Below are 57,671 nucleotides of genomic sequence, written 5' to 3'. Positions count from 1 at the left end.
GTTTTATGGCAACTCCAATGTTCTACCCAGCGAACTATGGCTACATTAATGACACTCTGGCTGACGATGGCGATCCGTTAGATGTACTGGTCGTTACTCCATACCCAGTACAACCAGGCTCTGTAATCCGTGCGCGTCCTGTTGGCGTTCTGAACATGGAAGACGAAGCTGGTGAAGACGCAAAACTGGTTGCAGTACCACATGAGAAACTGACTCAGCTGTATAACGATGTTCAGGATATTAACGATGTACCTGAATTGCTGCGTGAGCAAATCAAGCACTTCTTCGAGAACTACAAAGATCTGGAAAAAGGTAAGTGGGTAAAAGTTCAGGGGTGGGGCAATGCTGACGACGCACGTAAGATGATCGTCGATTCTGCTAAAGCTTACCAGGACGCTAAATAAGCCTGAATGACACATTAAAAAAGGAGCCATGAGCTCCTTTTTTAATGCCTGTTATTCGACACCAAACTGCTGTTTCAACAAACGCAGCTCTTCTTCGGCTTTTTCCGCCCGCTGCTCTGCCTCAATCTGAGCGGTAACGTCTTTTTGCACACCGATGTAGTACATCAGCTGATCCTGCTCGTTAAATACCGGTGAGATACTCAACTCGTTCCAGAACAAGCTGCCATCTTTACGGTAATTACGAATCACAACCCGCGCACTCTCATCGTGTTCAAGTGCTCGCTTAAGATCATTCAACGCTTGCTGATCACGATCACCGGCTTGCAGAAAACGACAGTCCTGAAACAGGATTTCATCGGCCTCATAGCCAGTCAGCCGCTCAAACGCTTTGTTCACATAGATCAGAATGTTGTCGTCGCCTTCCCGCTCAGCAATAACAATACCTTCGCTGGAAGCATCAACAGCCTTCTTCAGTAAATCAAGATCAATTGCCGTGTTGGAATCCAATGACCGCCTCCGGAGAGAAAAAACGAATAGTTGTCCGACAATTTACTACGACACGTTGCGAAGAAAAAGATCCATGTCGAAGTTACGCATCACTTTTCGCCAATTCTTTTACATTGTGTATAACTACTTATAAAATCAACCAACATAGCGAATGAAAATAAGAGTGCAGAATGGCGAGTAGCAACAACGACGGTCAAGCCGCCTATTTCCCCATCCGGGTGGTCTCTCAGCAAACCGGTGTTAATGCAATTACCCTGCGTGCCTGGGAGCGCCGCTACAACCTGTTAAGCCCCAAACGTACAGCAAAGGGCCATCGTCTTTACTCGGATGGTGACATCCGCCTGATCAAACAGGTTGTTGGTTTACTCAATCGCGGTATTCCTATCTCTCAGGCACAAGCCATGCTGAATGAGAACAGCATTGAGACGGCGCCACTGAAAGTTAACAGCGCAGAACAAACCTCCCAATGGCAGCACTACCGTGAAACCCTCCATCAGGCACTCCATGACTTTGATGAACAGATACTCGACGCCGTGTTTGAAGAAGCCACACGCTACTTCCCGGTCGATATCACGCTGCGTTTTTTATTAATCCCGATTTATAACCAGTTGAAAGATCAGTGCCAGACTGAACTAGGCAAAGCCAGACTGGCCTTTTATTCCGCATTTTTGCAGGCACGACTGGCAGCCCGCTTGTATGACAACAGCAATGTTGCCAACCAACAGCAGGCAGCCATTGCGATCACCAACTTCAGCCAGAAAGACGAAGTATCTTTGCTGCTAATGGCGGTCTTACTGAAGCAACTCGGTCTGCGCCCGCACTATTTCAGTGGCTTTTTAAATGGCTCACACATTACTGAACTGGTCACATCAGGCCCCTGGCAAGCCTGTCTCGTACAGATGACCGAAAGCGCCGAACCAGCTCAGTTCAGACAACTGCAGCAGGCAGCCATTGAGTCCGGCAAACCCGTATTTGTTAGCGGTTTGCCGAGCACTATGAACGACACCCTGACCCTTCATAATCTGATTCCCGTCGCCAAAGATATTCAGGAATCGGCATTAACGGTCCGGGATTTATTAACAGGAATTCCGGCATGAGCCAGCCCGTCTATGAACTTTTACAGCGTCACCCAGATCTTCTGAAACGGGCGCTCATCATTGGTAATGGCGCTGAACTCGCCAGCAACTGGCAACAACAACTGGTCGAAAATGATGCCCGTATCCTGACCTGGGACTGGCAAACCTTTAATAACTACAACCAGCTCAACCCTGACCATAAACAATTTGCGATGCCACAGAACGATTGCTTCGACTGGCAGCCAGATCACATCATTGTGTTATGGCCGAAATCCAAACACCTGGCCAAAGGCCTGATTCAGTTTATCTCCAGTAATGCCGATCGCTGTTTTGCCGTTGCCGCTAACGACGCCGGAGGAAAAAGTATTGGCAAGGCCTGCGCTGATTTTACTCAAAACAGTGAAAAGCTTGATAGCGCGAGACGCTGCTCGCTATGGCAGCTGGATCTGATTCGCAGCGATAACTTTAATTGGCTGAAGCAGGCTCAGTCATTTACTTGGCATGAGCAAGCTTATATGACGCTTCCGGGCGTATTCAGCCACGGTAAACTGGACATCGGCACTCGTGTACTGCTGGAGCATTTACCGGCTCCGGCACATGGCAAGTTGCTGGACCTGGGCTGTGGTAGCGGCGTGATCGGCCTGAGCCTGAAGCAACAACAAAATGCTCTGGACGTTACTCTCGCCGATGTTGATGCGTTCGCCTTACGAAGCGCACAACTGAACAGCATGCGTCTGGGGCTCGCCGCAGACGTGACTGCCAGCGATGGTTTGCATCAAATCGACGGTCGCTTCGATTACATCATCAGTAATCCGCCGTTCCATCAGGGCAAAGAGACTAACTATCATTTTGCTGAAGAATTATTCCAACAAGCCAAAAAACATTTGATTGCCGACGGCCAGTTATGGATCGTCGCTAATCGCCACCTGGCCTATGAAGAATGGGCGCAACAAAGCTTTGCCAGCGTTGAAATACTGGCCCAGCAAGATGGCTTTAAAATCCTGTGCCTGAGCCAGATGAAAGGGAAGTAACTTTATGCCAACACGGATGTTGTTCCTGCTTTTTCTGTCAGCCAGCTTATTCACCACAACGACCCGGGCACAGCTCACCAATCCTGACGAAGCTTACAACCAGTTCAACTACCGTGCGCAGCACTTCAGCCATTGGCAACCCAACACCGCACTCGATATGTTGATTCATATTCCAGGGGTTACTCTGCAGCAAGACAGCGAAGGGCAGCCATTACTGCAGATGCACGGCATGGGCAATCGCTACCTGGCAATCCTGGTTGATGGTCACCCACTGAGTGGCGACAACATTAACAATGCCATCAGTGCTCGCCAGATTCCCGCCAGTATCATTGAGCGTATTGAAGTTACCCGCAGTGGCCGCGCAGATCTTGATTCTCGCGGTGGTGCCGCCGGAACCATTAACCTGGTATTACACAAGGACCAGCAAGATCACTCGTTACGCCTTTACAGCGGTGCACTGCCGCTGAATTCTGCTGCCGCCATTAACGGCTCACAGCCATTTGGCCAGCATCAGCTGCACTATGCCTTCGATTGGCAGAAAAGCCGCAATAAAGTGCATGCAACGGAAATCGACCGATCTCAGGCACAACCGTCCGGCAATGATCACTGGGATAGCCAGCAAGCGGATGACCGAAATAGCTACTACCTGGGTTACAACTACGACACCAGCCAAACCAACGTCAGCAGCAGCCTGCTGCACTTGCAGAACTCTGAGAATAACCGTACCAGCGGTCGGGTAGACCAAAACATCCGCAACCTGCAAAACCAACGCAGCAAAGAGAACAGCTTCCGCTGGCGGACACAAGTCGCCAGCGACTGGTCACACATGCGCTGGCAGAGCTCACTCATCGCAGAAACTCACAAGAAAACCCAACGACTGCAACGTCTGAAAGTTAAGCAGAATGACAGCCGCTGGCAGTTAACAGCCAGCCTGCAGGAAGTGGTTGATGAACATCACTGGCAAGCCGGCCTGAATGTCAAACACATGCGGCGACAGGTAAAAAGCGACCAGGGAATTACCGTCAATGACTCGCCGGCACTCAGCTATGAAGTTGAAGACCTGTCATTCCACTTGTTCGGCCTGGATCGCTGGCATCTCACTGATTCAACCCGGTTCGAAGCTGGCTTTCGCATGGAAACGTACGAGCTGGAACAGACAGACCAGTTAAGTGAATCAACCAATTCAGAGACCACCGGTGATACCTATTGGCTACCCAGCTTCCACCTGAAGCACCAATACAATGACCGGCTCGAACTCCAGTTCAGCGCATTCCAGAGTGTCAGACAACCCGAACTGACAGCCCGGATCCCATATCGTATTCGTCAACAAGACGTGGAACTGCGAGGCAACGGAAACCTGCAGGCAGAGTTGGTTAGCGCCGCAGAAGCAACCATCCACTATCACGACCGCCACAACGACAAGCGTGTCAGGTTCAGCCTGTTTCAGCGCACCATCAACAATGCCATCCTCAATATCAGCCGCCAAGAGCAAGTCGATAATGCCACCCTTACGGTTATTCAGCCGATTAACAGCGAAGTCAGCGGAACGCTGAGAGGGATTGAAGTGGACAGTAAAATCCAGCTCTCCCCTGACCTGGCATTAACCGCAGAAGCGGGGCTGTATAGCTCCTTTATGCGTGCTACCGCAGAACGCTCCAGCCAGCCTCTGGCCCATCAACCCAAATACAGTCTGACATTGGCTGCTGACGGAAACTGGTCAGACTGGCAATACGGTGTTTTCTGGCGTTACCAGGGCAGTAGCGAAGAGAAGCTTAATATTGACGGTGAAAACGTGAAAGTAACCAGTCAGCTTGGCCAGCAGTTTGAGCTGTACTTCAGTCGCCAATGGCGCAGCTGGAGTCTCAGCCTTGGAGTTAAACAGTTACTCGATGATGATTCGGTGATATCGGATAAACAAACTCAATTGCGATATCACCGGCAGCCGCGGTGGCAGGCTCAGATACATCATCAGTTCTGACCCGATTCCAGCTCAGTCCAGATATAGTTACAAAACTCTTTTTGTAGTCATTTCAGAAAGTTATCTCAGCTGCTCGAGTGAAACCAGAAACTGTCAGAGAAGTTGCCTGGGCAAATCCCTATTTCTTTCTAAGATTCAGAGAAATGAAGTGGAGAGATGCTCATGCTTACAACATACAGCTTGCTGGGAACCCTTTTGCTGCTTGGCGCAGCATACACCTGTCTGATTCAGCAAAAGAAAGCGCAGCTACCCCAGGAAATCCTGCTGGAGCAGCTGAACGATAAGCACTAACTCTGCTTAAGGTGATGCGCCGGTACTTTTATTAACAGCACCAGCAACATGAACAGTGCTGGTATGGTGCTGAGCAGCAACCCCTGCCAGCCCAAGTACAACAGCACCGCTCCGGACGCCAACGCACCAAAGGCCTGAGCGGTGAATACCAGCATGTCATTGACGCCCTGAACCCGACTGGCTTCCTCAGCCCGATAAGTCAAAGGCAGCAGCGCAGTGCCGGCAACAAACATCAGATTCCAGCCCAGCCCAAGTAATATCAGCCCCAGCCAGTAATGCACCAATGTCTGATCAAAACCGGACACCAGCAGAGTTGCTGCATAAATGATGACTCCCGCTAAAATCATACGGTGATAGCCGAGATACCGAACCAGCTGGCCGGAAATCAGCGATGGCAAAAACATCGCCGCAATATGGCTCTGAATCACCCATTTAGCTTCCGTTACAGAGTGACCATCCAAAGTGGTCATACTCAGAGGCGTTGCCGTCATAATAAAGGCCATCAAACCGTAACCTCCAACACCAGCGGCAACCGCCAGCCACAACACTGGCTGGGAGAAGATCTGAGTCAACGGTCGTCCACTGCTGTTCGCTTGCTGCTGCGGCAGGTGCAGTGGTGGCAACACCCAATAAAATACCAGCATCACGATCACGAATAAGGCAGCCAGGCCCCAGAACGCTGAGGCAAAGCCATATTCAGGCCAGAGAACCGATAGCGACGTTAACTCCGGCCCCAGAAACGCGGATATCAGGCCGCCGAGCAGCAAGCGCGCGGCGGCAACCGGTTTTTGCTCTGCTGTCACGCTGTCCATCGCCACAAACCGGGATTGCTGAATCACAGCAATCACACCGCCAAAAGCCAGAGCCGATAACGAAAATCCCCAGAAGGATCCTGCTGAAATCATAAATCCGGCAATCAATGACGACACACCACCAATAGCAGTGGCAAGCAGGAATAGCTTACGACGACCCCAGCGCTGCGCCAGACGCGCGGCTGGCAAGGCAGAAGTCGCTGTTCCGACAATCATCAGAGCGACCGGCAGGGTCGCGAATCCGGGACCAGGATGCAGTTGTTTGCCGATCAGACCACCGGCAAACACCATCAGTGGCGCCGTGCTGAGTGCCAGCGCCTGAGTCAACATCAGCCACCAGACGATGGCTGGTCCCTGAACACCAACCGGCATCAGGGCATATTGCGCGAGTAGAAAATTTCCAGCATTTCCTTGCGCACCTTAGCTTCAACTTCCTCACGCTCTGCCGCAGTTAAGCTCTTGGAGCCTTCACCGAACAGATAGTTATCCAGCACAAAGTCCTTCAGCAGCATTTTGGTATGAAAGGTATTCTCCTGATACACATTCACATCAATCATCTGATAAGCATTTTGCGTATCTTCACTGAGATAGTTCTGGATCGAATTGATATCGTGGTCGATGTAGTGCTTAACACCGTCAACATCCCGAGTAAAACCGCGCACACGGTAATCACAGGTGACGATGTCAGAGTCGAAACTGTGAATCAGGTAATTCAGCGCTTTCAGTGGCGAAATCAGACCACAGGTAGACACATCGATATCGACCCGGAAGGTACTGATGCCACCGTGCGGATGACTTTCAGGATAGGTGTGAACGGTGACGTGACTCTTATCCAGATGGGCAACCACAGAATCTTTTAACGGACCAGGTGCTTCTTCCATCAGATCAGCTGTTGGTGGTACTTCATGCTCCGCAATCAGAATGGTCACGCTGGCGCCTTCCGGCTCATAATCCTGACGCGCAATATTCAGAACATTGGCACCGATAATATCGACGACATCCGTCAGGATCTTAGTCAAACGATCTGCACTGTAGAGTTCATCAATGTACTCGATGTACTCCTGACGCTCTTTTTCCGTCTCGGTATAACAAATGTCATAAATGTTAAAACTCAGAGACTTGGTCAGGTTATTAAAACCATGCAGACGCAACTTCTTGTTCAATAACGTATCCTCAAATTAAAACGGTTGCAGATTTTATTCTGCTTCAATCACAACATAGCTGTGGCTGATTTCTACTCCACCCTGCTCCAGCATAATAGAAGCAGAACAATATTTTTCCGCCGACAATTTCACTGCCCGCTCAACCAGAGATTCCTTCAGGTTCTTGCCGGTTACTTTGAATTTCACATGAATCTTAGTAAAAACCGACGGGACGGCATCCGCGCGCTCAGCTTCAATTTCAGCAACACAGTCAACCACCTGCTGACGCTGTTTCGACAAAATGCTCATCACATCGAAGCTGGTACAGCCACCCAGGCCAAGCAACAACATTTCCATCGGACGTACACCCATGTTACGCCCGCCATGGTCTTCCGGGCCATCCATGACAACGCTATGGCCACTTCCTGATTCGCCCAGAAACATGGCATTATCAACCCACTTTACTGCTGCTTTCACCTGAATACTCCAGTGTTATTAATCTACCCGGCTTAGATGGCGGAGATTACCACAGGGCAGGATTGTCGGAGAAGAAAAATTGTAGCGCTCACAAGCGAACAGATTATTGCACTAAGCTTAAAGCAACCTCTGATTACGAAATGTTATTGTGGCTTCTATAAGTCGTAATAATCAGTAATAATCGCTTACTATATTTTGACCGGACGTCACGTTATGAGCCTTCCTCCAATCATCCCGAAACACCAACATCTGGAAGACTTTTTATCTCATTGTCACCGCCGCCGTTATCCGGCGCGCAGCACCCTGATTTACGCGGGTGAAGAAAGCAGCACCCTGTATTACCTGATTAAAGGCTCTGTCACCGTATTTATCGAAGACAGCGATGGCCGTGAAATGATCATGGCTTACCTCAACGAAGGCGACTTTTTCGGCGAAATGGGCCTGTTCGATGAAGAACAACAAGAGCGTACGGCCTGGGTAAAAGCCAAAACCGAATGCGAAGTGGCTGAAATCAGTTATGACAAGTTCCAGGAACTGGCAAAGCAGGATTCTCAACTGATCTTCCGTATTTTCCGCCAGATGGCTGAACGCCTGAGCCGCACCACACGCAAAGCCGGCGACCTTGCTTTCCTCGATGTGACCGGACGCGTAGCGCGTACGTTACTGGATCTGAGTAAAGAACCGGACGCCATGACACATCCTGATGGCATGCAAATCAAAATTACCCGCCAGGAGATTGGCCGTATTGTTGGCTGCTCACGAGAAATGGTTGGCCGGGTATTAAAAGATCTGGAAGAACAGGGATTGGTCTCAGTTAAAGGAAAAACCATGGTGGTGTTTGGTACGCGGTGATTTTCGCCCGGTCAAATTGCTTCCTGAAGCACCAAACCGCCTATCCTGAGCTAGACTGAATTGAATGCTTAATTTTACCGCTAGTGAGCCACACAGCCTTAAGCGACATCAGGTTGGAGTCTTATATGCCAGATGATTTTCTCTTTGCTGACGACAATAACTCAGGTCGTCCAGCTCCATCTAACAACGCCGATAAGACCGCCTGGAGGGTTCTGATCGCAGACGATGAACCGGATGTTCATCGCATCACCCGCATGGTGCTGACCAGTTTCCAGTTCGATGGCCGTAAGATCGAACTGATCAGTGCCTACAGCGGTGAAGAAGCCAAACAAATCATGCGTGACAATGACGATATCGCCATGGCATTGCTCGATGTCGTCATGGAAGAGGATCATGCAGGCCTGAACGTCGCCCGTTATATCCGTGAAGATCTGAACAACCGCTACACCCGGATTGTGCTGAGAACCGGTCAGCCAGGCCAGGCGCCGGAACACGAAGTTATCCGCACATACGACATCAATGACTACAAAGACAAGACCGAGCTGACAACCACCAAGCTCAATACCCTGATGTACGCCACTTTGCGCAGCTACCGCGATATTTGCACTCTGAACGAACATCGTCGCGGCCTGGAACAGGTTATCAAGGCATCGGCTCAGGTATTCAGCGCTGGCAAAATCAGTAAATTTGCCTCCGCCGTCCTCGACCAGGTCACCAATTTATTGGGCCTGGAGCAAACCGCATTGTATTGCTCCAGCAGCTCCCAACTCGATCACCTGAATCTGCATGAAAAACGCTTCCGTGTATTGGCGGCAACCGGTGAAATGCAGGAATTCACGGATATGGACAGCTTTGCTTCGATGCCTGACTACATCCGTGCTGGCTTTGAGGCCGCGATGCAAAAGCAATGCAGCCAATATTACGACGACTATTACATCGGTTATTTTGCTTCAGAGCGTGGCAGTGAAAGTCTGCTGTATGTGGAATATCACAAAGAGCCTTCAGCGCTTGATAAACAGCTGCTGGAAATTTACGCCACCAACGTCGCCATCACCTATGAAAACCTGCTGATGCGCGAAGATATCCTCGAGACGCAGCGCGAGCTGGTGTACATGCTCGGCGAAGCGGTGGAACAGCGTTCAAAAGAAACCGGTGCCCATGTAAAACGTGTCGCCAAAATATCGCGCTTGCTGGCGGAAGAATATGGCTTGTCCGAAGCAGAGGCCGAGCTGATTAAACTGGCTTCGCCATTACACGATGTTGGCAAGGTTGCGATTCCGGACAAGATTCTGAATAAGCCCGGAAAACACGATGCCGATGAATGGGAAATCATGAAAAGCCATGCTTCTATTGGCAAAGACATCCTGTCGAAATCCGATCGCCGGATTCTGCAACTCGGTGCCATTATTGCTGGTCAACACCATGAACACTGGAACGGTCAGGGCTATCCGGAAGGTCTAAAAGCGGAAGAGATTCATATTGCGGGTCGCATCACTGCACTGGCCGATGTGTTCGATGCACTGGGCAGTAAACGCTGCTACAAAGAAGCCTGGCCACTGGAAAAAGCTCTGAAATTAATCGAAGAACAATCCGGTAAACAGTTTGATCCGGAGCTGGTGCGCATACTGCTGGATAATATCGACCGAGTTGCGCAGATACGCGAGCAATTTCCAGATTAGTCCGATACTTCAGTCAGCCTAGATATATGGGGAGGAGCTCAGAACAGCTCAACATCCCCGTCGTCTTCTGTTTCCCCTGCCCGTTGTCGGGCCCGCTCATTTTCCTCCGTCAGTACCAGATCTTTCAGATCACGGAGTTCGTCATCATTTAATTCGGTAATATCCAGACTTTGAAAAGTACGCCGTAGGGCAGCATCTGCCTGGTAACAATGTTGGTGTGCGGGGCCTTTCTTCGGCACGGTTAAACCACCCGCGCCGAAGACTAATTTATTACAAAAAACACAATTGAGAGACATATCACTAAAAACTTACAGTAACAGGATTTAGTGTAGCTTCTGTTTCATACCATTACACTATGAAAGGTTAAAAAAGGCACACAATTTAAAAGTCTTTAACATTAGAAATCGAATTCATACTTGCCGCCATTAATCCGACTCCGATAACACAGCGCCGGGCAGCTTTTTCTCCGTTCTGTTGCCCGATACGTCTTCGACAATCAGAGTCCACTCAGTACTGTTATTCCGATTCGGACACACAACACGAATATGACCACTGTAAATCACTGAACCTTCACAGCGTTCCCCGAATGGATTTTCCAACCAAACAGCGCGGATACCCATGCCGTCATCGTAAGCCATGCCGGTCACAACAGTTGGCTCATTGCTGCGCCAATCGGCAAATTCAACCACCGGTGCGTTGTGGTCAGGGAAACTGCTGATAGACCATTCATCCGTTCCTTCCTGACGCTCGGTTTGATTCGAGAAGCCATCACCATCACGATCCGAGTCACTATTGTCACCCTTACCGTCAGCATCTAAGTCAGCCCATTCCGATTTATCATCCGGAAAGGCATCGTCTTCGTCGGCATAGCCGTCACCGTCACGGTCATTATCCAGCGTATCCGGAATACCGTCTCCATCGCTATCACCCGGAACCGATGACGCATTCGCTGGATCGGTGCCGACGGCCGCCTCGTAATCATTACTGATGCCATCTCCATCGATATCCGTATCCGTGTTATCACCAATACCATCACGATCCAGATCTGCCCATTCGCTGGCATCACGCGGGAACACATCACGACTGTTCGCTACACCGTCGCCATCGATGTCATCGTCAAGTGCATCCGGAATATCATCGCCATCCAGGTCAGCCGGTGTTGAAGCCGCATCCATCGGGTCGAAATTCAGGCGTATTTCGTGTTCGTTTGAAATCCGGTCACCGTCGATATCCAGATCCGAATTGTTACCAATGCCATCACCATCAAGATCGCGCCATTCCGATGGATCTCGCGGGAAAGCGTCATCGGCATTCAGGTAGCCATCGCCATCAATATCGTCGTCGATCACATCCGGAATTTTGTCGTCGTCCAGGTCGTCAGGACGAGAGTTAGCATCAGCCGGATCAGTACCGGCCTGAGTTTCATAATCATTGATGATGCCATCACCGTCACGATCTGGGTCCGAGTTATCACCAATGCCATCATTATCGATATCGTTCCACTCTGATTTATCGCGCGGGAAGCGGTCAATGGCGTTGCCAATGGTGTCGCCATCCAGATCACTATCGAGTGCATCCGGAATACCATCACCGTCGAGGTCGGCTGGCACATTGCTGGCGTCCAGAGGGTTAAAATTCAGCTGCCGCTCGTAATCATTATTGATGCCGTCATTATCCTGGTCAGGGTCGGAGTTATCGCCAATACCGTCGCCATCAAAATCCGTCCATTCACTGCCATCACGAGGGAACGCATCCACATTATTCAGATGACCATCATCATCCATGTCATTATCGACCACATCGGCAACGCCATCATTATCGAGGTCAGCCGGAACGCTGAATGGATCAAGATCATCGGAACCCGCCTGCTTTTCGACCTCATTCAGGAAGCCGTCATTGTCGCGGTCTTCGTCGGCGTTATCACCAATACCGTCTTTGTCGGTATCTGCCCATTCATCCGGGTCGGTTGGAAAAACATCCTGAGCGTTATCCACACCATCACCGTCGCGGTCGGAATCAAACGCATCCGGCATCGCGTCGCCGTCTTTATCCTGAGGGAAGCTGTTGGCATCAAGCGGATCGGTCCCCATATGCAGCTCAAACACATTCGGAATGCCGTCACCGTCAGCGTCCATGTCGCGATTATCCGGTAAACCATCGCCGTCGGTATCGGCCCAATCGCGATGATTATCCGGATACAGGTCGTGAATGTTATCGGTACCATCACCGTCACGGTCGTTATCTAACGAATCCGGAATGCCATCGCCATCAATGTCACCCGGAACCGAATTTTTATCCTTAGGATCGGTTCCTACCTGATCTTCGAGGTCATTATTGATGCCATCGTTATCCCAGTCCTGATCTTCATTGTCACCAATGCCATCGCCATCGAGATCCGACCATTCACGCTCATCCAATGGAAAGGCGTCTTCCTCATTGGCATAGCTGTCGTCATCCATATCCTCATCGAGTAAATCCGGCCAGCCATCACCATCGTAATCCGCCGGAGTTTCGCTGCTATCGAGAGGGTCAGAATTCAGCTGAGTTTCCAGATCGTTGCGAATGCCGTCACCGTCGATGTCTTTGTCACTGTTATCACCAACACCGTCACCATCGGTGTCGAGCCATTCCGTCGGATCACCAGGAAAGTCATCTTTGGTGTTACGCACACCGTCGTTATCCGCATCATCATCCAGAGAATCCGGAATACCATCATCATCGGCATCCGCCTGATCGGCCACATCCGGGTTGGTACCCGCAGCTTTCTCCAGGAAGTTGGAAATTCCGTCGCCGTCACGATCGGTGTCGAGGTGATCGGCAATGCCATCACCATCCAGATCGCTGATTTCTGCCTGGGCAGGCAATACCGCCAACGAGGCAGAGATCATAGCGCTGACTAATAAAGATCGTGAGAATCGGCTCGGAATGGAAGACATAACAACTTCTTTTTTTCGTTTTTATTTTCGTATTTTCAGAATATTTTTTGAGAACACTTTTTCGACAACAGCAGTATCCAGGCGTTTAATTAGCTTGGATATCTTCAGCCTGCTTTTTCAAATACTGCTCTTCAGAGTCACTTTTCGCAAAACCATAGCGACAATGCACCGGGCGTTTTTTGCCATCAACCAGAATGCCCGCTACTTCATTGCCATTGGTTGGACGCAGTAACAAGTAATCGTTTGCGCAGAATGCCTCTTTACCGGAATTTTTTGGCGACACCTTGGTGGCTGCCTCGGTATTCAGTGAGATCAGTTTAAATTCCGCGATGGTTGCCCCATCAAAATCCGACGGGTGCTTAATATAACCGTACCAATCCAGCGCAATCACCGAACCAATAATGCCCACAAACAAACCAACCGCGATCCATTTTACTTTATCTTCCTGCGATTCCTGCGCAGCGTTATGCGATTGAGGTGACTGCTCACTCATGGTTTTTCCTCGTCATTATCTTTGCCCCAGGCAGGCATCAGCTGCTGGGAAATATTTAACTGATTTAAAATTCTCGCCACGACAAAATCGATTAAATCTTCGATATTTTGTGGCTGATGATAAAAGCCCGGGGAGGCAGGTAATATCACGGCCCCCATTCGGGTCAGGCTTAACATATTCTGTAAGTGAATTTCGGAATAAGGTGTTTCACGCGGTACCAGAATTAATTTGCGCCGTTCTTTTAATGCCACATCGCCAGCGCGTTCAATTAAATTATTACTGGCGCCGGTTGCAATTGCCGACAATGTGCCGGTGCTGCAAGGGCAAATAACAACCGGCCCTGGCTGACCCGATCCGGAAGCCCAGGGTGCCATCCAATCTTCTCGACCAAAAGCACGAATCAACTGCGTATCAACCTTAAAATGTTTAGCAAGAAAATCCGCCTGCGCCTGTGGCTTTGCCGGAATCGCAAGATTGATCTCAGTTGCAAACACCAGCTGCGCTGCTTTAGAGATAATCACATCAACAGGTCTGGCAGCATTGACCAATACCTCGATCAAACGTAACGCATACAGGGAACCAGAGGCTCCGGTGATTGCGACACAAATGCGTTCTTCACTCATGACTGGACTTCCTTCGCAACTGGCTCGTCTTCAGAGAGGCCGTTTTGTAAATCATTCAGCAACAATCGTGGCAGCCCGGCAAAACTGCCGTTGGACATCACAACAATCCGGTCACCAGGCCTTACTTCCGCACAAATGGCGCGACGCAGCTGCGTCAGATTATCAAAACACTGCGCATCAATTTCACACTGACTGGCAACGTCTGCTAATGACCAATCAATATTCGCTGGCTGAAACCAAAACGCTTTATCAGCATCCTTCACCGACTGCGCCAACTCATGTTTATGCACACCCAGCTTCATGGTGTTTGAACGTGGCTCCAGCACCGCAATCACACGACCCTGATCGGTTTCCGCCAGCTGTCGCGCTTTGGCGCCTGCTAACGTTGTGGCAATTGCCGTTGGATGATGGGCAAAATCATCGATCACCTGAATACCATTTACTTCGCCCACCAGCTCCATTCGACGTTTTACGGAAATAAATTCGCCCAGGGCTTTAGCGGATATATCCGGCGTAACGCCCATATGGCGAGCGGCAATCATGGCAGCGATGGCGTTGCTAACGTTGTGTAAACCACTTAGCTGCCAGCTAACGGTGGACTCAATGCCGTCGGCCAGTAACGTAAACTGAGAGGCATCCGCTTTGTCTAAACGCCACGACCAATCAGCAGGAACCTGATCGCTGTCCCGGGCAAATCTCTGTACCGGCGTCCAGCTGCCCATATCAATGACCCGTTCCAGAGCGTCTTCGGCTGCTGGCATCACCAATAAACCATTAGCCGGAACCGTGCGCACCAGATGATGGAACTGACGCTCGATAGCGGTCAGATCGGGGAAGATATCGGCGTGATCAAATTCCAGATTATTCAGAATTAACGTACGTGGTTGGTAATGAACAAATTTGGAACGTTTATCAAAGAAAGCTGTATCGTATTCGTCTGCTTCGATTACAAAAAACGGCGAATCGCCGAGTTCAGGTGAACCCGGAAGCCGCGCAGACACGCCGAAGTTTTCCGGCACACCACCAATCAGATAACCCGGAGCCATGTTGGCGTATTCAAGAATCCAGGCCAGCATACTGGAAGTTGTGGTTTTGCCATGGGTACCGGACACAGCGGCGACCCACTTACCGCGCAGCACATACTGCCCCAGCCACTGCGGCCCGGACATATAAGGTATGCCACGCTCCAGCACGTATTCCACTGACGGGTTACCGCGCGACATGGCATTGCCAATGATCACCAGGTCGACATCCGCCGGAATATTGGCCGGATCAAATCCTTCACTCAGTTCAATACCAGCAGCCTGCAGCTGATCACTCATCGGCGGATACACGCCCGCATCTGAACCAGAGACCTGATGACCCAGATCTTTAGCCAGCTGGGCCAGAGAGCCCATAAAGGTGCCACAGATACCAAGAATATGAAGGCGCATAGGAAGTGATGCCATGGGTCTGATAGGTATTTCGTAACTGATAATACGCGCTAGTGTACTGGCATCTGTGCCCGTCCCCAAGCGCTCAACCATGACTTTTGCTAACTTGGTGACATCTTTGTTGTCGATCTAGCAGAGATTGACTGAAATTCCAGCAATTTTCCGGTAGTATGCGCGCAATTTTGAATAAGCTTAGCGTGAGAGGATCACCCACTATGCAACGCCTGCGTACTTTTCTGGACCAGCACTGCGACAATCTGGCCGTAACCGAAATCATCGACGGCCTGATGGTAGCCTGTAAGGACATCACCCACCAGCTACACCTGGGCTCTCTGGCCGGTATTCTGGGCAGTGCTGAACAAGAAAACGTACAAGGCGAATGCCAGAAAAAACTGGACGTAATTTCTAACGATCTGATCAAAGACACACTGGCTAAAATCCCTGCCGTTCAGGGCATTGCCAGCGAAGAAGAAGACGACCCGGTTGCCTGCAACAAAGACGGTGAATACCTGGTGCTGTTTGATCCGCTGGACGGCTCTTCCAATATCGACGTTAACGTTACCGTTGGCACCATCTTCTCAATTCTGAAAGCCGCGCCGGGGTCTGACGCCGGAGAGCAGGAAGCGTATCTGCAGGCAGGTACAGAACAAGTAGCTGCGGGCTACGTGTTATACGGCCCTTCTACTCTGCTGGTTCTGACGGTTGGTAAAGGCGTGTTCTCTTTCACCCTCGATCCACGTGATGGTGAATTCTTCCTGCAGCGTGAAAACATTCAGATTCCTGCTGAGACTCAGGAATTTGCCATCAACATGTCAAACCAGCGTTTCTGGTTACCGGAAATGCAAAACTACGTTGCTGACTTGCTACAGGGCGAAGAAGGTCCGTTAGGCAAGCGCTACAACATGCGCTGGATTGCCTCCATGGTGGCTGAAATTCATCGCATCCTGACCCGTGGTGGCATCTTTATGTACCCATACGATAAGCGCGATCCGAAAAAGCCGGGCAAACTGCGCTTAATGTACGAAGGCAACCCAATGAGCATGCTGGTTGAGCAGGCTGGCGGTAAAGCCTCAACAGCATTTGAAGACATCATGAACGTGAAACCGGAAGGCATTCACCAGCGTGTATCCGTTGTGATGGGTTCTGCCAGTGAAGTGGACACCGTGGTGAAATACCACAGCTAAGTTCGCTGCTATAAAAACAAAGCAGTCGCGAAAAAATAAAAGCCCGGATAACCAAAGTTATCCGGGCTTTTTTATGTCAGATTAAAAGTCTAAAAAAACCGGCCCGGCGGTTAAGCCGGACCGGAAAGTCGCTGTTGCATACATCTAATCCTGAGGCCAGTTGCACAACTAACAATGGAGAACCATCGCACCTGAAGAATTATTTGTCCGGAGAGCAATCAGCGAAATGGCTTTAGAGGTACTTGCATTAACAGCACCTGACCAAAGCCATCACCCAAACTTAAATCAAAACTCTTTAGTAACGTTTAACCAATACTGTTTATCCAGTACCCTTTATAAAGAGTCCATATATTCCGGCAGGAACAAACTGATCTGCGGTACAAAGGTAATTAATATCAGGCACGCCAGCATTAACAGCAGCCAAGGGGCACACGCTTTAATCGCCCAACCAATACTCTTACCCGTAATTCCCGCAGTCACAAATAAATTCAATCCGACCGGTGGAGTTAACATACCCAGTTCCATATTCACTACCATGATGATACCGAGGTGAATCGGGTCGATACCCAGCTGGGTCGCAATCGGGAATAAGATTGGCGCCATAATTAACAGAATGGCAGACGGCTCCATAAAGTTACCGGCCATTAACAGCAGAATATTCATTACGATCAGGAAACCCCAGGCAGGCAGGCCCCATTCAACAATCGTGGACGCCAGACTGTGTGGAATTTGCTCGGACGTTAATACATGCGCAAACAACATCGCGTTGGCGATAATAAACAACAGAGTAATAGAAACACGGGCAGCATCACGCACAACAATGCCAATTTCAGGGTTTGTTGCCGATTTAATGATACCCACCGGGAACGCAATCAGATTTCGGATTGCCGCAGCAAACAGCGACTCACCCTCTTTTCTCCATGGCTGATCTTTTAATGGACCAATATCGCGATAGCCCCAAACCGCCACCAGGAAACCATAAACCGCAGCAGCAGCGGCAGCCTCGGTCGGACTCGCCAAACCGCCATAAATAGAACCCAATACCAGCAAGATCAGTAATAAACCGCCGGACGCGCTGAATGCTGTTTTAGCAATAGTCGAGAAACCCGCGAACGGCTCAGCAGGAAGATTTTTACGACGCGCCACGATATAAATGGTCACCATTAAAATCAGGCCAATTAAAATACCAGGCACAAAACCGGCCATAAACATTTTGCTGGCAGAAACCTCAGTCGCAGCCGAATAAACCAGCATTACAATCGAAGGAGGAATCAAAATACCCAGGGTACCTGCAGTACTTACAGCGCCAGCAGCAAAAGACATCGGATAGCCGGCTTTTACCATACCGGCTAATACGATCGAGCCGACCGCTGCAACGGTTGCTGGCGAAGAACCTGATACAGCTGCAAACAACATACAGGCCAATACCGATGCCATGGCTAAACCACCACGCACGTGACCAACCGATGCATTGGCAAATTCAATCAAGCGACGGGCAACACCACCGGTGGATAAAAATGCCGAGGATAAAATAAAAAACGGGATCGCCAACAAGGTGTAATGTTCAGATGTGGCTTCAAAAAACTTCAGTGCAATAGACGCAACCGAATCATCTGAAAACAACAGGATTGCGGTGATAGACGAGAAGCCCAGTGAAATCGCAATCGGCATACCGATCAGCATGCATAAAAATAAAACCAGAAACAGAGTTGCGGCGACCATTATGCTTTCTCCTCGGCAATGTGCTCTTCAACCAGTGCGTTGTTGTGCACATGAAAACCGTGGGCTTCGCCACGCCATACTTTGACACCCAGTTCAACCAGACGCAGCGCCAATAGACCGAAACCAATAACCAATACCGATTCAGCTACCCAACGCTGTAACGGCACGTCATCCAGCTCGATACCAATCATCTGCATTTTTCCCAGATAGACCCAGGAGCCATACAGGAAGATGGCGCAATAAAGCAGACATATGCCAATCGCTGTTAATAAAATCCATTTTTTGTATTTCGGATTTACCCGCTCAACCAGAGCATCAACACAGATGTGGGATTGTTCACGTACAGCCCATGCACCACCCAGCAGAATCATCCAGGCAGACAGCAATAAAGTGACTTCCTGCGCCCAGTGAATACCGGTATTAAAGCCGAAACGTAAAACCACCTCGGCAAACACCAACAAAGTAACTGAGACTAATAACAGCCCAATTAAGATATCTTCCAGACGATTAATGAACTTCATCATCTGTCCTCCTCTGAGTTCGTTTTTATTAGGGATATGGAGAAGCTATATCAAAAGAGGTGCCAAGTTTTTCAAAAGCCGTGTTTACAAGCGATGTCAGGAATTGCGGGGCCTGAAGAGCCTATAGACAAAAGTAGAAGGCAAAAAAAATGGGTGACTCCTCACCCATTTATAAAATCAGCTGGGGTTAATTCTCCCCCGCGTTTTTAAATGCCTGTTTATCCAGATCGTACTTTTTCATTTTTTCGTACAGCGTTTTCCGACCGAGTCCCATTTCTTCCTGAGCATCTTTTAAACGCCCCTGGTGACGGGTTAACACTTCACTGATGAGCATGGCCTCATAACGACTTACCTGCTCTGCCAGAGAAATCGGCGCACTACCGCCCGAACTGGACAGACTATCGAAAGCACGCTCACCCCCCAATAAAACAAAACACTCCGCCAGGTTACGCAATTCGCGCACATTACCGGGCCAGTCATGGGCTAATAACTGTTGTCGTTGCTGTGCGGTTAATGGTGGAATTTCTGATCCATAGCGGTTAGCCGCCAACCAGACAAAATGTTCAAACAGTACCGGAATATCTTCACGACGATCTCGCAACGCCGGAATATGCACCTGCACGACATTTAAGCGGTAATACAAATCAAGACGGAATTCGCCTTCATCGCTGAGTTCTTTCAGATCACGCTTAGTTGCGGCCACGATCCGAACATCAAGGGGAATCTGATGGTTCCCGCCTAAAGGCTCCACTTTGCGCTCTTCCAGCACCCGCAGCATCTTAATCTGCAATGCCATTGGCATGCTTTCTATTTCATCAAGAAATAACGTACCACCATTGGCGTGCTCAAATTTCCCCACCCGTTTTTTTCCGGCACCGGTAAAGGCACCGGCTTCATGACCGAACAACTCGCTTTCGATTAATGATTCGGGTATAGCACCGCAGTTAATAGCAACAAAAGCCTTGTCGCTGCGATTACTGTGCGCGTGTAGATAACGTGCAACCAGTTCTTTACCACAACCGGTATCACCATGAATGAGAATATCCGCAGGCGTATTTTTAATATGATCAAGCGTATCGCGCAGCTTTTTCATATCGGTGTGATTACCAATAATCCTTGGCCCGGGACGGCTCTGCGCTTCAACTTCTCGTCTCAGCTGGCGATTTTCCAATGTTAATAAACGCTTTTCCTGGGCGCGACGAATCGTCTCCAGTAATTGCTCGGTTGCAAATGGCTTTTCCAGAAAGTCGTAAGCGCCCAGACGCATAGATTCCACCGCCAGAGAGATATCCCCATGGCCGGTTAACATAATTACCGGAATGCCATCATCAATCTGGCGAGTGGCTTTTAATAAAGCCATACCATCCATATTCGGCATATTAATGTCTGTTACCACAATACCGGGCCAGTCGGCGCTGATATGAGCCAGAGCCTGTTCGCCGTCAGCTGCGGTAAGTGCCGTTATATCTTCTATTTCGAGAGTCTGACTGAGCGCATTACGAATGTGTTCTTCATCATCAACAATTAATACCGGATTCATTTTGATTTTCCTTCTGCAGGGGCGCACTTCGGTAACGTTAAAACAAAAGTGCTGCCACCGGCTTCTGTTTCGGCCAATGTCAGTGAGCCAGATAACGTTTCTATAATTCGTCGTGACAACGCCAGACCGATGCCAAGCCCTGTGCTTTTGGTGGTATAGAAAGGCTCAAAGATTTTATTTCGCATTTCAGGTGCAATTCCCGGGCCGCAATCGGCAACCCGAATGGTCAGTGCACCGTCCTGATCAACCAACTCAACTTTAATTTTAGCCTGCTGCTGATCTGCCATTGCTTCAGCGGCATTGGTCAACAAGTTGACCAATACCTGTTGCACCTGAATAGGTTCCGCATAAAACTGCCCGTCAAAGTTTTCGGGCAACAATTCGATTTCAACCGCCGACTTTTTCAGAATGGGGGTCATTATCCCCATGACGCCATTAAGCACTTCGGAGACCTGAACGACGCGTGGCTCCGGAGGAGAACGTCGGGAGAAAACTTTCAGGCGCGACACAATCCCCTGCATCGTGCTGAGTATCTGCTGCATTTCGCGTAAATTACTGACGACCATTTCAGGTTTGTCTTTCGCCATTAAGCGCAAACTGTTTTCGTTATACGTCTGCAGCGCCAATAGTGGCTGGTTTAATTCATGATTGATTCCGGCTGACATCTCACCCAGCACCGCCAGTTTTGCCGCCTGAATCAGTTGGTCCTGGGTCTCCTGTAACTGCTGCTGAGTATAACGGTAGTGATCAACCAGATCGCGTAACTCATCATTCGACTGGGTTAATTCCTGGGTTAATTCACCCACACGGCGCTCAAGCTCCTGATTCATCCCTTCGATGTGCTTTTGCACCTCTGATCGTTTTCGCCAGTAAAGTTGCAGCAATACCAGAATGCCAACCACCAACGAATAATAAAGACAGAACATCAGGATACGCTTGTACAGCTGCGTCAGCGGCGATACCGCAAGCACATGCCAACCGGCCTCCTCAACGAGGGCACGGCGCATCAGATAACGCCGTGACAACCCGCCACTTTGAAGGTAGATGTAGTTATTATCGAATACATCGGCAGAGCTGTTATTGCCCACGGGAATGAGGTTGGCGTTGCCGTAGCGACGGGAATCACGAATAACCTGGCGTTGCGTATCAGCCAATGGATACAGTGTTTTCTGCTCCCAATCGCTGTCAGAGGCCGCAAAAATAACCCCGTCATAGCCAACAACTAAAAAGCCATCCTCACGTGCAGACAGCTGCTTAAACACCTGTTCAAGCGATAATTTAACCACCGCGACCCCGAGTGCTTCGCCATTACGGACCACCGGTGCCGAAAAGAACAGTCCACGAGTACCGGAACTGATACCCCGCGCGTAATAACGAGCAGGTTCTCCCGCCATCGATTGCTGAAAATAAGGCCGAAACGCCAGGCTGGTTCCCAGAAAACTGCTCTCTGCCAAGGCATTACTGGCGCCAACCACGTGCCCGGTTGGATTAATAATATATAGAAATTCACTGCCGAGACTGAGGTTCATTTTTTTCAGAAAGCGATTCAGGTTGGCCTCTTGTCCGGAATTTCCAGACAGGACTGCCGCAACGGTATTCAACCCCGCCACCGAAGCGGCTATATCCTGGTAATCAATCAGCTCTGTACGCAATTTTTCAGCAACAACCAGGGCCTCATCTTCCATATCGCCAAGAATTTCGTCTTCGGCGTACTGGTGCACCGTCATGATAACCAGCGGGACTCCAACAACCCAAAGCACGCCCAACCAGAACCAGGTCGCTGGCAAAGCTGGATTTACTGCAGACTTTTCAGTTCTCGACGCCATCAAATACTCTTTTCTTTCAGGATTGACCCATTTGTATATTTTTGCGGGTGCTTTTCCACCCATTTCCGGATTATTTAATCGCCAGGAATATTCAGATATTGCAACCTTATAAAACAGTTTAGGCCAGCGCGACTAAAGTCGGAAAGTACTTATCAGGCAGTCCCCTACGACCATCGGTAAAATTCCCTCTCAGCCCCATACTGACTGGCTTTTATAAAACTGATACAACGCTCATTGAAACACAATAAAGATGAACTAAGCTTGCTTCAACGCAGCGGATTCACCTGCAGTAATAGCCTTCTGGCATATCGCTTGCTCAAGCTGTTTCATCATGGCTGTTGTAATACGGCCGGATTCCAACTCTAAAAACAATTGAGGATCACAATATGAAACGGTTCGCAGGAATTATCGTTGCATTTCTGGGTGCTTTAGCAATATCCACTGCGCAGGCAAAACCCATCGAAATTAAATTTTCCCATGTCGTGGCTGAAAACACGCCGAAAGGACAAATGGCTCTGAAGTTCAAAGAGCTGGTTGATCAGCGCCTGGACGGTAAAGTGGTTGTTAAGGTTTACCCTAACTCCCAGCTGTTCACCGACGGTAAAGTTTTACAGGCTATGCAACTGGGTGATGTGGAGATGGCAGCTCCATCTCTGTCTAAATTCCAGAAATACACTAAAAAACTGCAGATCTTCGATTTACCGTTTTTGTTTGAAGATATGGAAGCCGTTGAGACGTTCCAGAACAGCCCGGCAGGTAAAGAGCTGCTGAAGTCTCTGGAACGTAAAATGCTGGTTGGTCTGGGTTACCTGCATAACGGCATGAAGCAATTGTCTGCTAATCAGCCGATCCGCACTCCTGCAGATATTGCTGGCAAAAAATACCGCATCATGACATCCGATGTGTTACAGGCGCAGTTTGAAGCAGTGCATGCAATCCCGCTGAAGAAGCCATTCTCTGAAGTATTCACATTATTACAAACCCGTGCGATTGACGGTCAGGAAAACACCTGGTCAAACATCTATTCGAAAAAGTTCTTCGAAGTACAAGACTACGTGACTGAAACCAATCACGGTTTATTGGATTACCTGGTCGTGAGCTCTGCTGAGTTCTGGTATGGCCTGCCGCAAGACATCCGTAACGAGTTACAGGCAGCACTGGACGAAGCCATTGCTTATGGCAACCAGATCGCCGCTCAGAAAGCGAAAGAAGACCGTCAGAAAATCATTGATTCTGGTAAAAGCCAGGTGGTCGAGATTACTGACGAAGAGCGTCAGCAATGGGTGAATGCAATGCGTCCGGTTTGGAAACGCTTCGAAAAAGAAGTTGGTGCTGACCTGATTGACGCTGCAATTAAATCTAATAAATAAAAAATGGAGAGAAACAACATGAAACTTACTAAAAAAACAGTATTGGCCGCTTCTTTAGCAACACTGATGGCAGCCTCTGCGCAAGCAGCTAACGACGTAAACTCAAAAGTATACGGTTCATTGCGTATTGGTGTGGACAGCATCGATGCAAAAACCAAAGACGACGGTGCCAACGGCCGTGACTTCTTAAGCCGTGTGGGTGTAAAAGCGGATCAGAAAATTAACGACAGCCTGACCGTAACCGGCCAGTTAGAATATGGCATTGGCGCAGACTTCGGTCAGAAAAGCTCGCCAGAACTGCGTCTGGCAAATGTTGGCCTGAAGGGCGACTTTGGTTCTGTCACCTTCGGTTCTCAAACCACTCTGTGGCACAAGTTTGTACGTGGCGCCTATTTCTCAGACGGCAATGATTCTCTGCGTCAGGGTACCATTCGTGATGACGATCTGATTCAGTATTACTACAAAAACGGTGGCTTAACATTAGGTGCCGGCACTCAGGTTGAAGGTCGCGACGGCGATGATTTTGACCAGTATATGCTGGGTGGTGAGTACAAAGTGGGTGCATTAAAACTGCAAGCAGCTTACTCCAAAGATAACCGTGGTGATAACAAAGGTGATCTGATTGGTGCCCGTGCATGGTACAAAATCACTGATGCGGTAACCGTATCTGCGCTAACTCATCAGGCATCAAAAGATTATGACCTGTATGGCGGTAACTCTGCCGGTAACGTGAAAACTGCGTCTCTGAAAAACCCGGTTGGCGCTTGCGCTGAAGATCGCACGACTAATGCGGCTTATGCTCAGTATAAATTCGGCTCTAACATGGTTCATACCCGTTATGCAGTAAACAGCTGTGATAATTCCGGTGATGCAACGTCTGTTAAAGTGGAATACGTTCGTTATGTAACTAAGAAGTTCCGCACCTGGGTTTCTTACGAAGATATTTCTCTGGATGACAAACGTAAAGCAGCCAATGGCGCAGCAGAAGACAGTATCTCTGCTATTCAGCTGGGCACTCGCTTCGACTTCTGATTGTTCAATGGTATAACTCAACCGGCTTGCGGATGCAGGCCGGTATGATAACAATCTGATTTTTCACGGAGAGTATCTATGTATCGTTTTATCGCAATTTTTATCTTAATTATTTGTCAGCCAGTTCTGGCAACAGAGATCGAAAAAACAATTGGCCAGGGTAGCAGCCAGATTGTGATCCCTGCGGCGATGCAATTGATACAATTAGATAATCGGGAAATACAAAGCCCTGAGCTCCCTACCGGATATTATCAGCTTAATCTTGAGCCCGGTAACCACCAGCTGGTATTTCAGTATCTGGAAAACTGGAACGATAATGATGACGCCGGAATGATCGTAGAATCTGAACCCGTGATCCTGCGTTTTGATTTCGTAGCAGACAATCGCTACCAACTGCAGATTCCCACGATCCGCGATTATGATGAAGCGATAACCTTCAGCGAAAATATCGATATTGCTCTGCAACAAAATGGAAAACTATTAGCCCGTGGTATTAAGGCATCTGAGTTAACAGCAAACTCCACCAACCCACACGTTGTTTATCGCCAATCCGGCAATGATGAAGATAAGGGATTGATACCTTTCGAAAGCAATCGCCTTAAGACGATGAAAAAACTCTGGACGGAAGCAACAACCGAAGAACGAAAAGCATTCTGGATGTGGCTGGGCCCGCAATAACACAGGCCACGAGAATATTATTTCGAAGCGTTCGCCATTGCTTCAAATTGCTGCTTAATAAAGTCTTGTGTGGTTTTTAGCTTCTGAATAACCGCATCATTGGCCTTGAACTGCAACTTCAGACGAGTTTCAAACGCTTCTACTCGAGTGTCAAGACGCTTGCGATCTTCACCAATCTCCGTTTTTTCCGACTTCAGTGCATTTTCTTTCACAGAGATCAGGCTTCTTTCACCGTTGAGGAAATTCCCAAGAATATCCTCAAGCCGGTCTGCAAAGCCCTGAATATAAGTGACAGAACCACGCTCGCCAACTCCGCCACCTATCACTTTAACCCGAAGGCCTGAAGCCTTATCAACTTCACCGTCCTGGTCTTTTCCTCGCTCGCCATCGCCAATACCTTTAACAAAGCCAAATGCGCTGGCGGCTTCGGCAGATATATCTGCAATTTCAACCACAGAGTCTTCACCTGTGGATTTCGAGATAAAACTTAATTTCTGGTGGGCAAAGGATTCCGGATTATCCGTATACTCAACTTTTACGCCAACCTTTCTCTCTTTAAAGGTCGGGTTGTCATCAATGGCTTTTTGCAGCGCCGTGGCTAAAGTATCGCCATTCACATAAGTGGCCGGAAAGTTAAGACTTACTTCCGCCTCTACCCCATCGATACTCAGTGTGAACTTGCTGTTATTGGCATCAAGAATCAGAGGCGTTGATAAATCCAGCTTGTTAGCAACATAAAAGCCGTTCTTCGCTTTTACGTTACCGTCATTTGCTCGTAAGAACTGGCCGCTACCTTTCGCTTCGACGCCGTTAATTGTTCCCTGAACATCCAGCCCTTTGGCCGGCTGCGGGTTGTAAACGGAAGCATCCTGAAAACCAAATGCGGATATGGCTTCAGAATCCAACTCTTTAAAGCCAACCTGTGTTCCCTGGCCGCCACTGGTTACTTTAAAGGACCCCAGTTTTGTATCAGCATCAAAAACGTACTCAACCTTGGTATCAACGTCGTAACCGAATTTACGGGTATTATCGAGACCAAAGCCGTCATAACCGTTGTCGCTGACACCGGTCGTCAGACCCAACGCTGATGATGCTGTACCACCGAGGTTTTTAATTTCCAGCGTAGCGGATGCGCCAAATGTTGAAGCGGTTTTAACACCTTGCTTAGCAAACGTTTCGAAGTACAAATTACCAGATGAGTCGACCTGCGCTTTAATATCACCCGCCTGAAATTCGCCACTGGCAGTTAATGCTGAATCCAGTGCTTTCTGAATAACAACCAGGTTGGAAGCGGAGTTATTGCCGTCCTGGGTACCGTCTTCATTTACATCGACATTAATATCGACGCCGCCAACAGTGAGTGTGAAGGTCGCGTTATTGCCACCGCCACTGAAGTCGATACCACTATTCAGGTTAGCGAAATTTCCCGTTCGCACACCACGACCATCCGACTCAACCTGAATGAACTTATCATGGCCTTCGGCAACACTGGTCAACCTCAGACCATCACCATCAAGGCTTGCTGTTACCACATTCGCGCCAAAGGCCGTATCCAGTGCCGACTGAATATCGGTGATGTTGTTACCAGAGTCGCTGTTTACCAGAACGTCCTTTTTCACACCGTTAACATTTAATACAAAGCCTGCATTGGCAGCAGAGAAATCGATATTGGTACTGATATTCCGCGAGCCAACATTTGTTTCGGCGCCTTTCTTAACTCCGGCAAATTGAGGGTCAGAAGACAAAGTGCTGTTAATCTGATTCTGAATTTCAGTCGCCAGGGCATCGCCGGTCAGATAAGTACCCGCGGGCACGGTTACTTTGTTATCCGTCGTACGGCCATCAACCTGGAATTTAAACTGAATCGGGCCGGCCAAAGTCACGCCAGGGTCCTTACCATTGGTCTGGACGCCCTGTGAACCATTGAGTCCCAATAATACATCACTGGTGCCAGAACCAACTCCCGTCAGTTCTATCGACTTTGAAGCACCTTTCTGGGTTGTTTCAAATTGCAGATATCCCTGATCATTAAACGATGCAGTGACCTTTCCATTCAAAGAAGTCGCATCGATGGCCGTCTGAATTGCTTGTAAGGTATCTTTGCGATCACCAAAAGTGCCATCACCATTCAGGTCAACACCACTGGCATTTTGATTAACCGTTACAGCAACAGGCCCGGTACCATCAACGTTAAGGGAAAATGTGGCGTTGTTCGCCGAAAAATCGATGCCAACATCTGTATTAACTGTTCTGCTACCAATTTGGGTAATAGCCCCTTTACCATTAAAGGCATCTGAATTCAGTGTTGTTAAACTAACACCCTGATAGGTGCCTTTTGTCAGAGTATTGAAGCCAAGAGTATTCGCTGTGTTGGCATCAACGCTTGAAAACGACACTTGGGAGTCGGAGCCATATCGGTTGGATGTGATGGAAAAACGTTTCTCGGTTGCATCGAAGTTAACTGAAACACTCTTACCAATTTTTGACAGTGATTCATTGCTGTTGATTTTGATCGAGAGTTCTCTCGCAAGATCTTCTCCGCTGGCATAGCTGCCCTGCTTTAATTTCACAGATGCGTTGGTGCCATCAACATTAATGGTAAATTCATCGTTAGAACTGTCGATCACCACCGGCGAAGAGAAGTCGAGCGACGCTAAACTACCGCCATCGAGCTTAGCCTGAGTGGCCAATTGGGTAACTTTGATATCATAGCTGCCAGCTCTCGTATTAATCGAATCATTGCTGTATACAATCTGGCTGTCCGAGGTAGTGCCGGATTTAGCTAGAATACTCACTACCGCATTTCGATCTTCTTTAATTGCTTTATTAAAATCGCTGCGCGAAAACTTTAGCAAGTAATCGTTATTTTTATCGGTGTTTAAACCAAGTTCTGTTAAAGAACGATATTTACTGCCGGTAATTCCTTCGATGGGTAAACTCACCATGGAACGGATTTCATTCAGCGCTCCACGAATCGTAGAGTCACCTAACAGCAGACCAGCCTCCTGCTTGTCTTTATCGTATTTGGATACATCATCAACAAACTTTTTCAGCTTGTTATAGTCATTAACAAAAGATTCAATATTGCCCGCTAGCTTGTCGGCATCGGCATCCACTTTGATTGCAACCGTTTTACCGGCATCAGCGTTGTTCAGATTAAGCGTAACGCCATCAATTACCTCGGTAATGGAATTAGAAGCACGGGTAATATTCAGGCCATTCAGACTGATCTGAGCATCTTCACCTTTTGACTTTTGCTCAAAATTATCAGGGCCGTTCTGAGTTTCATTAAATGCGAATGCCGACAGGCCTGTGGATAACGGGTTTCCGGCATCATCCAATGCTTCGATACGTAACGCATTTTCTTCACCGGTTTCTTCAGAGGTCAACAATAAGCGATAGCCACTACCGTCGTTAACGATGGAGGCTTTAACACCGATATTCTCACTGTTAATTTTTTCTTTAATACCATTAAGACTGCGACTGCCCGAATCGATACTAATGGTTTTGGAGCCTTTTTTGTCGTTAGGCTCAAAGGTCTGAAACTTCCCTGAGCCGTCGTAGCCAATCTTGCCAAAAGAAATCACCAGCTTACCGGTACCGATCTCTTCATTAAAACCTGCGAATGATTTACTCGCTAACGAATGAGACTTGGCAGTATTTAACACGTTAACGTTATAGGTACCCGTCGCCGCATTTGATGCACTGCTGGCCGTTAGGATGCTTTCGTCGGAAGACGTGGCTTTAGTGGCGCCCGCCTGGGCAGGATCTGAAAGGGCTGATACAGAGCTGTTCAGCTTCGACATTAATGAGCGGATTTCGCCATAGGCTGTGATTTTGGCATCGACCAGTTTTTCAGTTCGATCGAGACGCAAATCGGTTGATGCTCGTTCGGCCTTAACCAGCTTGTCTACCAGGTCACTGGTTAATACCCCAGAACCCAAACCTAATGATTCAATTGCCATAACTGACCTCCGCGACCCTAAATATAGGTTGGAGCAGCAAAAAGAAAAGCTCCACACTGGTGTTATCGACCAATGCGGAGCTTTCTGTATAGGAGTTTACTTAAATACTACACTTTGGCACTGAACAATAACGTTGGCTCGTCATCATTCAATTTCTGCGCCAATGTGAGAGCTAACTCACTTGGTATCTGGCGAATCAACTTCTCCGATTCACTATCAAATACCTTGATCACCGTGCGACCACTGTCTTCATCTACCTGAAAGTCGAGAGTACGTTCCATGTTCTGAACATACTGGTTAATCTTAGAAACGGCTTCACTCAGCTGTTCTTCGTTTAACCCGGCAATTTCTGTTGCCTGACCCGGCAGCTCCTTTCCTCTCAACCCTTGCGCCTGAACACTTTCAGCTTGTGTTTCAGTTGCGTTTTTAGCAGTCTGAGTATTACGTACAGACGAGGTAGCTGAAGATACGGTATCTCGCATTTCACCTTTTAAATCATTCATAACCCACCTCTCAAATCAACGTTATCCTGTCAGAGCCAGACCCGAAGGTCTGGTTCCGGTTACTGAGTTATTAACCCAGCAGTGACAGTACTCGCTGACCAGAAGTATTAGCCTGGGCCAGTACCGAGATACCTGCCTGCTGCAGTACGTTAGTACGCTGCAACTCTGCAGTTTCTGCGGCGAAGTCAGCGTCTTTAATACGAGAGTTCGCAGCATTCAGGTTTTCGGAGGTTACCTGCAGGTTTTTCACCGTTGATTCCAGACGGTTCTGAACCGCACCCAGTTCTGCCCGGTTACTTGCAACATCACCAATGGCGTTGTCGATGGCAGTCAGAGCTTTCTGAGCCCCTTCAACGGTTGAGATATCCAGATCCTTCAGGAACTGACCATCTTCACCACCGCCGTATTCGCCGCGCTTGAAGCCAGAATCAGTAAGGCCAGCTGTACCTTTCGAACCACCTTCAATATCAATGGTTTTCGCTGACTCAAGCTGTACGGTTGCGTATTTGGTTTCTGCTGTTGTTGCAAAACCTGCCGCTATACCCGCACCACCGGTAGCAATTGTACCAATACCATCAACGTCAGTATCGAGACCGAAAGTACCACCTGTCAGCGCGCCAGCAGTAGTAGAGCCGATGGTTACCGATACGTTACGTCCATCTTCTGCTTTCAGGGTGATACCTTCACCATTGTCTTCAGCCACCACACCTGTTTGACCAGATTTTGCATTGATAGCACTGATGGTCGCTGCACGGTCTTTCTCAATATCGCCTTGTGAAGTTACAGAACCAATATCAACATTGTTAATAACAATGCCCAACTGGGTTCCCGCAGTCGCAGCAGTTGTAGGGGCTGCACCGGTTACACCAACTAACACAGTTTCGTTGGCTGTCGCAGTAACACCCGTGGATTCTGATGAGTTGTTAATTGCCGCAGCAATCGCAATAGCAGAACCAGATGCGTCTGAAGAGTTCGCTGTAGTATCCGACGCTTTATCAGAAACTGACGAACTTGCAGCAATGGTCACACCATTAACTACCAGGTCACCCTCTTCAATCGCCAACTGAGATGCAGCAGTTGTTGAGGTACCCACGCCAGTAACTGTTTTAGACTCTGTAGTCACTGTCGCTGTACTTTTCTGGTAAGTACCTTCGGTAAAACCGGTGCGAGTAATATCACCAGTACCAGTACCGGAGCCGCCTGTAATCTCAATGTTTTTAGTATCACCGTCAGCAACAAGCGTTACACCCGACTCATATACACCTGTTGTAGCACCGGTTAACGAGCCATCTGCAGCACCAGCTGTAGTTGTTGCAGCGGCAAGACCAAATGCAGTGGTCAGGTTACTACCAGTACCTTCAATGGTGATGTTACGACCATCAACAGCACGCAGAACAACACCGTTCTCGTTACCACCATCAATTGCCACAACACCAGTCTGATCGGACTTAGCGTTAATTGCTTCAATAGTCGACTTACGGGTCTGAGCTTTTTCTACATCATTACCGTTATTGGTAGCCTGCAAAGTGAAGCTGACGTTGTTAATTTCGATGTTTGCTGAAGTTCCACCCGCTGCCGAAGTCATGGTTGTACCATTCACTTCGTTGGCATTAGCAAATGCCTTAACACCGGTCTCATCGCTGGAGCGGTTAATAGCGGCAGCAATCGCAATAGCGGAAGCACCGGCATCGGTTGTCGATTTATCATCATCGGTAGCAACAGATGGTTTGATAGAAACACCGTTGATGCTTAAGTCACCGTTAGACAAACCGAAGTCTGTACCGTACGAACTCACACCAGATTGTTTGGAAGCACCCAGCTTATCTGCAGTCAGTTCGCTGATCGATACATCTACCGTCTGACCTGCATTTGCACCGATCTGGAAGCTGGCTTTGAAGGAGCCATCTAACAGCTTACGGCCGTTGAAGTCTGTTTCTTCTGCGGTACGTGAAACCTCAGACAGAAGCTGCTTAACCTCTGACTGCAGTGCGTCACGGTCAACGTCAGAGTTCGTGGCGTTAGCAGACTGTACCGCCAGCTCACGAATACGCTGTAAGTTTTCGTTGATAGAACCCAGTGCACCTTCCGCAGTCTGTGCCAGTGCGATACCGTCACCAGCGTTTCGCACGGCAACGTTCAGACCTTTAATCTGGGAAGTAAAACGGGTAGAAATCGCCAGACCCGCAGCGTCATCCTTTGCGCTGTTAATACGCAAGCCGGAAGACAAACGTTGCAGCGCTGTTTGGTTAGCGGACTGTGAACGGTCCAGGTTTCGCTGAGCATTCAGCGAGGCGATGTTGGTATTAATAATTTGAGGCATAGTCTTTCTCCTGTACCTTCTTATCGGGGCTACCACCACCGCTCTGAGTTAGTTGGTAGCATTCCTGACTCTGTCAAAAAGGTTAACGGCGCCACCTGAGAAAGCTTTAGGCATTTTTTTTAGAATTTTAAGAAATATTTCCAGCCACCATTCACACCTGATGGCATAAAAAATGCTTTATCCCTCCCAAGGACCAGAGGATGAGTTATGCAATCGGCACAAGAGGTATTAGCCTCACTACAAGCACGCAAAGAAAAGAACCTGAGCTTTTTCGCCCGTACCTTTCCCGGTATTTACGACAAGGTAAAGGAACGGAAGCTACATAGAACTCAGGTGAATATTGATCCCAAGTCATTGGAAGTGAATCTGATGAAAGAGGGAATCGCGATTTACCCTGAAGCCGTTGCAGAGTTTAATCACAAGGAAGCCCGACAGTTTTCTGACGCTTTTCCGGTTGGCGGAATGAATCACCCACTGAGACACACCTTCGATACCGAACTCCATCAAGGGCGATTTTTCCACGGCACCCTGGCCAGATTCCTGAGAGCTGCTGGTGCAGTCCAGGGTAACCAGCGTCCATACCGTTTCGAGCACAGTATCCCGCAGGTTGCATTTCTTGGCTGCGGTCTCGGCCAACATATCAGCGAATTTCTCAAAATCCGAGATGTCCGTCATGTTGTTGTTGCCGAGCATGATATGGATGTATTTGCTGCCAGTTTGTATGTGACCGACTGGGAAGCGATGATGACACCCTATATAGAGGACAAAACCAGGTCTTTCGTTTTATCTGTTGGTGACACGGTAGAGCTGGAAGACCATATCAGAGTGCATACAGGATTTGCGGCTGTCTGGAACAATATCTGTATGAACATTCCATTTATGCCGATTCAAACCGTATTCTACGTTCACCAGGGAGATGAATTTTACACCCGGGTAGCCACACGTCTGAATGAAGAGATTGAACCGTACATCAATATCTGGGGCTTTTATGACGACGAGATTAACCAGCTCAATCATGTGATCCACAATATCAATCAGCAAGTGCCTGTCATGCGCTCGATTGATTTGTCTTCAAGCCCACGAGCGACAGTGGTATGTGGTAACGGTCCGTCTCTTGACCACTATATCGAAACGATCAAAAAGTACCGAGCCCGCTTAATCGTTGTTGCTGCCGGGAGTGCTGGCCATTCCCTGATGAAAAATGGCATCAAACCGGATTTTCTTGTGTCACTGGAGTCAGATGCAGCGATGTACGACGATCTGGCACTCATTCCCGAAGTCGAGACCATTCCACTTATTGGTGCGGCTCAAATCAGGCCTGAGACCTATAACCTGTTTTCAGATGGCGTCATGTACCTGAAGCAGGAAACAACGTATGCGAAAGTATTTGAATCTAAATACGATACGGTGATGGACGGCACTCCGAGCGCAACGAATGCGGCACTGGCCGTTGCGATTGACCTCAAATTACCCAATATATTTTTTGTTGGTCTGGATTATGGTTTTCAGGACAAAACGCAAACTCACTCACAATCTTCGTTCTATTTAGATGAGGACACATCGGAACAGTTTGAAGACTGGCGTAAAAACCTGGCAGATGATGCTTATTTCCTTGAAGAGAATGAGCATGGGAAAATTTACACCACGCCGTTTTACAACACTTCGAGAACTCATGCACAGCGTAAGCTGCTGACCGGTAAAAGATTCGATATTCACAACCTTTCTCAGGGGGCAACTATCGAAAATTGCCCGTTCATGCAGAAAGACGACTTCATTAAATTGTTGGAAACTCTGGCGGATTCAGATTACGACGTATTCCAATTAGTCAAAAATGCAGCAAGCCCTATTTCGCATGCAGAAAAAAACACTGGTATAAAAATTATCAGAAAAGCCATTGTAGCCATCAGCGAAGAACTGCTGGAATACACCAGTCATCTACAGCCAAATCTTGAATCTATTGAGGTTTTTTGTTTCAAAGCCAACCAATCTGTCATCAATAACAAGAACCCTGATGTCGCATTAGTCAGCATGATGGTACGGGGAACAATCTGGTTCTGGCTATTTAACCTCTATGCGTTAGCTAAACATTACGATGCTGAAAAAGATCTACCGGATATTGTGAAAACATTCTCTGAGTATTTCTCTTCATTCCTGAGAGATCTACCCAAGCATTATGATAGCTATTTATCCGACACGAAAAACCCGGATGATATAAAGCTGACATTGCAAATCAGCGAGAATGAGCCGAATATCGAAAAGTGGCTCCAAAAATATGATAAAGAGGAAGCGTGATATGAAGCGTTGCGTACAATGTGGACTTCCTGAAACGTATGAAACCATCGAGTTTGATGAAAATTCGGTATGTAATATCTGTAATCAGAAGAATTACCGTGATACGGATATCGATTGGCAGTCCAGAAAAAAGACTCTGGATAAATTGATCGAAACATACCGCGGCAAGTATGAATACGATTGCATCATTCCTTTTTCAGGAGGGAAAGATTCTACATTCACCCTTCATTATCTGATCAAGGAATATGGTATCAAGCCATTGGTTGTTCAGTTCAACCACGGTTTCATGCGACCAAACCTGCTGAAGAATAACGAGCGTACATTTAAAGAGCTTGGCGTCGACGTGCATAGCTTCACCCCTAACTGGAAACTGGTGAAGCGCCTGATGCTGGAAGCTTTGATTCGCAAAGGTGACTTTTGCTGGCATTGCCATACCGGAATTTTCGCCTATCCAATGCATGTTGCATTAAAATATAAAACGCCACTGATCTTCTGGGGTGAACCATCGTCCGAATACACTGCCTACTACGATTACCGCGAGGATGAAATCGAGACAGTGGATGAGACCCGTTTCAATCGGTTTGTGAATTTAGGAATCACAGCAGAAGATATGCAAGGGATGATTTCATCCGATTTCGATTTCGACCCCCGGGATATGACTCCCTTCACTTATCCATCCATACGGGATCTTAAGCGACTTAAGTATCATTCTGTTTGCCTGGGGTCCTATATTCCATGGGATACCAAAAAACAATCAAAACTGATTATGGATGAACTTGGTTGGCAAGGTGATCAGGTTGAAGGCATGCCATGGGATATTTATCCGTATGAGAAGATCGAATGTTATCTGCAGGGAGTTCGTGATTACATAAAATTCCTCAAGCGTGGTTACTCCCGTGTTACTCAAATGACTGCGTTGGATTTACGAAAAGGAGAAATCAGTAAACCGGATGCCGATGCGCTGATTAAAGAGTTTGAAGGAAAACGACCACCATCGCTTGATCTGTTCCTAGAATACCTGGATATGTCGGAAACAGAATTTAATGAACTGGTAATGAAGCTGATCGTTCCACCTTTTAAACCAGACTTCTCTGCGATTGAAGATGCACCCAAAACCTGGGACTTTGATACGTGGTTCAGAGAGAAGAAAGCGTGATTGGTATTTTGAAGATTGGCAGCGGCAACATTTCGTCTGTTGCCAACGCCGTATATATCAGTGGTTTTGACTACATTATGGTTGAAACTCCCGAAGATCTTGAAGAATGCAGCCACCTGATACTTCCTGGTGTTGGTCATTTTGCTACTGCCATGAATAAACTCAGACAAGCCAGCTTTGAACAACCGCTACAAGCATTTAAACAGTCGGGAAAGCCTATATTGGGAATCTGCCTTGGAATGCAGATGTTGCTGACAGACAGCGAGGAAGGTGAACACAGTAAAGGTCTTGGCTATATTGAAGGCAAAGTAAAGCGCTTCTCCGACGAAAAAGTTCGGGTCCCTCATGCCGGCTGGAACGAAATTCATATCAAAAAACCACATCCACTACTTGAAGACATCAAACCAAATTCTGACATGTATTTTGTTCACTCTTTCAGAGCGGTAAATGTCTCGAAGAAATCAGTCATTGCAACAACACACTACCAAGAAGATTATCCCTCTGTTATAGCCAGCGAAAATGTCATTGGCGCACAGTTCCATCCAGAAAAGAGTCAGAATTCAGGCCTGAAGTTTATCGAAAATTTTTGCGATTGGGATGGAACATGCTGAAAAAACGAATTATTCCAACCTTACTCTTGCGTCAAGGCCGTCTTGTTAAAGGTGTGAATTTCCAGGACTATCGCGATGTTGGGGATCCGGTGAAAAGCGCATCCGTATACAATTCTCAACTGGCAGATGAGCTGATTATTCTGAATACCGAGGCAGAAAAAGGTATAGAACCACTACTGGAAATACTGCAGCCGGTACTCGAGGAATGTTTTATGCCTCTGACCTTGGGTGGTGGTATTACAAGCTTTGCAGAGGCTGCGAAACTTATCGAATGTGGAGCAGATAAAGTCGCGTTGAATTCAGTGACCTATACAAACCCGGAGATCATCAAAGAAATTGCCGACACATTCGGTGCACAAGCAGTCGTTTGTATTGTCGACGTCAGGAAGATAAACGATGAATACGTACTCTTCAGTGGAAATGGTGAAAACCGCGAACCGATAAAACTGCAGCAGCACCTGGAAACTTTGGTGAAATGTCATTGTGGTGAGGTTGTTATTCAGTCGATTGACAACGACGGCAGAATGGATGGCTTCGATAAAGAGTTAACCAGGCAAGTATGTTCTCTTGTCAACATTCCAGTCATAAGCTCCGGCGGTTCTGGCTCTTATCAACATTTACTGGATGTTTTTAATAGCTGTGAGATAAATGGTGTTGTGTGCGGCAGCCTGTTCAACTTCAGTGATTCCAACCCTATACGTGCTAAAGCATTCCTGAAGAATCACGGCATCGCAATGAAAAACCAATAATAGTGAAATACTAGATATCAGCCACAGGGGTATCCCAATGTTTGGGGTACCTGTGGATTATAGCTTTCAGTTCAGAGGCCCGGTGATAACTCCCTGAGCCGGTTTGTTTAACCGCTGAAACAGAAAGACCTTTCAAACTCTCCCAGTTGTCACGAAACGCCTTGCACATCTCCGCTTGAAGTAATTCATAACTACTTTTGAGTGTATGAGAAGCGTCTATGTCTACCGTTCGCTGATAAAGAATATCGCCAGTATCCAAACCGTTATCAATGCAATGGAAAGTGAACCCCTTCGGCGTATTTTCATAGAAAGACCAGAAATTAGGATCGGCGCCTCGATTCCATGGAAGATAGGATATATGCAGGTTAATAAGGCGCCCTTTCTCAACAGCAGCAATGACATCGGCAGTAATGATGTGACGATAGCCATGACTAACAATAATATCTGGCGATACAGATTTAAGGTGGGCCAGATTAATTTTCTCAGAAGAAATAACAACGTCTTCGCCGATGTGGGTAAGCCACCGAAAGATATCTGAATCTTCAGGTCCCAGACACAACACTTTAGTCACCGGATATGTGCCCCTGAACTAAAGCGGTTCCGGAGGTCAGGTCTGAAGTTGCCTTCTTCCCTAATACCTCGGGCAGTTTTCCTGGCGGTAACCCATGTCCTGGTCGGATACGACGTATGTTTTCCGAGGTAAATGCTTCACCTTTCTTTATATCTTTTACGACATATAATGAACGGCGAAAGCGGACATTCGATGCTTCTGATTTTTTTCGTTCGTAATTAACCTTCCCAAGCGCAGACCAAACGGTTCGTGCGCCGTGACAAAGAGCAGCCATCTCGTTCGGCTCTAATGAGAACTCGGCATCAGGACTTCCATTATTTCGATCAAGCGTAAAGTGTTTTTCAATGACGTTTGCACCAAGTGCAACTGCGGCCAAAGCGACTTCATTTCCCAGTGTATGATCAGACAAACCAATCAAGCCGCCATATTGGCGCTTCAGATCGACCATGGTTGCAAGATTCACATCTGTTACCGGAGCTGGATATCCACTCACGCAGTGCAACAGCAATACATTATCCGGGGAAAGACGGTTTGTTGCGCAATGGTAAGATTCGGCGATTTCTGATTGATCAGCCATACCCGTAGAGATAATGACAGGCTTATTCTTCTGGCAAATATAATCGACCAATAGAAAGTCCGTCATTTCAAACGATGCCACTTTATAGGCTGGAGTGCTAAGGCTTTCCAACAGGTCAACTGCTTCTTCATCAAATGGTGAAGAAAATAACGTGATTCCATGCTCCCGGGCAAAATCAAAGATTCTCTTGTGCCAGCGATAAGGCGTGTGCGCCATATCATAAAGCTCGTAGAGCGATTTACCTTTCCACAAACCATCATCAATAAAGAAGTCAGGGTTATCACACTCAATCGTCATAGACTGAGGTTCATAGGTCTGTATCTTGACCGCATCAACACCCGTTTCCCAAGCGGCTTTGATCGTTTCTAGCGCCAGATCTATAGAGCCATTATGATTCGCGGAAACTTCAGCGATGATATAAGGGGGGTATTTATCACCAATCTTTCGACCATTAATTTCCACGACTGCTTTCCTCTATATCTGATAACACTGAATGTACAACACGACTGGCGCCCATACCATCAACTTCTTCAAGGCCTGATTTAATAAGGCGATTTCGCAATTCAGTGTCGTTAATTAGTTTATCTATCCCGGAAATAATTGAACGACTGTCTTTTTTTGCAGCCCAGACTAATCCTTTTTCGCTCAGAGACTTAAATATTTCATCCTGATTATCGACGAGGCAAACCGTAACTGTTGGAATTCCCTGTGCAAGCCTTTCCAGCGAACTAACACCGGCAGCGCCTATAACGATGTCAAACCGATTATAAATATCGGCCAATGATCGACTAAAGCTGATATAGGGCACACCATTTTCATCACACAGTCTTTTCTTCAGTGAGTAATTATTCAGTGTTTCCGGTAACAGGACTTCTACCTCAAAGTCACTCCGTAGCGACAGAGCAGGTATGAGCTCTAGGAGTAGGTCATCCGGGTCTCCGCCACCCAGGTTAATAAGAATTCTTGGCGTGCCTTGGATACAGCCAGTATTCTGCCTACGCATTCTGACGAACTGTTCCGAAATTAACGCATAACGACTGCCACAGAAAAATCTGGCTCCGGAGGAATAGTATTTCGAAGCTAACTCTTCTGTAAGTCCGGGGTTGGTATCGAGAAGCCAATCTGTTTCCAGACTGCGGCCAGAATTGTCATCAATCAGCAGAGTGGCATTGCAATTTGGTTTAACTTCCGACAACCAGGATGAATCCAACCCGTAGTGATCAATAACGATTAAACGATAACGGGTTTTCGACGTCTCAAGAAGGATACGTACGGTGTCAGCAGCATCATAACCATCTGTAAACGACACAGGATAGCGATCACCAAACTTCCCTATACTGTCCCGGCTACTGACTGAACAGATAAAATGACACTGAATACCACGATCTGAAAAAGCATCAGCAAGAATCAGGCAGCGGGAGAAGTGGCCAATTCCAATATCAGAGGATGCGTCACACCTGAAAAAAACAATCACTTGCGAACCTGGAATACGGGTTTAATAATTTCCCCCTGGATCAGCTTTCCTGGATTAGCCGTTCCTTGTATTGTCTCAAAAGCGTACTGGTAAGCAGAAACAATCGTTTCTACATTTTCAGGCTTTAGACTCCAGCTGATATTGTGGGAACCAATCGAGAGTACACCCTGCTCTGCCAGTAACTGCAACAGCAGAGTTTTCTTTATAAATTCAGGGTCATTGTCTATTTTCCAGATTTTCCAGGAGGGGTGGCCAACCAGAGAAAACCAGTCATCACACTCGTATACTTTTGCAGTCTTAGAAACATCTTCCGCCAGCATTCCACCAACGAGTTTCATATGTCCTGGCACATCATGCTCAACCATAAAATCAATCGTCGCACAGGCGGCAGCTAATGATAATGTTTCTCCACCAAAGGTACCGGAAAAAAAGATAGTATCCATTTCCTGCATCAACTCACGTCGCCCAACAATGGCAGATATAGGCATACCATTAGCCATACCTTTTCCAAATGTTGCAAGATCGGGAGTGACACCAAACACCGATTGCGCACCACCGATATCAAAACGAAACCCGGTTATAATTTCGTCAAAGATCAGAATAATTCCTTTTTCGTCACACAACTCCCGAACCGCCTGTAAATAGCCTTCCGCAGGCTGTTCAACATTCATTTGCTCCATAATAATGGCGGCGACCTGATTCTCATGATGGTCGACCAATTCAGTCAGAGCTGCGAGATCATTAAACGGAAAACTGTGGGTACGTTCTCTAACCGTTTGTGGTACTCCCATGTGTCGTGTTGTGCTGCCGATATACCAATCTTGCCAACCGTGATAGCCACACACTAATACATGGTCTTTGCCGGTGACAGCTCTAGCCAGGCGCACCGCGGCGCTGGTTACATCGGTGCCGTTCTTGCCAAAGCGAACCTGTTCTGCACAAGGAATATGTTCAACAAGCCGCTCGGCGAGCGCCATTTCTAACTTGTGGGGCAGAGAAAAAGAAATACCCGATTGCAGCTGTTTTTTTATCACATTATCAACTGTGGGATGTTGATACCCCAGGCTGACACACAATAAACCATTGACCAGGTCGATATAACGATTGCCATCAATATCGGTAACATACGCACCGCTCCCTTCCTCCAGGAATAGTGGAGCGGCACCTTTAGGCAGAGAGTAATGAGACTTACTGAATGTCTGCGAGGCGGTTGGAATGACAGATTCGGTTTTATGTAACCACTCAGTTGATCTCTGGTACCGTTCCATCTTTTTCTACCTCAACCTGATTATCGTTTTTCATCGATTCATTCATGCCTTCATTTAATTCAATAACCGGCATTTTATTTCGTAAATCTGAGTCATTATTTAAGAGCGTAATAACATCGCTTAAGGTGACATAATGGCTATTGTCGAAACGCTGATAAATCTCTTCAACAAAGCTGAAATCCTGAGGGTAATCAACCGTTAGTCTCCAGCCGGAGTAGTCCTCTGTGGATTTCCAGCAAGCAACTTTATAATCTCCCTTCAGGCTACCTTGTCTGAGCATTAGCGTGACATGCTCACGCCATGAGAGCTTGTCAGCCTGCTGTGCGAGTTGCTCTAAGGTCTCATAATTGAATACCTCACAATCAAGGCCATCAGGTAACGAGTACTCAAGGCAGTTGGAGGTATAGTCATTTTTCTGCTGAAGGTGCATCTCGATAACAGAGCCAATAACCCCGGCATCAATTAAGGGACAATCTGCTGTTATCCTGATGATCTGATCGGCTTGATAATACTGAGCCGCAAGCCAGTATCGCCCCAACACATCGTTTAATGGGCCACGATAGAAATCAATGCCGTCACGTTGACAAAAATCGGCTATTGGATCATCCGACTCTTGATCGCTTGTCAGTACAATCACGTCATCAACAAACTGTGCCTGAGCTACACGATCTACAACACGCTTCAGCATGGGAATGCCACACATTTTTTGCAGCACCTTGCCAGGCATTCTTGATGAATTAAAGCGTGCCTGAACCATGGCAATAACTTTCATCAGGCTAACTCCCAATTAAACGGATTCAGCCAGCTTTCTGGAATATCGGTAGCGGCAATATCTTGTGCTGTCCATTGCTGCAATAGATTGGCTTTCTCATCACCGACTGACAGTAAAATCTGTTCAAGCTCAGAGATACTGTTAACTCCAAAGGTAATTAACTCAGGGTGATATTGCATAACGCTTTGAAATAACAGCGCCAGTTTGTTGATATTGGCCTTTTCACACCAAGTGTTGTATCGATCAAGAAATACCCGGGCGGGATCGGGCAGAACAACTTTGGCACTCTTATGATCAAGCAAAAGGCCCTGCATAAAAACACTGCGTACCTGAATTTTTATGCCTTTGTTTCGCAGCTGGGCTAATACTGGTTGTCGAATTGCACGTTCATCCATCAGATTTAATGGAATTTGAAGCCAATCAATAACATCTCCAAGTACGTCCCAATCTTCAATATCAGACAGCTCATATACAGAAACACCAAGCTCTCTTACCCGCCCATCAGTCTTAACAGACGTGAGCCAATTAATAACTTCATCGGGATATTGATTTACGATATTTGCCTGATGAAGCAGAAGGCCCTGAATGTGAGAAGTATTCAGAGCGGCTAACGAGTTTTCCAGGCTCGATTCAAATGATTCAATGACCTGATCAACCTGTGCAAGAGGGTCTGCATGAGGGGTTTTGGAGAGGATATTAAAGTATTGAGAATACCCTGAGAGTAACGTTTCGCTATTACCGTAAGCAGGCGCCGTATCAAGAAATTTTCCACCAGAATTGTGGAATTTTTCTAGTATTTTATCAATTTCGTTGGGACTAACCTTACCTGAATGATTAGTACAACCATAATCAAGGCCAAACTGAGCGGTTCCCAGGCAGAGATTGGACATCACGCCTATTCAACCTCTGAATTTTCTTTGGCCATAAATACGTGGTCTTGCCACTCGCCACTATCCAGACGAAAACGATTTTTTAAAATGGCCTCTACTGTAAAACCTGATTTTTCAAATGCCTTTCTGGAGCCAATATTGTCGGAGTAACAGCCAGCTTCTACACGCTTTAATTTTAGCTTCTGAAATGCCCACTCGGTTACTAATTGAATGGCAACCGTTGCAATTCCCTTACCCCAACAATCACGCTCTCCCAGTAGCAGGCCTATATCCGCTCTGAGATAATGCTTACTCAGTGAACCTAGCTTAATATTACCAACATGTTTTTCGCGATAATAAATCCCGAATAAATAATCATCTTCTGAGGCATACATATCAGCAACAAAATTTTGGACGCTGCTCAAATCATGAGTAGTGTAGCGTGACTCGAGATATTGATTAACTTCCTGATCATTCATCCAGCTTACGTACCTTTCGCTGACATCATCTATGGTCAGTACTCTTAAAGCAACCAGGTCACTTGTAAGCTGTATTTCCGATTTAGCCATCATGAAATACCTTCAAACAGTTAACGACATAAGACTGCTGATCATCCGTTAGTCGGCTGAACATGGGGAGAGCGATAACCCGTCGATAAAAACGCTCTGCTGCTGGGAAATCAGAACGGTCTATATTGTATTTTTTCTGGTAATAGGGCTGAAAAGGAATGGGAATATAGTGCTTCTGAGTTGCTATGCCCTGTTCCCGAAGGTATTTAAAAAGCTCATCAGCTCGGGATTCATCAGCCAATACCGGATAAAGGTGGTAACTGCTGATACCATTTATTTTCTGATTAACGCTCTGAACAACACCACTCAGATCATTTTCGTAACGTTCGGCAATCGTACGTCGTTTCACTAAAAAATCAGGCAGTCGCTTTAGCTGCACAAGGCCTAATGCCGCCTGGATATCAGTCATTCTGTAGTTATAACCAAGCAGCTGCTGTTCATAATACCAAGGGCCATCAGAGTCATATTCTAATCTTTCAGCATCCCTGACAATGCCATGGTTCCCATAAAGCCTGAGCTTGTCTGCGAGCACTTCATCATCAGTAATAGCCGCGCCACCCTCTCCGCTGGTGATCATTTTTACCGGATGAAAACTAAAAATATGAATATCACCACGGCAATCGTTTGGCCATTCATCCGGAGCTTCTGCGCCTAACGCATGAGAGGCATCTTCAATAATTCTAGCTCCCAGCCGTTTTGCGATATCGTTAATCGCTGGCATAGCTGCTAACTGACCAGCATAGTGAATCGGGATAATCACATCAGGCGGGGGGATTTTTCCTTTCAACGCCAACTCTGACTTCTCGTTAAGGGAGTCAACAGAGATCAGGCCAGTTTCTTCATCAATATCTATAAAAGTAACTGTCGCACCACAGTACTCCGCACAGTTGGCAGTAGCGACGAAACTGTTCGCCGTAATCCAAACATGGCTTTGACTATTAACCTGCAGTGCCAGGCAAGCGGCATGAAGTGCAGAGGTAGCACTATTAAAAACGACACCGTGGCGAATACCATTAAACCGGGCAATCGCCTCCGCAAATAGAGTTGGCTTACTTCCTTGAGTCAGGTAGTCGGAATTTAATACTTCAACAACGGCCTTTACTTCCTCTTCGGAAATATCCTGGCATCCGTAAGGTATCACTGCTTAGCCTCTATCAATAACTCACGGGTTTCTTCGACCGTTAAGAAATGATCGTTGCGACCAGAATCGTAACTGAATCCGGAGTCTACCGGCTTCCCCTGTTCTTCAACCTGATTCAGAGCATAGTTAATATTTTCATCATGGAAGCTGATCGCAGGTGCAATCACGTAATGGTCATCGAATTCAAAGGTACGATTGGCGTCGTCTCTCGGCACCATCTTTTCGTGAAGTTTCTCCCCCGGACGAATACCGATTTCGTCCTGAGTTGCCTCTGGCGCTATAGCCGTCGCTAGATCAGTAATACGCACGGATGGAATTTTAGGAACAAAAATCTCCCCGCCTTTCATACGCGAGAAATTTTTCAAAACAAAGTCGACACCTTGCTGGAGAGTAATCCAAAAGCGCGTCATGCCCATATCAGTAATTGGCAAAGAGCTGGCGCCTTCAGCCAACAGCTTTTCAAAGAAAGGAACGACAGATCCACGAGACCCTACAACATTGCCGTAGCGCACAACAGAAAAACGAGGCTGAGCAGCACCCACCATGTTATTGGCTGCGACAAATAACTTATCTGAACAAAGTTTGGTTGCACCGTAGAGATTAACCGGATTCGCAGCTTTATCAGTCGACAAAGCAATAACTTTTTTGACGTTATTAACAATGGCAGCGTGAATCACATTTTCAGCGCCATTTATGTTGGTTTTGATACATTCCATTGGATTGTATTCAGCAGCGGGAACCTGCTTCATCGCGGCGGCATGAATGACATAGTCAACACCATTCATTGCCTGCACCATACGCTCTTTATCACGCACATCGCCGATAAAGTAACGCATACATTCATCATTAAATTCCTGCTGCATTTCGAACTGCTTCAGTTCATCGCGGGATAAGATGATGATTTTTTTTGGCTTATAACGCTCTAACAGGGTCTTCGTGTAACGCTTACCAAAAGAACCCGTACCGCCAGTAATTAAAATGCTTTGCCCGTCAAACATAGTCAAATCTCTGTCATTTATTCAGACTTGACTAGAGAGTAGCAATTATCGAACCAAATTTCTGACGTACGGCCGATTCAGTCGCTAAGTAAGCTTTCCTGCTTAGGAGATGGGCTTTCTGCGGCTTGCAACCCCGAGTCTGTCGCCAGTGCTTCATGCAGCTCAGCTTCGGCATTGGCTTCCTCGACCAGGTTACGTGCCAATTCTTTTTTAACCCGCACGCCAAGTTTCTGGAAGTTATCCGCACGACTTAACAAGTTACCGCGCCCCTGCTTAAGCGACTTCCAGGCATCATCGTAGGTGCCCTGAGCGGTATTCAGCTGTTTACCAAGCTTCTCCATATAGTCGACCAGGCTCACGACCTTCTCGTACACCAAGCGTGCCTGATCGGCGATTTTCTCGGTGTTGCGATTTCGTCGCTCGATGGCCCAAAGACTGGCAACCGTTCTCAAGGTCGCCAACAACGTTGTTGGCGTCACAACCACAATGCGACGCTCAAATGCCTCGTTAAACAACTGCTCGTCCTGCTGGAAAGCCGCCATAAACGCCGGCTCAATAGGCATAAACAGGAAAACAAAATCCGGAGAATTCAGGCCTTCCAATTGCTGATAGGCTTTTTCGCTGAGGCTTTTAATATGGATTCTCACCGACTCAACGTGACGCTTCAGTGCTGCCTCACGTTGTTCGTCGGTTTCGGCATTCACCGACTCACTGTAAGCCGTCAGCGACACTTTGGAGTCGACGATAATATGCTTGCCTTCCGGCAGGTTGATGATCACGTCCGGGCGATAACGCTGACCGCTGTCATCATGGTGACTTTGCTCGCGCACGTATTCTTCGCCAGCGCGCAGTCCGGAGCGCTCCAGTACGGTTTCCAGCACCATCTCGCCCCAGTTACCCTGTACTTTTTGTTCGCCACGCAATGCCGTGGTCAAAGCCTGAGCTTCACTGCTCATTTGTTGATTCAGCTTATGCAACTCGGTGATCTGGGTTCGCAAGGTTGCCCGATCTTTAGCGTCGTGCAGGTGTACGTCTTCAACTTTTTTGCGCAAGCCATCGAGTTGCTGACGGAATGGGTTGAGCAGAGCATCCAGCCCTTGTTTTTGCTGCTCAGTCTGCTGCTTGTTTTGTTCGTTAAATTGCTGAGTCTTCTGTTCCAGTACTTTCTGAGAAAGCAGTTCAAACTCTTTTAATAACTGCTCTTTGTTCTCCTGCAGCAGCTGCAGTTTCTCTTCGTTGTGCTGCTGTTGCTGCTGACGTGACTGCTGCTCTGTGGCCAACTGAGTTTCCAGCTCCGCACGCTGTTGCTGCTGAGTTTCCAACTGGCTTTTGCTGGCCGACAGCTCTTGCTGCAACGTCTCATGTTGACGCTGCAATGCCTCAGAGCGCTCTTGCCAACGCGTACCATCCAGCTGTTGTTGCTGCAGCTGCTGGCGAAGTGATTGCTCACTGTTGCGCTGTTGCTGAAGCTCTTGCTGGAGTTGGTGAATATCTTGTTGCCATTGCTGCTGTTGTTGCTGCAACTGCTGTTGCTCGAGTTCCTGCTGTTGTTTTAACAGTTCTGACTGCTGCTCGAGCGCTACCACCTTCTGTTCTGATTCCAGCTGTTGCTGCAATAGATCGGCTTCAGCCAGCTTCGACTTGTGGTTAACAACCAGCGCGGTTACCGCAACGCTTGATACCACCAGCAGCGAGGTAAAAATAATCAGATAATTCAGACTCAGCTCAAACATACAATTTCGGCTCAAAAACGATTGCGGATACCCGCGATAAGACTGCCAGATGTCACTTCATCAAATCGGGTACGGGAGAATTCAACGTAAAAAGACGCTTGTCCTTCACGACGGCTGTCGGAGGAGAACGCCAGGCCAATGGCACTGAGGTCGGAGCAACCGCTTTTTGCCCAGGGTTGAGCCAGACCAGTGATTGTCGCCGACCAGCAATGACCACCGTAACGAAAGTACGGCCCGGTTGGCAGACCTTTTAATGACAGCGGTAAATGCGCGACTAATTCCCAACCAGCGCTGAGGCCGTCAAAGTTAATCGAGTCTTCCGACTTATCATCTTTAACTACGCCCCAGCTGTATAACACCACACCACCACTGAGAAACGGTAGGAGCTGAACACCACTGCCCAGCTTCAGCACCCGGCTGGCCGCGGCATTGTCTTCCTCGTCATGCAACGATTGCACACCTAGGCCAATCGCGCCTTCCATATACACTGCCGGTTCGGCCAGGGTAGCCTGCCCTGCGAACAGCAACACGAGTATGCAGAAGAAGCGGCGCATCTGTTTATTCATCACTGCAGCCATAAACCCAAAATAAAAGTCATCAGACGGGAACAAGAGCCATCAGGTTATCAACCACCATATCCGGGCCGGACAAAGCGATATCGTCACCGTGGTTGTAGCCATATGGCACGGCAACACTGGCAATACCAGCCGCTTTAGCAGCGCCAATATCATGACGGGAATCCCCCACCATCAACGCATTTTCTGGCGACATAGCCAGTTTGCCACAGGCGAACAGCAGTGGCATGGGCGACGGCTTTTTCTCCGCCAGATCATCGCCACACAGCAGCAACTGAAACTGCCCCTGCCAGCCCAGCGACTCGACCAGTGGTTCGGTAAACAAGCGGGGTTTGTTGGTAATCAGTACTTTCGGAATGCCGGCCTCGGACAGGCGATCCAGTAATGTCTGTACGCCCGGGTAAACGCCGGTAGCGTGATGTAACGCTGAAAGGTAGGCACGATCGAATATCGCCCGATAAGGTGCAACCGCTTCAGCTTCTAAAGCATCCGCTGCAATGTCATCGCCATCACACAAAGCACGACGCACTAGCTTGTCAGCGCCATTACCAACCCAGTGACTGACGTTTTCCTGACCCGCTAGCGGCTTACCGGATTCCTGCAGCATAACGTCAACAGCAGCAGCCAGATCCGGCACACTGTTAATCAGCGTGCCATCAAGATCGAACAACACCAGCTCAGGGCCATTCTCCAGATGAGGGAACAGCGCCTGAATCTGTTCGTGCCAGCGCATCCGTTACTTAGCTTCCGCTGCCGCAATTTCTGCGCGCATCTGATCGATCACGGTTTTATAGTCCGGCGCATTAAAGATGGCCGAACCGGCAACAAACATGTCAGCACCCGCAGCGCGAATTTCGCCGATGTTATCGGCTTTTACACCGCCATCAATCTCCAGACGAATGTCATATCCCGACGCATCAATTTTGGCACGCGCTTCACGCAGCTTATCCAGGGTCGCCGGAATAAAAGATTGTCCACCAAAACCAGGGTTAACCGACATCAGTAATACGACATCGAGTTTATCCATGACATAGTCCATGTAATGCAGTGGCGTTGCCGGATTAAATACCAGGCCTGCTTTCAGACCAGCCGACTTAATCAGCTGCAAGCTGCGGTCGATATGATCAGAAGCTTCCGGATGGAACGTAATGTAGCTCGCACCAGCTTCGGCGAAGTCACCAATCATACGATCAACCGGGCTCACCATAAGGTGGACGTCAATCGGAGCCGTTACGCCATGATCGCGCAGCGCCTTACATACCATAGGACCAATCGTCAGGTTAGGAACATAGTGATTATCCATCACATCAAAGTGAACCACATCGGCACCAGCGGCCAGAACGTTATCAACCTCTTCACCTAAACGGGCAAAGTCAGCGGACAAAATAGAAGGGGCGATCAAACAATCTTTCATGAGCGAATCCGGTAATGTCGGTCTTAATTATCAGGTTCGCATTGTACGTGTTGCGCCGGGTGATTGCAGCAAGACGCCATGGTCAGATGGGTACATCTTTTGCTTTTGTCAGAAAACCGCATTTATCACAGGCCTGCACTATGCCATTTCCGTCAAACTTCAGCGTCGCATTGTTGCTGTTTACCTTTTTATTGACGCCACTGACCGTCATCGCAGAAGACGAAGCCACAAGCAGCACTCAAACAGAGGCAAGCGACACAACAGAAACAACGACGGAAGGCTCTGCCAACGATGCACAAAGCGACGAACAACAAGACTCCAGCAATGAAACAACCGTCGTTATCGAACGCAGTTCACCACAACCCGACATCAACCGACATTCATCGGTGATTAACCACCTCAGCCTCTACCAGCGCCAACGTGAAGTGGTGCAGCTGGTAGCCGGAGATACACCTTTTCATGGCTTGTTTTTACAGGAAACCGCTGGCAGACCTCAGGGTGGAATTTTGATTCTGCATGATAACCAGCAACACAGTCACTGGCCGGCAGTAACCGGGCCATTGCGCGAATATTTACCGGATTACGGCTGGGCAACGCTGGCGATTGAATTACCGGATCAGCCATCAGCTTTGTTACCACCCCGCCCGTCTTATGATGCTCAGTCAGACAGTGATGCCGACCAGGCTGAACAAACACCGGAAGATACAGAACCAAACCAGGCCGGTGACAACTCAGAAGAAACAACGCTGGTTGCAGAAGAAAGCGACGGCACAGGTATTGCCGCCAGCGGCAAAAGCGAACCGGCAGAAGAGCAAACCCTGACGGATAACGAACCGGCATTGCCACGTCTCACCGGCCTGCCAGAAGTAGCCAGTACCCAGCCAGACACAACAACCCCAGCACAAGACTCGAGCCAGACACCACAGCAGCGTTACCAGCAACAAATGCGTTTACGCCTGACCGCCGGGATTAATTATCTCAACAGTCGCGGTCAGTTTAATCTGGTCGTGATCGCCAACGGTACCAGCGCTTCCTGGGCAATCGATTTTCTCAATAACCAACAACAGCTAAAGCTGGCCGATGATCAGGATTTACGTGGTCTGGCGCTTATATTGGTCGATCCGGTGCAAAATACCGATAACCAGCTTTATCTGGAACAGCAACTGCAGCAGTTAGAAATTCCGGTTCTCGATCTGGTGACTGAATTAAATACTCTGAATCCGGCCGATAACAAACGCAGGGCGGGCATGATGAGACATCGTCAGCGTAACAGTTATCGCCAGATTTATGTCGATGGTCCGGATCTGTCCAGCCAACAACACCAGGCGCTGAAACGTCGGGTACGTGGCTGGCTGAAAACCAATGCAGCAGGTACCGAGCTACCGACTTCATAAAATCGGCGATACAGCAGCAAGCTGGTAAAAGCCTTCTATACTTGATCAGTAAAAATGGACCGGCAAAACGACGGATTCCACAACAGGAAAAGCAGATGAGTACGCCGATATTTGTAACAGCAGCCAGCATCGCTGCTGAATTACACCAAGCCATGCTGGAAGCAAAAGGCCTGGCATTAACCGCCAAAAACGCCCGGGCACTGGCTGTTCGCGCTGGCTCAAAAACCGTTGGCTTTAAAGCCATCACCCATTTTATTGATGAATTGGCTTCCGACATCATCAGACAATCTCAATACATTAACGGTGTGTCCGAAAAATTATCGCAGCAAGCTGTGTCTCTGTGGCGCTCGTCCATGGCGGCCGATAAGTTCCATTGGATTGCCCAGCAACACAGTGAACACTGTCAGTCTCTCAATGGCGCTATGGAAGCCTGCTTCGCCGAAAATGAACAATTAGCGCAAAACTTACAGCGCGGTTTGCGTGAGCTGGAGCAACAGCTGGAGGAAGGCGATAAACACATTCGTACCGCCAATCTGATTGCTACCTCCAGTAAAGTAGAAGCCTCTTCCGCCGAGGAATTTCGCGGCCAGCTGGAAGTGATCGCAAATAATATTACCGACACCGCCGATAAAATTCGTGCACACCTGAGCAAAGCCCGCAGCCTGCTAAGCCAGCGCTAGCACCTCATCAGAAAAAGGACCCCGCTATGTTAGCGACTACGATTTATGAAGATGGCGATCATCGCTGGATTATGTTTGGCCGCGATCCTGATAAAGCCGAAGGTATTATCGATACCAACCAATATCTGATTCAGAGTGGCAATCAGGCGATTTTGCTCGATCCAGGTGGCATTGAGTTATTCGCCCCCATGCTCTCTGCGGTTTTAAAGTTTGTTCCGGCAGAACAGATCACCCATCTGTTTGCCTCCCACCAGGACCCTGACATTATTTCGTCGCTGGGTTTATGGGATCAGGCATTGCCTAACGCTAAACTGTATTCCCCCTGGTTATGGGAGAGCTTTATTCGTCATTTTGGTATGGAGCGAATTGAATATTGCGCTATTCCTGATGAAGGCCTGACCTTAACCCTGAATAAAATTCAGCTGAATTTTGTTCCGGCCCATTACCTGCATTCATCCGGTAATTTCCACGTTTATGACCCGAAAGCCAAAATTCTGATGAGTGGTGACGTTGGTGCTGCACTTGAGCCGGTTGATGCGCCTCTGTGGGTCGATAATATGAGCAGCCATTCGCAGAAGATGCGTAAATTCCACCAACGCTGGATGCCATCAAACGAGGCAAAACTCGATTGGGTACGCCGGGTGAGAAATCTGGATATTGATATTATGGCCCCACAACACGGTCGACTGTTTAAGCCACCTTATGTTGGTGAATTTCTCGATTGGTTTGAACAACTTCCTGTCGGGGTTGCCATTAAATAACGCGCTGTTTCAGGCCGTTAGTTACTACTAGCGGCCTGAGAAAACCTCCTCGTATACTCGGTTTAGCTCACGCGCATAAACCTGATCGTAGCTCTCTCCTGGCAATAAACTCCGCTCAACAACCGCTGGCAAATCTTTGAGTTGGGCCTGATACCGGCGATATTTTTCTTCTGCGGCAAACTCCCGGTTCTCAGTCAAAGCAGCTGGCAGCAAAGCTGAATCAAATTCCTCAACGCGCCAAAAGATATTGATGGCCAGTTTCAGTTCCTGACTGACAACACAACCTTTTTCCTGATAATGAAGCATAACGTCATTGATAAAAGCGGGCTGCTGATCTTTCGGTATCGCTTTCAGCTGCGACTCCAGGTCCTGCCATACACCTGCCGCAGTTTGACAAGCGGTTGCAATTTTTTCTTTAACTGCGAAGTCAGGTACAGCTTCCAGAACAGCCGCTTTAAGCAGGCCTTCCGCCGATGCGGCCTTTTCCTCCGGAGAAAAGAAATCTGACGCAATCCAGGTCGTACAAAGGAACATTACGAGCCAAGTGAACATCTGAGCTTTTTTCGATATAGACACGGCCTGTTTTTGCCCGAGAAATTTCAATTACTGAGTTACCATCATGCTACTTTATTCTCACAATAATAAATAACCCAAAACCAACAACGTATTATAAGAAACTCGCTATGACTCTGAAAAAAACGCTATTGCTACCAGCACTTCTGGCTGCCGCATTTAATGCTCACAGCTTCTCGTTTTATAACGACCTCAAAGATCAGTCGTATTATGTCGATATTGATGGCTCGTCTGATTTTAAACAAACCGTTAATCCGGGTAACGCTAAATCTTGTCATTGGTCAAATACCGACTGTAATCCCGGTGGCGATCGCTATCAGGTACTGACCGCCAACATTAAAATCGACAGTCTGGATTTTCGCTGTAAGGTTAATTTCCAGGCTGGCGGCCATGTACGGGTACGTTACAGTGAAGGGTATCTGCAATGTCACGGTTATAACGTTAATGGCAGTAGCCGCGAAGTTAATCCGGTTCAGGTCAGTAATAACCAGCGCAATGTGCGCTTTTTGGCAACTGCAGATCCTCAATACGACAACGGCAACCACCCAAGAAATCAGGTAGCGAATACCACTCTGTCAGTCATGGCCGATATGATTAAATCCGCCAGTGATATTCGTGGCTTAATGATTGCCGGTGATTTAACCCAGAATTCACGTAAAGACGAGCGCGAATTTTTCGAGAATGCGACCTGGCGTATCCGTGACTACCTGTACGAAGGCATGGGTAACCATGATGATGAAGATCCAACCTGGTATCAGCGATTAGCCTGCCCATTACTCAGCTCCTGTGTCTCTCCGGGTGACATCATGGATTCGATCAATCATCAAAGAAACAATCTGCTGCAAAAAGAGCAGCGTGATGGTGGCTTATATTCATGGGACTGGCAGGATGTACACGTGGTACAACTCGGTACTTTTATCGCCAATGAGCCGCGCCCTAATACCTCAAGCGATAGATTCGAGCATATCAGTCCGTACAACAGTCTGAATTTCCTGAAAAACGATTTAAGAGAGCATGTAGGTAACAGTGGTCGTCCGGTTATTCTGATGTCTCATTATGGCTTTGATGGATTTTCAAACGGTTGGTGGACGGCCGGGCAACGCCTGAAGATGTGGGAAGCAATTGACGGTTATAACGTCGTGGCTATTTTTTCTGGCCACAGCCATCGTTATCCGACCAGCCAGTGGCATTTCACCGTTCCACGCCCATCCGGTACAAACAAAGGTCCTGCTTCAATATTAAATGTTGTAGCCGGTGCCGCTCTGTTTAAAGCTTTTGTTGATGTCGATATTGACGGCGACAATATGACCATTAAACGCATGACGTTTAACAGCAGCAATCAGCCTTATTCGGTGGGATCAACCACTCTGAATATTGCCAGTGGCTATCAGGTAAGCGAAGCATTAATGCAATATCAGAACAAAGATAATAATCGCTGTATTCATCGTTCAGGCAATCAGGTGGCAGTGAGCGACTGTGCCAATGCCGATAAATGGCTACACGAAGAAGGTAGTGAGCACATTCGTCATATCGAATCGGGCTTATGCTTATACACCAGTGGTGGTAATCGTCTGACAGGATTAACTAATTGCTCCAATGCGACGAACCAGAAGTGGTATTGGAGCGGCGAGCAAATCAAAAACCGCCAATTCAACCAATGCCTGGATTTATTCCGCAACGAAGGCAAAGCCGGAGTATGGGGATGCCACGGAAACAACAATCAGAAATGGCGTCGTAAATTACGTTAATTGAATACAACAAGAGCCCGGTTCGGGCTCTTGTTTTTCAGATGAATCCGTAAAATTTCATACAAATTCAGAGACAGTCTTCCGGCGCTTCAACGTCCTTACATTTTTCATAAGCCGCCGCTTTTAATGAGCCATTGGCATTGCGGTATTGATTAAAACATTCAGCACTTTCGTGATAGCGCTTCAGCCGCGCCTCACAACTTTTATCATTGGTCTGTTTACGTTTCTTTTTTTCTGTTGCCGCTTGCTCTGCCGCCTTTCTTTTTTCACGCAGCTCTGCTTGTTGGGTCTGGTGACGATAGTCATATTCTTCCGCCAATGCTTTTGTACGGGATGCTGCACTGGCAGCTTCAGCCTGTTGCTCTCGGGTTGGTTGCGCGGCCTGCTTCACAGGCACTGCCTGTTGCTGATATTCCACCGGTACAGCGTCACCAAAGTGCTGCTTGCCGTCTTTATCAACCCACTTGTACATTTCTGCACTGGCTGTGGCAGCCAGCAATCCAACAACCACCAGTGTTAACCGCAACATACGCTCTACTCACTCTTTGAACCTGCTATCTCCATTAATTTATCCCGGACAGAAGGTGAAGCCAAGCCATCCAGTCTGTTACGCCTGCACCTCTGGCGGATAAGGATGTCGAATTACGTCGTACGGATCTCCCTGACCACAAATTGCGGCCCATTCTTCCGCGCTTAACCAGTCGGTAGGTTCGACTCCGGCAAGCTTCGCCAGCGCTGCCAGTGCATCTGCCCAGGTACAACGATTGGCGAATAACAGACCATCAGCGTCAAGTGTGCCACCTTGATTGACGTAACCCAGAGCAATACTGCGTTGTGGCCCAAGATCAAGCATACGTGCGTGTCCCAGCACAACTTCTGGCCGGGTATGACACATAAACACCCGCTGCTGTACCCGTGCCGGAAACAGAGTTTCCATCACCGAAGACGGCGCCATGATCTCAGCCTCATAACCATCCCGCGGCGCGCGGAAGCGTCCTGGCTCCAATAAATAAATTAACGAATGAGCGACACCTTTTTCTTTTAATCGATCGCTGGCTTTTAAGGCTTGTTGTAACTGGTAAGCACCACAAGCAACCAGCTGTAAATCAGCTCCACAATGACCACGAACACATACGGCACCATCATGAATCAGTGCTTCCGCCTGTCTGGCATCAAATACCTGAGGCATTACCGACTTCGGCGCGACAATATTCCAGACAACACCAAGATCGCCATAACAGGCTTTGAGACACGCCATGGCGGAATTACCATCCGCCGGGAACACCACCCGCGACATATCAGCCATTTCTCCCATCAGGCTCTCAGCCAGACTCGGGTCCTGATGGCTCTGTTCATTTTTACCGTTTTCCCAAACGTGGGAAGTAGAAACAATTGGAAGACCCAGCCAGGGCGCAGGTTCACCCACTTCTTTCTGATGGCGCGAAAAAATAATTGCCTGGCGAATGGCTCCTAACATTTTGGTGGCAAACGCTTCGTACGACACCACAATGTTAATACCACTCTGATTAGCCAGACAGGCGCTGACAATTGCTTCTTCATTCAACGCGGTAATGACCTTGCCGTCGAGAGACTCAGCAACCCCCTCTTCAGGATCCGTTACACGGTGTTTTAATAAATCCAGAGTCTGGCTCATCCGGTTAGAACGTAACTCATCCGGGTTACCCACCCGAACTTTTAATTCCGGATTTACTTCCACCAGGTCGACAAAATAATTATCGATGGCCGCCATCGGTGCAATGGCATCACTTTGCCACTGAGGATCCTGACGATTAATCGTTACAGCAACCGGTAACATGGGGACCTTAGGCTGAGTCAGTAACTGTACCGCCGACTGCCAGTGTTCCTGCGGTTGCCACAAGGCTTTTGCACCCGCATGGAAAAAACTTAATGCATCACTATCGCGACGAGGATTACTGCCTAGCGGCAAACCGTGTGCCGCATTGGTTCCGGCACCGGGGAAACCATAACCTTTAACGGTCTCAGCAATACAATACGGTAACGGCACCGGATAACAGGCTTCACCATTTTCGACCGCGTCACCTGCATGCTGTAAATGCTGTTCCATAAAATAAATGGCACACACAAAGGCTGCCGGATCTTGTCCATCAATTACAAACGGAGCAAAGCCCTGATGTTTCAGATGATCGATAAACCAGTCACTACCGCCCTGCTGTGCAACCGTAGTTCGTTGATCAATACGTCGGCCATTAGCAATCATAATCGGACTGACCAGGCCCGAGTCCTGAGCACGCCACCAACGTGCCGCCCAATCACTGCCGCGTTGTTCTTCAAATGCCCCGTCACTTAAAAATGCCACCAGGCGCTCGCCAGCTTGTGGCATATGCACGTATTGCAGGCCAGCAAAACCTAAATAACCACCCTCTATTTTTGCTCCGGCGGTATTAGGATTTACGTGAGAACCCAGCGGCGATAACGGTTTGCCATCCGGACGAACACGATAGTTATAAAAATCCTGAACAAAGTGACTGAGCCCAAGGTCGGTTAACGGATATTCTTTTTTCCGATCCGCTAATGCCGTTCCGGTTAATAGCTGTAATGCATCCACTGCGGCCACACAGTGACCCTGACCCATTAACCAATCACGATGAATACCGGTGATACTGTTTACCGCCAGATAAGCAGCATAGGCGGGCACCATATTTAATGATCCGCCGGTATGCCCCTGAGGGTCGCGCTTAAAATCTTCCGGTGCCAAATCTCGACCATCAAGAAACACATGTTTGGCATAGGTCATATGCACCACCAGCCACATCGCCTGGTTGGTCAGCTGATCCAGTGCACGCAGCTTCTGATAACATTCGGCTTTATTATTAATTCCGGCTTCTTCCAGTGCCGTAGCTAACTCAAAAACCTGCAGTTGAGTTGTCGCCTGGTGTTTTATAACACCTTCGCCTTCAGCCCAACTGGCAAAGTCTTTATCGAATTCGCGATGCTGGCGCGCCTGTGCTTCAATTTCCTGCTGCTGAAAACGCTCGTGTTGTTGCATAAAGTGCAAACTTAAACTCATAGTGCAGGCTCCACAGGTTGCGACTCACATTCCAGAACCAGTTCTAAAATAGCCGGAGTTAATAAATAGCTGATATCAATTTGATTGGTTTGGTGCGGAATACAATTACAGGTCTGAATATCGGCAATTGGCCCCTGCTGCATTTCACTCAGTGCGCCCTCAGCAAATACAGCATGCACACCAATACATAAAGGTTGATTCAAACCCTGTTTTTTCAGTTCTTCTGCGGTACGCAACATGGTGCGCCCGGTGGAGATAATGTCATCAACCATTACGGGCAGATGGTGCTGATATTTTTCAAC

52 protein-coding genes (2 of these 52 running past the window's edge) are annotated in these 57,671 nt (G+C 48.0%); 19 read left to right on the top strand and 33 right to left on the bottom strand.

Features of this window, described 5'->3' with window-relative positions; translation table 11 throughout:
- On the top strand, window positions 1-404 hold the 3' portion of the coding sequence (ppa, locus tag ACOQOZ_RS19660) for an inorganic diphosphatase (RefSeq protein WP_420589853.1). The gene continues 130 nt to the left of window position 1, outside the view; the window shows 404 of its 534 coding nt (coding positions 131-534); its start codon lies off the left edge, out of view; its stop codon occupies window positions 402-404.
- Between the two features lie 51 nt (window positions 405-455).
- Here the strand turns inward: ppa and ACOQOZ_RS19655 are convergent, their stop codons facing one another.
- Window positions 456-911 (bottom strand): PAS domain-containing protein, encoded by a 456-nt coding sequence (locus ACOQOZ_RS19655; protein WP_420589852.1) that lies wholly within the window; start codon window positions 909-911, stop codon window positions 456-458.
- A 170-nt stretch (window positions 912-1,081) separates the two neighbouring features.
- On the opposite strand from ACOQOZ_RS19655, the gene ACOQOZ_RS19650 reads away from it, so the two are divergent.
- The 4 genes from ACOQOZ_RS19650 (at window position 1,082) to ACOQOZ_RS19635 (ending at window position 5,287) form a co-directional block, all read left to right on the top strand.
- On the top strand, window positions 1,082-2,008 hold the full coding sequence (locus ACOQOZ_RS19650; RefSeq protein ID WP_420589851.1) for a MerR family transcriptional regulator: 927 nt from the start codon (window positions 1,082-1,084) through the stop codon (window positions 2,006-2,008).
- Window positions 2,005-3,018 (top strand): methyltransferase, encoded by a 1,014-nt coding sequence (locus ACOQOZ_RS19645; RefSeq protein ID WP_420589850.1) that lies wholly within the window; start codon window positions 2,005-2,007, stop codon window positions 3,016-3,018. The genes ACOQOZ_RS19650 and ACOQOZ_RS19645 overlap by 4 nt, the downstream gene beginning before the upstream one ends.
- Before the next feature lie 4 nt (window positions 3,019-3,022).
- A complete protein-coding gene (locus ACOQOZ_RS19640) occupies window positions 3,023-4,996 on the top strand; it encodes a TonB-dependent receptor plug domain-containing protein (protein ID WP_420589849.1) in 1,974 nt (657 codons plus the stop codon).
- Window positions 4,997-5,158: 162 nt separating this feature from the next.
- Window positions 5,159-5,287, top strand: a complete 129-nt coding sequence (locus tag ACOQOZ_RS19635; RefSeq protein ID WP_420589848.1) for a hypothetical protein — start codon at window positions 5,159-5,161, stop codon at window positions 5,285-5,287.
- Here ACOQOZ_RS19635 and ACOQOZ_RS19630 read toward each other — a convergent pair.
- The 3 genes from ACOQOZ_RS19630 to ACOQOZ_RS19620 are packed head-to-tail and all read right to left on the bottom strand — an operon-like array spanning window position 5,284 to window position 7,718.
- Window positions 5,284-6,471: an MFS transporter gene (locus ACOQOZ_RS19630; RefSeq protein WP_420589847.1), complete on the bottom strand. Its 1,188-nt coding sequence runs from the start codon at window positions 6,469-6,471 to the stop codon at window positions 5,284-5,286. The genes ACOQOZ_RS19635 and ACOQOZ_RS19630 overlap by 4 nt on opposite strands.
- A complete protein-coding gene (gene speD, locus ACOQOZ_RS19625; protein ID WP_420589846.1) occupies window positions 6,471-7,262 on the bottom strand; it encodes an adenosylmethionine decarboxylase in 792 nt (263 codons plus the stop codon). The genes ACOQOZ_RS19630 and speD overlap by 1 nt, the downstream gene beginning before the upstream one ends.
- Before the next feature lie 33 nt (window positions 7,263-7,295).
- Complete coding sequence (locus ACOQOZ_RS19620; RefSeq protein WP_420589845.1) at window positions 7,296-7,718, bottom strand: OsmC family protein; 423 nt, start codon at window positions 7,716-7,718, stop codon at window positions 7,296-7,298.
- A 213-nt stretch (window positions 7,719-7,931) separates the two neighbouring features.
- Between ACOQOZ_RS19620 and crp the strand changes: the two genes are divergently transcribed.
- Both crp and ACOQOZ_RS19610 read left to right on the top strand, forming a co-directional pair.
- Complete coding sequence (gene crp / locus ACOQOZ_RS19615; RefSeq protein WP_420589844.1) at window positions 7,932-8,570, top strand: cAMP-activated global transcriptional regulator CRP; 639 nt, start codon at window positions 7,932-7,934, stop codon at window positions 8,568-8,570.
- A gap of 125 nt (window positions 8,571-8,695) precedes the next feature.
- Window positions 8,696-10,249 (top strand): DUF3369 domain-containing protein, encoded by a 1,554-nt coding sequence (locus tag ACOQOZ_RS19610; RefSeq protein WP_420589843.1) that lies wholly within the window; start codon window positions 8,696-8,698, stop codon window positions 10,247-10,249.
- Between the two features lie 38 nt (window positions 10,250-10,287).
- On the opposite strand, the gene ACOQOZ_RS19605 is transcribed toward ACOQOZ_RS19610, so the two are convergent.
- The 5 genes from ACOQOZ_RS19605 to mpl all read right to left on the bottom strand — a co-directional run bounded on the left by ACOQOZ_RS19605 (window position 10,288) and on the right by mpl (window position 15,734).
- On the bottom strand, window positions 10,288-10,488 hold the full coding sequence (locus tag ACOQOZ_RS19605) for a DUF2175 domain-containing protein (protein WP_420589842.1): 201 nt from the start codon (window positions 10,486-10,488) through the stop codon (window positions 10,288-10,290).
- Window positions 10,489-10,674: 186 nt separating this feature from the next.
- Entirely contained in the window at window positions 10,675-13,185 is a 2,511-nt protein-coding gene (locus ACOQOZ_RS19600) for a thrombospondin type 3 repeat-containing protein (protein WP_420589841.1), read from the bottom strand.
- Window positions 13,186-13,270: 85 nt separating this feature from the next.
- On the bottom strand, window positions 13,271-13,678 hold the full coding sequence (locus tag ACOQOZ_RS19595; protein ID WP_420589840.1) for a hypothetical protein: 408 nt from the start codon (window positions 13,676-13,678) through the stop codon (window positions 13,271-13,273).
- Complete coding sequence (locus tag ACOQOZ_RS19590; protein ID WP_420589839.1) at window positions 13,675-14,301, bottom strand: flavin prenyltransferase UbiX; 627 nt, start codon at window positions 14,299-14,301, stop codon at window positions 13,675-13,677. Before ACOQOZ_RS19590 ends, ACOQOZ_RS19595 begins: the two co-directional genes overlap by 4 nt.
- Complete coding sequence (mpl, locus tag ACOQOZ_RS19585; RefSeq protein WP_420589838.1) at window positions 14,298-15,734, bottom strand: UDP-N-acetylmuramate:L-alanyl-gamma-D-glutamyl-meso-diaminopimelate ligase; 1,437 nt, start codon at window positions 15,732-15,734, stop codon at window positions 14,298-14,300. The genes ACOQOZ_RS19590 and mpl overlap by 4 nt, the downstream gene beginning before the upstream one ends.
- A gap of 215 nt (window positions 15,735-15,949) precedes the next feature.
- Between mpl and ACOQOZ_RS19580 the strand changes: the two genes are divergently transcribed.
- Complete coding sequence (locus ACOQOZ_RS19580) at window positions 15,950-16,918, top strand: class 1 fructose-bisphosphatase (protein WP_420589837.1); 969 nt, start codon at window positions 15,950-15,952, stop codon at window positions 16,916-16,918.
- A gap of 333 nt (window positions 16,919-17,251) precedes the next feature.
- On the opposite strand, the gene ACOQOZ_RS19575 is transcribed toward ACOQOZ_RS19580, so the two are convergent.
- The 4 genes from ACOQOZ_RS19575 to ACOQOZ_RS19560 all read right to left on the bottom strand — a co-directional run bounded on the left by ACOQOZ_RS19575 (window position 17,252) and on the right by ACOQOZ_RS19560 (window position 22,527).
- Window positions 17,252-18,640 carry a TRAP transporter large permease gene (locus ACOQOZ_RS19575; protein WP_420589836.1) on the bottom strand — a complete coding sequence of 463 codons (1,389 nt, stop codon included), beginning with the start codon at window positions 18,638-18,640 and terminating at the stop codon, window positions 17,252-17,254.
- Window positions 18,640-19,164: a TRAP transporter small permease gene (locus ACOQOZ_RS19570; protein WP_420589835.1), complete on the bottom strand. Its 525-nt coding sequence runs from the start codon at window positions 19,162-19,164 to the stop codon at window positions 18,640-18,642. Before ACOQOZ_RS19570 ends, ACOQOZ_RS19575 begins: the two co-directional genes overlap by 1 nt.
- A 184-nt stretch (window positions 19,165-19,348) precedes the next feature.
- Complete coding sequence (locus tag ACOQOZ_RS19565) at window positions 19,349-20,701, bottom strand: sigma-54-dependent transcriptional regulator (protein WP_420589834.1); 1,353 nt, start codon at window positions 20,699-20,701, stop codon at window positions 19,349-19,351.
- On the bottom strand, window positions 20,698-22,527 hold the full coding sequence (locus ACOQOZ_RS19560; RefSeq protein ID WP_420589833.1) for an ATP-binding protein: 1,830 nt from the start codon (window positions 22,525-22,527) through the stop codon (window positions 20,698-20,700). The genes ACOQOZ_RS19565 and ACOQOZ_RS19560 overlap by 4 nt, the downstream gene beginning before the upstream one ends.
- Window positions 22,528-22,913: 386 nt before the next feature.
- Here ACOQOZ_RS19560 and ACOQOZ_RS19555 point away from each other — a divergent pair, with 386 nt between their 5' ends.
- From ACOQOZ_RS19555 to ACOQOZ_RS19545, 3 genes are all read left to right on the top strand, one after another.
- Complete coding sequence (locus ACOQOZ_RS19555; protein WP_420589832.1) at window positions 22,914-23,897, top strand: TRAP transporter substrate-binding protein; 984 nt, start codon at window positions 22,914-22,916, stop codon at window positions 23,895-23,897.
- 18 nt (window positions 23,898-23,915) lie between these two features.
- Window positions 23,916-24,929, top strand: a complete 1,014-nt coding sequence (locus ACOQOZ_RS19550) for a porin (RefSeq protein WP_420589831.1) — start codon at window positions 23,916-23,918, stop codon at window positions 24,927-24,929.
- A 78-nt stretch (window positions 24,930-25,007) separates the two neighbouring features.
- A complete protein-coding gene (locus tag ACOQOZ_RS19545) occupies window positions 25,008-25,607 on the top strand; it encodes a DUF2057 family protein (RefSeq protein WP_420589830.1) in 600 nt (199 codons plus the stop codon).
- Window positions 25,608-25,624: 17 nt separating this feature from the next.
- Here ACOQOZ_RS19545 and fliD read toward each other — a convergent pair whose 3' ends face one another.
- From fliD to ACOQOZ_RS19530, 3 genes are all read right to left on the bottom strand, one after another.
- Window positions 25,625-29,572, bottom strand: a complete 3,948-nt coding sequence (gene fliD / locus ACOQOZ_RS19540; protein WP_420589829.1) for a flagellar filament capping protein FliD — start codon at window positions 29,570-29,572, stop codon at window positions 25,625-25,627.
- Between the two features lie 107 nt (window positions 29,573-29,679).
- Complete coding sequence (locus ACOQOZ_RS19535; protein WP_420589828.1) at window positions 29,680-30,075, bottom strand: flagellar protein FlaG; 396 nt, start codon at window positions 30,073-30,075, stop codon at window positions 29,680-29,682.
- Between the two features lie 70 nt (window positions 30,076-30,145).
- A complete protein-coding gene (locus ACOQOZ_RS19530) occupies window positions 30,146-32,395 on the bottom strand; it encodes a flagellin (RefSeq protein WP_420589827.1) in 2,250 nt (749 codons plus the stop codon).
- Window positions 32,396-32,602: 207 nt separating this feature from the next.
- On the opposite strand from ACOQOZ_RS19530, the gene ACOQOZ_RS19525 reads away from it, so the two are divergent.
- Genes ACOQOZ_RS19525 through ACOQOZ_RS19510 form a run of 4 tightly spaced genes read left to right on the top strand, consistent with a single transcriptional unit; the run spans window position 32,603 to window position 37,203 of the window.
- Complete coding sequence (locus tag ACOQOZ_RS19525; RefSeq protein WP_420589826.1) at window positions 32,603-34,687, top strand: 6-hydroxymethylpterin diphosphokinase MptE-like protein; 2,085 nt, start codon at window positions 32,603-32,605, stop codon at window positions 34,685-34,687.
- A 1-nt stretch (window position 34,688) separates the two neighbouring features.
- A complete protein-coding gene (locus tag ACOQOZ_RS19520; protein ID WP_420589825.1) occupies window positions 34,689-35,843 on the top strand; it encodes an N-acetyl sugar amidotransferase in 1,155 nt (384 codons plus the stop codon).
- Entirely contained in the window at window positions 35,840-36,454 is a 615-nt protein-coding gene (hisH, locus tag ACOQOZ_RS19515; protein ID WP_420589824.1) for an imidazole glycerol phosphate synthase subunit HisH, read from the top strand. The genes ACOQOZ_RS19520 and hisH overlap by 4 nt, the downstream gene beginning before the upstream one ends.
- Window positions 36,448-37,203 carry an imidazole glycerol phosphate synthase cyclase subunit gene (locus tag ACOQOZ_RS19510; RefSeq protein WP_420589823.1) on the top strand — a complete coding sequence of 252 codons (756 nt, stop codon included), beginning with the start codon at window positions 36,448-36,450 and terminating at the stop codon, window positions 37,201-37,203. The genes hisH and ACOQOZ_RS19510 overlap by 7 nt, the downstream gene beginning before the upstream one ends.
- A gap of 10 nt (window positions 37,204-37,213) precedes the next feature.
- On the opposite strand, the gene ACOQOZ_RS19505 is transcribed toward ACOQOZ_RS19510, so the two are convergent.
- The 13 genes from ACOQOZ_RS19505 to rpe form a co-directional block, all read right to left on the bottom strand.
- Window positions 37,214-37,774, bottom strand: a complete 561-nt coding sequence (locus ACOQOZ_RS19505) for a formyltransferase family protein (protein ID WP_420589822.1) — start codon at window positions 37,772-37,774, stop codon at window positions 37,214-37,216.
- A complete protein-coding gene (gene pseI / locus ACOQOZ_RS19500; RefSeq protein WP_420589821.1) occupies window positions 37,767-38,813 on the bottom strand; it encodes a pseudaminic acid synthase in 1,047 nt (348 codons plus the stop codon). The genes ACOQOZ_RS19505 and pseI overlap by 8 nt, the downstream gene beginning before the upstream one ends.
- Window positions 38,803-39,825 carry a UDP-2,4-diacetamido-2,4,6-trideoxy-beta-L-altropyranose hydrolase gene (gene pseG, locus ACOQOZ_RS19495; RefSeq protein WP_420589820.1) on the bottom strand — a complete coding sequence of 341 codons (1,023 nt, stop codon included), beginning with the start codon at window positions 39,823-39,825 and terminating at the stop codon, window positions 38,803-38,805. Before pseG ends, pseI begins: the two co-directional genes overlap by 11 nt.
- Complete coding sequence (locus tag ACOQOZ_RS19490; protein WP_420589819.1) at window positions 39,822-41,093, bottom strand: aminotransferase class III-fold pyridoxal phosphate-dependent enzyme; 1,272 nt, start codon at window positions 41,091-41,093, stop codon at window positions 39,822-39,824. Before ACOQOZ_RS19490 ends, pseG begins: the two co-directional genes overlap by 4 nt.
- Window positions 41,068-41,865 carry a cytidylyltransferase domain-containing protein gene (locus ACOQOZ_RS19485; RefSeq protein WP_420589818.1) on the bottom strand — a complete coding sequence of 266 codons (798 nt, stop codon included), beginning with the start codon at window positions 41,863-41,865 and terminating at the stop codon, window positions 41,068-41,070. Before ACOQOZ_RS19485 ends, ACOQOZ_RS19490 begins: the two co-directional genes overlap by 26 nt.
- Window positions 41,865-42,755, bottom strand: a complete 891-nt coding sequence (locus ACOQOZ_RS19480) for an aldo/keto reductase (RefSeq protein WP_420592436.1) — start codon at window positions 42,753-42,755, stop codon at window positions 41,865-41,867. Before ACOQOZ_RS19480 ends, ACOQOZ_RS19485 begins: the two co-directional genes overlap by 1 nt.
- Before the next feature lie 5 nt (window positions 42,756-42,760).
- Window positions 42,761-43,306 carry a GNAT family N-acetyltransferase gene (locus tag ACOQOZ_RS19475; RefSeq protein WP_420589817.1) on the bottom strand — a complete coding sequence of 182 codons (546 nt, stop codon included), beginning with the start codon at window positions 43,304-43,306 and terminating at the stop codon, window positions 42,761-42,763.
- Window positions 43,296-44,444 carry a UDP-4-amino-4,6-dideoxy-N-acetyl-beta-L-altrosamine transaminase gene (gene pseC / locus ACOQOZ_RS19470; protein ID WP_420589816.1) on the bottom strand — a complete coding sequence of 383 codons (1,149 nt, stop codon included), beginning with the start codon at window positions 44,442-44,444 and terminating at the stop codon, window positions 43,296-43,298. Before pseC ends, ACOQOZ_RS19475 begins: the two co-directional genes overlap by 11 nt.
- A complete protein-coding gene (gene pseB / locus ACOQOZ_RS19465) occupies window positions 44,441-45,442 on the bottom strand; it encodes a UDP-N-acetylglucosamine 4,6-dehydratase (inverting) (RefSeq protein WP_420589815.1) in 1,002 nt (333 codons plus the stop codon). The genes pseC and pseB overlap by 4 nt, the downstream gene beginning before the upstream one ends.
- Before the next feature lie 77 nt (window positions 45,443-45,519).
- The gene (gene rmuC, locus ACOQOZ_RS19460; protein ID WP_420589814.1) at window positions 45,520-47,175 is read right to left on the bottom strand and encodes a DNA recombination protein RmuC; all 1,656 of its coding nucleotides are present in this window, start codon (window positions 47,173-47,175) and stop codon (window positions 45,520-45,522) included.
- 11 nt (window positions 47,176-47,186) lie between these two features.
- Complete coding sequence (locus ACOQOZ_RS19455; protein WP_420589813.1) at window positions 47,187-47,741, bottom strand: hypothetical protein; 555 nt, start codon at window positions 47,739-47,741, stop codon at window positions 47,187-47,189.
- A 31-nt stretch (window positions 47,742-47,772) separates the two neighbouring features.
- Complete coding sequence (locus ACOQOZ_RS19450) at window positions 47,773-48,483, bottom strand: phosphoglycolate phosphatase (RefSeq protein ID WP_420589812.1); 711 nt, start codon at window positions 48,481-48,483, stop codon at window positions 47,773-47,775.
- A 3-nt stretch (window positions 48,484-48,486) separates the two neighbouring features.
- A complete protein-coding gene (gene rpe / locus ACOQOZ_RS19445; protein WP_420589811.1) occupies window positions 48,487-49,164 on the bottom strand; it encodes a ribulose-phosphate 3-epimerase in 678 nt (225 codons plus the stop codon).
- A gap of 140 nt (window positions 49,165-49,304) precedes the next feature.
- Here rpe and ACOQOZ_RS19440 point away from each other — a divergent pair, with 140 nt between their 5' ends.
- From ACOQOZ_RS19440 to ACOQOZ_RS19430, 3 genes are all read left to right on the top strand, one after another.
- A complete protein-coding gene (locus ACOQOZ_RS19440) occupies window positions 49,305-50,558 on the top strand; it encodes a DUF3530 family protein (RefSeq protein WP_420589810.1) in 1,254 nt (417 codons plus the stop codon).
- 95 nt (window positions 50,559-50,653) lie between these two features.
- A complete protein-coding gene (locus ACOQOZ_RS19435) occupies window positions 50,654-51,238 on the top strand; it encodes a hypothetical protein (protein WP_420589809.1) in 585 nt (194 codons plus the stop codon).
- A 26-nt stretch (window positions 51,239-51,264) separates the two neighbouring features.
- Entirely contained in the window at window positions 51,265-51,999 is a 735-nt protein-coding gene (locus ACOQOZ_RS19430) for an MBL fold metallo-hydrolase (protein WP_420589808.1), read from the top strand.
- A 27-nt stretch (window positions 52,000-52,026) separates the two neighbouring features.
- On the opposite strand, the gene ACOQOZ_RS19425 is transcribed toward ACOQOZ_RS19430, so the two are convergent.
- Window positions 52,027-52,602, bottom strand: coding sequence for a hypothetical protein (locus tag ACOQOZ_RS19425; RefSeq protein WP_420589807.1), 576 nt, complete (start codon window positions 52,600-52,602; stop codon window positions 52,027-52,029).
- An 80-nt stretch (window positions 52,603-52,682) separates the two neighbouring features.
- Here ACOQOZ_RS19425 and ACOQOZ_RS19420 point away from each other — a divergent pair, with 80 nt between their 5' ends.
- A complete protein-coding gene (locus tag ACOQOZ_RS19420; RefSeq protein ID WP_420589806.1) occupies window positions 52,683-54,320 on the top strand; it encodes a metallophosphoesterase in 1,638 nt (545 codons plus the stop codon).
- A 67-nt stretch (window positions 54,321-54,387) separates the two neighbouring features.
- Here the strand turns inward: ACOQOZ_RS19420 and ACOQOZ_RS19415 are convergent, their stop codons facing one another.
- The 3 genes from ACOQOZ_RS19415 to ACOQOZ_RS19405 all read right to left on the bottom strand — a co-directional run.
- Window positions 54,388-54,849 carry a DUF4124 domain-containing protein gene (locus tag ACOQOZ_RS19415; protein WP_420589805.1) on the bottom strand — a complete coding sequence of 154 codons (462 nt, stop codon included), beginning with the start codon at window positions 54,847-54,849 and terminating at the stop codon, window positions 54,388-54,390.
- Window positions 54,850-54,927: 78 nt separating this feature from the next.
- The gene (locus ACOQOZ_RS19410) at window positions 54,928-57,369 is read right to left on the bottom strand and encodes a xylulose 5-phosphate 3-epimerase (protein WP_420589804.1); all 2,442 of its coding nucleotides are present in this window, start codon (window positions 57,367-57,369) and stop codon (window positions 54,928-54,930) included.
- Window positions 57,366-57,671: the end of a ribose-phosphate diphosphokinase gene (locus ACOQOZ_RS19405; protein ID WP_420589803.1), read on the bottom strand. It continues 624 nt past the right edge of the window; only the last 306 of its 930 coding nucleotides appear in the window; its start codon lies off the right edge, out of view; the stop codon is at window positions 57,366-57,368. The genes ACOQOZ_RS19410 and ACOQOZ_RS19405 overlap by 4 nt, the downstream gene beginning before the upstream one ends.

Source organism: Bacterioplanoides sp. (assembly GCF_965219715.1).
In the GTDB taxonomy this organism is placed as follows: domain Bacteria; phylum Pseudomonadota; class Gammaproteobacteria; order Pseudomonadales; family Oceanobacteraceae; genus Bacterioplanoides.
This window is presented reverse-complemented; position numbering and strand designations above follow the sequence as displayed.

Excerpts from the sequence above, each read along its gene's own strand:
- ACOQOZ_RS19650 (WP_420589851.1), top strand. The coding sequence starts at position 1,082 with ATGGCGAGTAGCAACAACGACGGTCAAGCCGCCTATTTCCCCATCCGG.
- ACOQOZ_RS19645 (WP_420589850.1), top strand. The coding sequence starts at position 2,005 with ATGAGCCAGCCCGTCTATGAACTTTTACAGCGTCACCCAGATCTTCTG.
- ACOQOZ_RS19640 (WP_420589849.1), top strand. The coding sequence starts at position 3,023 with ATGCCAACACGGATGTTGTTCCTGCTTTTTCTGTCAGCCAGCTTATTC.
- ACOQOZ_RS19635 (WP_420589848.1), top strand. The coding sequence starts at position 5,159 with ATGCTTACAACATACAGCTTGCTGGGAACCCTTTTGCTGCTTGGCGCA.
- ACOQOZ_RS19630 (WP_420589847.1), bottom strand. The coding sequence starts at position 6,471 with ATGCCGGTTGGTGTTCAGGGACCAGCCATCGTCTGGTGGCTGATGTTG.
- crp (WP_420589844.1), top strand. The coding sequence starts at position 7,932 with ATGAGCCTTCCTCCAATCATCCCGAAACACCAACATCTGGAAGACTTT.
- ACOQOZ_RS19610 (WP_420589843.1), top strand. The coding sequence starts at position 8,696 with ATGCCAGATGATTTTCTCTTTGCTGACGACAATAACTCAGGTCGTCCA.
- ACOQOZ_RS19600 (WP_420589841.1), bottom strand. The coding sequence starts at position 13,185 with ATGTCTTCCATTCCGAGCCGATTCTCACGATCTTTATTAGTCAGCGCT.
- ACOQOZ_RS19595 (WP_420589840.1), bottom strand. The coding sequence starts at position 13,678 with ATGAGTGAGCAGTCACCTCAATCGCATAACGCTGCGCAGGAATCGCAG.
- ACOQOZ_RS19590 (WP_420589839.1), bottom strand. The coding sequence starts at position 14,301 with ATGAGTGAAGAACGCATTTGTGTCGCAATCACCGGAGCCTCTGGTTCC.
- mpl (WP_420589838.1), bottom strand. The coding sequence starts at position 15,734 with ATGCGCCTTCATATTCTTGGTATCTGTGGCACCTTTATGGGCTCTCTG.
- ACOQOZ_RS19580 (WP_420589837.1), top strand. The coding sequence starts at position 15,950 with ATGCAACGCCTGCGTACTTTTCTGGACCAGCACTGCGACAATCTGGCC.
- ACOQOZ_RS19575 (WP_420589836.1), bottom strand. The coding sequence starts at position 18,640 with ATGGTCGCCGCAACTCTGTTTCTGGTTTTATTTTTATGCATGCTGATC.
- ACOQOZ_RS19570 (WP_420589835.1), bottom strand. The coding sequence starts at position 19,164 with ATGATGAAGTTCATTAATCGTCTGGAAGATATCTTAATTGGGCTGTTA.
- ACOQOZ_RS19565 (WP_420589834.1), bottom strand. The coding sequence starts at position 20,701 with ATGAATCCGGTATTAATTGTTGATGATGAAGAACACATTCGTAATGCG.
- ACOQOZ_RS19560 (WP_420589833.1), bottom strand. The coding sequence starts at position 22,527 with ATGGCGTCGAGAACTGAAAAGTCTGCAGTAAATCCAGCTTTGCCAGCG.
- ACOQOZ_RS19555 (WP_420589832.1), top strand. The coding sequence starts at position 22,914 with ATGAAACGGTTCGCAGGAATTATCGTTGCATTTCTGGGTGCTTTAGCA.
- ACOQOZ_RS19550 (WP_420589831.1), top strand. The coding sequence starts at position 23,916 with ATGAAACTTACTAAAAAAACAGTATTGGCCGCTTCTTTAGCAACACTG.
- ACOQOZ_RS19545 (WP_420589830.1), top strand. The coding sequence starts at position 25,008 with ATGTATCGTTTTATCGCAATTTTTATCTTAATTATTTGTCAGCCAGTT.
- fliD (WP_420589829.1), bottom strand. The coding sequence starts at position 29,572 with ATGGCAATTGAATCATTAGGTTTGGGTTCTGGGGTATTAACCAGTGAC.
- ACOQOZ_RS19535 (WP_420589828.1), bottom strand. The coding sequence starts at position 30,075 with ATGAATGATTTAAAAGGTGAAATGCGAGATACCGTATCTTCAGCTACC.
- ACOQOZ_RS19530 (WP_420589827.1), bottom strand. The coding sequence starts at position 32,395 with ATGCCTCAAATTATTAATACCAACATCGCCTCGCTGAATGCTCAGCGA.
- ACOQOZ_RS19525 (WP_420589826.1), top strand. The coding sequence starts at position 32,603 with ATGCAATCGGCACAAGAGGTATTAGCCTCACTACAAGCACGCAAAGAA.
- ACOQOZ_RS19520 (WP_420589825.1), top strand. The coding sequence starts at position 34,689 with ATGAAGCGTTGCGTACAATGTGGACTTCCTGAAACGTATGAAACCATC.
- ACOQOZ_RS19510 (WP_420589823.1), top strand. The coding sequence starts at position 36,448 with ATGCTGAAAAAACGAATTATTCCAACCTTACTCTTGCGTCAAGGCCGT.
- ACOQOZ_RS19490 (WP_420589819.1), bottom strand. The coding sequence starts at position 41,093 with ATGGAACGGTACCAGAGATCAACTGAGTGGTTACATAAAACCGAATCT.
- ACOQOZ_RS19485 (WP_420589818.1), bottom strand. The coding sequence starts at position 41,865 with ATGAAAGTTATTGCCATGGTTCAGGCACGCTTTAATTCATCAAGAATG.
- ACOQOZ_RS19480 (WP_420592436.1), bottom strand. The coding sequence starts at position 42,755 with ATGTCCAATCTCTGCCTGGGAACCGCTCAGTTTGGCCTTGATTATGGT.
- ACOQOZ_RS19475 (WP_420589817.1), bottom strand. The coding sequence starts at position 43,306 with ATGATGGCTAAATCGGAAATACAGCTTACAAGTGACCTGGTTGCTTTA.
- pseB (WP_420589815.1), bottom strand. The coding sequence starts at position 45,442 with ATGTTTGACGGGCAAAGCATTTTAATTACTGGCGGTACGGGTTCTTTT.
- rmuC (WP_420589814.1), bottom strand. The coding sequence starts at position 47,175 with ATGTTTGAGCTGAGTCTGAATTATCTGATTATTTTTACCTCGCTGCTG.
- ACOQOZ_RS19455 (WP_420589813.1), bottom strand. The coding sequence starts at position 47,741 with ATGAATAAACAGATGCGCCGCTTCTTCTGCATACTCGTGTTGCTGTTC.
- ACOQOZ_RS19450 (WP_420589812.1), bottom strand. The coding sequence starts at position 48,483 with ATGCGCTGGCACGAACAGATTCAGGCGCTGTTCCCTCATCTGGAGAAT.
- rpe (WP_420589811.1), bottom strand. The coding sequence starts at position 49,164 with ATGAAAGATTGTTTGATCGCCCCTTCTATTTTGTCCGCTGACTTTGCC.
- ACOQOZ_RS19440 (WP_420589810.1), top strand. The coding sequence starts at position 49,305 with ATGCCATTTCCGTCAAACTTCAGCGTCGCATTGTTGCTGTTTACCTTT.
- ACOQOZ_RS19435 (WP_420589809.1), top strand. The coding sequence starts at position 50,654 with ATGAGTACGCCGATATTTGTAACAGCAGCCAGCATCGCTGCTGAATTA.
- ACOQOZ_RS19430 (WP_420589808.1), top strand. The coding sequence starts at position 51,265 with ATGTTAGCGACTACGATTTATGAAGATGGCGATCATCGCTGGATTATG.
- ACOQOZ_RS19420 (WP_420589806.1), top strand. The coding sequence starts at position 52,683 with ATGACTCTGAAAAAAACGCTATTGCTACCAGCACTTCTGGCTGCCGCA.
- ACOQOZ_RS19415 (WP_420589805.1), bottom strand. The coding sequence starts at position 54,849 with ATGTTGCGGTTAACACTGGTGGTTGTTGGATTGCTGGCTGCCACAGCC.
- ACOQOZ_RS19410 (WP_420589804.1), bottom strand. The coding sequence starts at position 57,369 with ATGAGTTTAAGTTTGCACTTTATGCAACAACACGAGCGTTTTCAGCAG.